Source organism: Desemzia sp. AGC72 (assembly GCF_057334175.1).
Genome location: NZ_JBHFIG010000009.1, coordinates 1 through 41,965 on the forward strand (window position 1 = coordinate 1; position 41,965 = coordinate 41,965).

At 31.0% G+C, this 41,965-nt stretch carries 37 protein-coding genes; 24 read left to right on the forward strand and 13 right to left on the reverse strand.

Annotated elements, in window-relative coordinates; all coding sequences use genetic code 11:
• Nucleotides 1-304 precede the first annotated feature (304 nt).
• The 10 genes from ACE025_RS05295 (at nucleotide 305) to ACE025_RS05340 (ending at nucleotide 11,063) form a co-directional block, all read left to right on the forward strand.
• Nucleotides 305-955 (forward strand): S1 family peptidase, encoded by a 651-nt coding sequence (locus tag ACE025_RS05295; RefSeq protein WP_485938182.1) that lies wholly within the window; start codon nucleotides 305-307, stop codon nucleotides 953-955.
• A gap of 1 nt (nucleotide 956) precedes the next feature.
• Complete coding sequence (locus ACE025_RS05300; RefSeq protein WP_485938184.1) at nucleotides 957-1,412, forward strand: hypothetical protein; 456 nt, start codon at nucleotides 957-959, stop codon at nucleotides 1,410-1,412.
• Between the two features lie 367 nt (nucleotides 1,413-1,779).
• The gene (locus ACE025_RS05305; RefSeq protein ID WP_485938186.1) at nucleotides 1,780-2,343 is read left to right on the forward strand and encodes a recombinase family protein; all 564 of its coding nucleotides are present in this window, start codon (nucleotides 1,780-1,782) and stop codon (nucleotides 2,341-2,343) included.
• A gap of 290 nt (nucleotides 2,344-2,633) precedes the next feature.
• Nucleotides 2,634-4,538 (forward strand): BglG family transcription antiterminator, encoded by a 1,905-nt coding sequence (locus tag ACE025_RS05310; protein WP_485938188.1) that lies wholly within the window; start codon nucleotides 2,634-2,636, stop codon nucleotides 4,536-4,538.
• 133 nt (nucleotides 4,539-4,671) lie between these two features.
• Complete coding sequence (locus ACE025_RS05315) at nucleotides 4,672-5,004, forward strand: PTS lactose/cellobiose transporter subunit IIA (protein WP_485938190.1); 333 nt, start codon at nucleotides 4,672-4,674, stop codon at nucleotides 5,002-5,004.
• A 3-nt stretch (nucleotides 5,005-5,007) separates the two neighbouring features.
• Nucleotides 5,008-5,313 carry a PTS sugar transporter subunit IIB gene (locus tag ACE025_RS05320; RefSeq protein WP_485938192.1) on the forward strand — a complete coding sequence of 102 codons (306 nt, stop codon included), beginning with the start codon at nucleotides 5,008-5,010 and terminating at the stop codon, nucleotides 5,311-5,313.
• 20 nt (nucleotides 5,314-5,333) lie between these two features.
• The gene (locus tag ACE025_RS05325) at nucleotides 5,334-6,620 is read left to right on the forward strand and encodes a PTS sugar transporter subunit IIC (protein ID WP_485938194.1); all 1,287 of its coding nucleotides are present in this window, start codon (nucleotides 5,334-5,336) and stop codon (nucleotides 6,618-6,620) included.
• Nucleotides 6,621-6,684: 64 nt separating this feature from the next.
• Nucleotides 6,685-8,136, forward strand: coding sequence for a glycoside hydrolase family 1 protein (locus ACE025_RS05330; protein WP_485938196.1), 1,452 nt, complete (start codon nucleotides 6,685-6,687; stop codon nucleotides 8,134-8,136).
• A 594-nt stretch (nucleotides 8,137-8,730) separates the two neighbouring features.
• Nucleotides 8,731-9,483, forward strand: coding sequence for an SDR family NAD(P)-dependent oxidoreductase (locus ACE025_RS05335; RefSeq protein ID WP_485938198.1), 753 nt, complete (start codon nucleotides 8,731-8,733; stop codon nucleotides 9,481-9,483).
• A gap of 596 nt (nucleotides 9,484-10,079) precedes the next feature.
• Nucleotides 10,080-11,063, forward strand: a complete 984-nt coding sequence (locus ACE025_RS05340; RefSeq protein WP_485938200.1) for a zinc-binding dehydrogenase — start codon at nucleotides 10,080-10,082, stop codon at nucleotides 11,061-11,063.
• Nucleotides 11,064-11,170: 107 nt separating this feature from the next.
• Here ACE025_RS05340 and ACE025_RS05345 read toward each other — a convergent pair whose 3' ends face one another.
• A complete protein-coding gene (locus ACE025_RS05345) occupies nucleotides 11,171-12,109 on the reverse strand; it encodes an AraC family transcriptional regulator (protein ID WP_485938202.1) in 939 nt (312 codons plus the stop codon).
• Nucleotides 12,110-12,340: 231 nt separating this feature from the next.
• Between ACE025_RS05345 and ACE025_RS05350 the strand changes: the two genes are divergently transcribed.
• The 6 genes from ACE025_RS05350 (at nucleotide 12,341) to ACE025_RS05375 (ending at nucleotide 21,519) form a co-directional block, all read left to right on the forward strand.
• Nucleotides 12,341-13,150 (forward strand): aldo/keto reductase family protein, encoded by an 810-nt coding sequence (locus ACE025_RS05350; protein WP_485938204.1) that lies wholly within the window; start codon nucleotides 12,341-12,343, stop codon nucleotides 13,148-13,150.
• Nucleotides 13,151-13,926: 776 nt separating this feature from the next.
• Nucleotides 13,927-15,675, forward strand: a complete 1,749-nt coding sequence (locus ACE025_RS05355; protein ID WP_485938206.1) for a BglG family transcription antiterminator — start codon at nucleotides 13,927-13,929, stop codon at nucleotides 15,673-15,675.
• 187 nt (nucleotides 15,676-15,862) lie between these two features.
• On the forward strand, nucleotides 15,863-17,638 hold the full coding sequence (locus ACE025_RS05360) for a beta-glucoside-specific PTS transporter subunit IIABC (RefSeq protein ID WP_485938208.1): 1,776 nt from the start codon (nucleotides 15,863-15,865) through the stop codon (nucleotides 17,636-17,638).
• A gap of 30 nt (nucleotides 17,639-17,668) precedes the next feature.
• Nucleotides 17,669-19,123 carry a glycoside hydrolase family 1 protein gene (locus tag ACE025_RS05365; RefSeq protein WP_485938210.1) on the forward strand — a complete coding sequence of 485 codons (1,455 nt, stop codon included), beginning with the start codon at nucleotides 17,669-17,671 and terminating at the stop codon, nucleotides 19,121-19,123.
• A gap of 826 nt (nucleotides 19,124-19,949) precedes the next feature.
• Complete coding sequence (locus ACE025_RS05370) at nucleotides 19,950-20,723, forward strand: nuclear transport factor 2 family protein (RefSeq protein WP_485938212.1); 774 nt, start codon at nucleotides 19,950-19,952, stop codon at nucleotides 20,721-20,723.
• Between the two features lie 343 nt (nucleotides 20,724-21,066).
• Nucleotides 21,067-21,519 (forward strand): Rrf2 family transcriptional regulator, encoded by a 453-nt coding sequence (locus tag ACE025_RS05375; protein WP_485938214.1) that lies wholly within the window; start codon nucleotides 21,067-21,069, stop codon nucleotides 21,517-21,519.
• A 774-nt stretch (nucleotides 21,520-22,293) separates the two neighbouring features.
• Here the strand turns inward: ACE025_RS05375 and ACE025_RS05380 are convergent.
• Together ACE025_RS05380 and ACE025_RS05385 are read right to left on the reverse strand one after the other, a co-directional pair.
• Entirely contained in the window at nucleotides 22,294-22,656 is a 363-nt protein-coding gene (locus ACE025_RS05380) for a hypothetical protein (RefSeq protein WP_485938217.1), read from the reverse strand.
• 38 nt (nucleotides 22,657-22,694) lie between these two features.
• Entirely contained in the window at nucleotides 22,695-23,531 is an 837-nt protein-coding gene (locus ACE025_RS05385; protein ID WP_485938219.1) for a ParA family protein, read from the reverse strand.
• A gap of 1,054 nt (nucleotides 23,532-24,585) precedes the next feature.
• Here ACE025_RS05385 and ACE025_RS05390 point away from each other — a divergent pair.
• Complete coding sequence (locus ACE025_RS05390; RefSeq protein ID WP_485938221.1) at nucleotides 24,586-26,181, forward strand: hypothetical protein; 1,596 nt, start codon at nucleotides 24,586-24,588, stop codon at nucleotides 26,179-26,181.
• 190 nt (nucleotides 26,182-26,371) lie between these two features.
• A complete protein-coding gene (locus tag ACE025_RS05395; RefSeq protein WP_485938223.1) occupies nucleotides 26,372-26,620 on the forward strand; it encodes a hypothetical protein in 249 nt (82 codons plus the stop codon).
• A gap of 70 nt (nucleotides 26,621-26,690) precedes the next feature.
• Here the strand turns inward: ACE025_RS05395 and ACE025_RS05400 are convergent, their stop codons facing one another.
• A complete protein-coding gene (locus ACE025_RS05400; RefSeq protein WP_485938225.1) occupies nucleotides 26,691-28,076 on the reverse strand; it encodes a relaxase/mobilization nuclease domain-containing protein in 1,386 nt (461 codons plus the stop codon).
• A 15-nt stretch (nucleotides 28,077-28,091) separates the two neighbouring features.
• Nucleotides 28,092-28,481, reverse strand: a complete 390-nt coding sequence (locus tag ACE025_RS05405; protein ID WP_485938227.1) for a plasmid mobilization protein — start codon at nucleotides 28,479-28,481, stop codon at nucleotides 28,092-28,094.
• 205 nt (nucleotides 28,482-28,686) lie between these two features.
• On the opposite strand from ACE025_RS05405, the gene ACE025_RS05410 reads away from it, so the two are divergent.
• On the forward strand, nucleotides 28,687-29,070 hold the full coding sequence (locus ACE025_RS05410) for a hypothetical protein (protein ID WP_485938229.1): 384 nt from the start codon (nucleotides 28,687-28,689) through the stop codon (nucleotides 29,068-29,070).
• A gap of 308 nt (nucleotides 29,071-29,378) precedes the next feature.
• On the opposite strand, the gene ACE025_RS05415 is transcribed toward ACE025_RS05410, so the two are convergent.
• Together ACE025_RS05415 and ACE025_RS05420 are read right to left on the reverse strand one after the other, a co-directional pair.
• Nucleotides 29,379-29,840 carry a hypothetical protein gene (locus ACE025_RS05415; protein ID WP_485938231.1) on the reverse strand — a complete coding sequence of 154 codons (462 nt, stop codon included), beginning with the start codon at nucleotides 29,838-29,840 and terminating at the stop codon, nucleotides 29,379-29,381.
• A 13-nt stretch (nucleotides 29,841-29,853) separates the two neighbouring features.
• Nucleotides 29,854-30,519, reverse strand: coding sequence for a hypothetical protein (locus tag ACE025_RS05420; RefSeq protein WP_485938233.1), 666 nt, complete (start codon nucleotides 30,517-30,519; stop codon nucleotides 29,854-29,856).
• A 268-nt stretch (nucleotides 30,520-30,787) separates the two neighbouring features.
• On the opposite strand from ACE025_RS05420, the gene relB reads away from it, so the two are divergent.
• The gene (gene relB, locus ACE025_RS05425) at nucleotides 30,788-31,009 is read left to right on the forward strand and encodes a type II toxin-antitoxin system RelB family antitoxin (protein WP_485938235.1); all 222 of its coding nucleotides are present in this window, start codon (nucleotides 30,788-30,790) and stop codon (nucleotides 31,007-31,009) included.
• The gene (locus ACE025_RS05430; protein ID WP_485938237.1) at nucleotides 31,010-31,282 is read left to right on the forward strand and encodes a type II toxin-antitoxin system RelE family toxin; all 273 of its coding nucleotides are present in this window, start codon (nucleotides 31,010-31,012) and stop codon (nucleotides 31,280-31,282) included.
• A gap of 634 nt (nucleotides 31,283-31,916) precedes the next feature.
• On the opposite strand, the gene ACE025_RS05435 is transcribed toward ACE025_RS05430, so the two are convergent.
• Nucleotides 31,917-32,216 carry a hypothetical protein gene (locus ACE025_RS05435; RefSeq protein ID WP_485938239.1) on the reverse strand — a complete coding sequence of 100 codons (300 nt, stop codon included), beginning with the start codon at nucleotides 32,214-32,216 and terminating at the stop codon, nucleotides 31,917-31,919.
• Nucleotides 32,217-32,365: 149 nt separating this feature from the next.
• On the opposite strand from ACE025_RS05435, the gene ACE025_RS05440 reads away from it, so the two are divergent.
• Nucleotides 32,366-33,364, forward strand: a complete 999-nt coding sequence (locus ACE025_RS05440) for an exonuclease domain-containing protein (RefSeq protein ID WP_485938241.1) — start codon at nucleotides 32,366-32,368, stop codon at nucleotides 33,362-33,364.
• Nucleotides 33,365-33,565: 201 nt separating this feature from the next.
• Here ACE025_RS05440 and ACE025_RS05445 read toward each other — a convergent pair whose 3' ends face one another.
• The 4 genes from ACE025_RS05445 to map form a co-directional block, all read right to left on the reverse strand.
• The gene (locus ACE025_RS05445) at nucleotides 33,566-33,721 is read right to left on the reverse strand and encodes a hypothetical protein (RefSeq protein WP_485938243.1); all 156 of its coding nucleotides are present in this window, start codon (nucleotides 33,719-33,721) and stop codon (nucleotides 33,566-33,568) included.
• A gap of 265 nt (nucleotides 33,722-33,986) precedes the next feature.
• The gene (locus ACE025_RS05450) at nucleotides 33,987-34,112 is read right to left on the reverse strand and encodes a hypothetical protein (protein WP_485938245.1); all 126 of its coding nucleotides are present in this window, start codon (nucleotides 34,110-34,112) and stop codon (nucleotides 33,987-33,989) included.
• A 753-nt stretch (nucleotides 34,113-34,865) separates the two neighbouring features.
• Nucleotides 34,866-36,047 (reverse strand): SAP domain-containing protein, encoded by a 1,182-nt coding sequence (locus ACE025_RS05455; protein ID WP_485938247.1) that lies wholly within the window; start codon nucleotides 36,045-36,047, stop codon nucleotides 34,866-34,868.
• An 866-nt stretch (nucleotides 36,048-36,913) separates the two neighbouring features.
• A complete protein-coding gene (gene map, locus ACE025_RS05460) occupies nucleotides 36,914-37,669 on the reverse strand; it encodes a type I methionyl aminopeptidase (protein WP_485938249.1) in 756 nt (251 codons plus the stop codon).
• A 213-nt stretch (nucleotides 37,670-37,882) separates the two neighbouring features.
• On the opposite strand from map, the gene ACE025_RS05465 reads away from it, so the two are divergent.
• Nucleotides 37,883-38,434 carry a tyrosine-type recombinase/integrase gene (locus ACE025_RS05465; RefSeq protein WP_485938251.1) on the forward strand — a complete coding sequence of 184 codons (552 nt, stop codon included), beginning with the start codon at nucleotides 37,883-37,885 and terminating at the stop codon, nucleotides 38,432-38,434.
• Nucleotides 38,435-38,899: 465 nt separating this feature from the next.
• Here the strand turns inward: ACE025_RS05465 and ACE025_RS05470 are convergent, their stop codons facing one another.
• Nucleotides 38,900-39,763, reverse strand: coding sequence for a helix-turn-helix domain-containing protein (locus ACE025_RS05470; protein WP_485938253.1), 864 nt, complete (start codon nucleotides 39,761-39,763; stop codon nucleotides 38,900-38,902).
• 112 nt (nucleotides 39,764-39,875) lie between these two features.
• On the opposite strand from ACE025_RS05470, the gene ACE025_RS05475 reads away from it, so the two are divergent.
• Nucleotides 39,876-41,489: an ABC transporter ATP-binding protein gene (locus ACE025_RS05475; protein ID WP_485938255.1), complete on the forward strand. Its 1,614-nt coding sequence runs from the start codon at nucleotides 39,876-39,878 to the stop codon at nucleotides 41,487-41,489.
• Nucleotides 41,490-41,965 lie beyond the last annotated feature (476 nt).

Sequence of the window (41,965 nt, forward strand, 5' to 3'; positions counted from 1 at the left end):
CTTTATCGTTCCCTACTTAAAAGGTAAGGGTGCTCCTACTTTTACTAATTTAGTTAATTATACCATATAATTTATTTGAAAATCTACTGTTTGTTTTTTATAAATGAAGTTAATGCGAAAGATATTAATTTCATTGATTCTTTTTTATATGTCTTATTAGGGTGTGCCCAAATCAGACAATTGTAAAATGTTAATTCTAATGTGTTATTTATGTGGTTTATAAGTGTATAATAAATATTGTGAGATTTTTGAATTAGTGTAGAAGTTTATTATAAAAAGTATTATAGGAGTGTGAAAGACTATTATGCATTTTAATCAGATTATGGACAAAGTGTTTATTATAGCAAAAGTAAAAGATAATCAGTTAATGCCTATAGGGACATGTTTCGCCCTAGGTAAGCCGGGTTATTTTGCCACTGTAGCCCATAATTTCAATGGTTCAGATAACGATATAGTTATTTGTCTAAATGATCAATTTCAGAACGGGTATCAAAATACTGTAAATCCAAAATTTCGTTTCAGTGGGGTTTCTATAGTAGCCGCTAATCCATTACTTGATTTAATTGTTTTTAAATCAGAGGAATTCAAGATAAATGGTTTTCAAATAGGGAGTACTGATGAAATTTCTCCTGGTAAAATGGTAGCGATTTTCGGATATCCTCATTCTGAACATGGCAGAGTTGTTTTAACTCAACAAGAGACAATTGTAGGCGCTAAAATACTATTAGAAAATGGATCTTTACCTTCTAAACATATTGTCATAAATATACAGGCTAGGCCCGGCCAATCTGGAGGGCCTATACTTGATATGTCTACTGGTAAGGTCATAGCCTTATTAGTAGGAGCGTATGTACCTACTAATGAAGCAGGAATCAGTTTAGGTGGTATCGATCCCCAAAGTTTAAACCAGACAACACACGCAGTCTCAGCACATTATCTTGAAGGGATGTATTGAAATGGATTCACTGCAGGAAATTATTCAAAATACTACAAAAGATGAGTGGCTCTCCTCACTACCCGATTATCAACAGCAATCTCTGATTCCTTTACTTTTAAAATTGCCTGAAGAAGATGTTGCACAAAACTGGATTGACTCTTCATTTAAGACTACTTCTCCTTTTAGTGCCGATAATTCTAAAAAGAGCTATTTTGATTATGTAAAAATTGAATTCACAAATTTTATCTGTGGCAATCCCAAATATGACGAGCAAAGAAATGAAATTAAAACTCAAATAAATGTTCATGACGGTATAAAAACATTTATTGTATCCTCAATCTCGACTGCAATCGGCTCACAAATTGGAGCCTCGGCAGTTGTAATTGCCCCTGTAATTGTTATTCTCCTTTCCCTAGCAGGGAAAATAGGAGTTAATGCATATTGTGAGATGTCCCATTACCAAAGCAAAAATTAACACAAGATTACTCCATGATGCTCAGTGGTAAAATAAGGTAAGAAAATATTCAGTTAAGTTTTTTTATTCTCAATGAATGACAAATATTGTTATCTCATTCGATATACGCTCAGTAAAAAATCTTATTTATGAATCACTAGTGGAATAGCTATTATAACGGAGCTTACTATAATCAAATATAAACAACCCTAAAGTGGATTTCTATTGTGAATCAGCTTTAGGGTTGTTTATTTCTACTACTAATGAAACCAAAACATAACCAAAACTTAAGAGTATTGACTGCGATTTTAAAACCCAGTAAAATCAATACATACGACGTTGTCATAACTTATGGTCAAAAAAGAGATAGGAAAGAGGGCGTAAAAACATGAAATATGGGTATGCACGGGTGAGTACTCGTCATCAGGATTTAGAAGGACAGATGCGTCAATTGGAAGAAGAGAATTGTGACCAGATTTATTTTGAAAAGATTACCGGCACGAAAAAAGATCGTCCTGAATTTCAGAAGTTACTACAAAAAATTCAATCTGGAGATACATTGGTTGTAACAAAACTAGATCGTTTCGCTCGTAGTACTCAAGACGCTTTAAGCACGATTAAACTACTCTTCGAAAAAGGAGTTAAGATTAATGTATTAAACTTGGGAGTAATTGAGAACACTTCCACTGGGCGGTTAATCTTCACTATTTTTAGTGCATTCGCGGATTTTGAGCGTGATTTGATTGTGGAAAGAACACAAGAAGGGAAAGAGATTGCTAGACAACGTCCAAATTTTAGGGAAGGACGACCTGAAAAGTATTCTCAACAGCAAATTGATCTGGCGATGAAACTTCTCGAGAGTAATTCTTATACAGAAGTAGAAAAAATGATGGGAATTAGTAAAAGTACTTTAACACGTCATAAAAAAAAGAGAGATTTGCGAATAAAATAAAGATAAATAGGATAGGCTAGAAGCAGTGCAAGGAAAGTTAGTAAAGGAATATCCATATTCAATATATAAGTTGGCAGAAGTATCATAGAGGGAAGCTTAACAAAAATTGCGCCCTACTACAAATACAGAGGTGGAATTGTATATTTAAAAAAAAGTGATTGTGTATTAAATTACTTTTTTTAAATTAAAGAGCGAATAAAAATAATCAAATGTATCAGTTGGAATGATACATTTGATTATTTTTAAAGAGCATATAGAATGCTACTATAGCAATGTAAGGAGATAAAGATATGAAGACAAACATCTTGATTAATATTTTTTTGAGCAGACCAGGTGAAATTGTATCAAAATCTTTATTGATAAAGGAGATGAATTTATCAGAAAGTTATATTAGGCGCCTAATTCGGGAAACGAATCAAGAAGGTGAAAAATACGGATTTAAAATTAAACTTATCAAGGGTAAAGGATATTTTTTAAATATTTCTAAGGTGAAGTTATTTGAAAATTTTATTGAGAGAATAGATGAATCTGACGTTGATTTATACAATATGGAAGATCGCATCCGGTTGATTCTATTTAATATTCTTCAAGCAAAAAAAGTTTTCACTTATGAAGAAATCGCTGAGAAATTAAGTTTGAGTCGAGCAACTATTATTCGAGATTTTAAAAAAGTAGAGGAGATATTAAATCAAGAAAATCTTGAGCTTCAGAGAAAGGCACATTATGGAATAAGAATTATCGGAAAAGAATCTGATTACCGTAAAGTATTTTCAAAATATGTTTTAGGTTCCGATTTTTTCTTCGAACCGGCACAAGAATATTATCGTTTCGTACGGCAGTTTGATAGTGAGGGCCTAAGAACAGTTCTGAAAGAGAGCTTGATAGAACAGAATTTGAAAATGTCAGATGTTGCATTTGAGAACGTAGTCAATCATATAATTATTTTATTATATCGAGTACAAAACCAAAATATTATTTCGGAAGATCACAATACTGTAAAACTAAAGCCAGTCTATTATGAGTTCGCACGTAAAATATCGAGATGGATAGAAAGACATTACGCGATACAGCTGCCCATATCTGAAATTAATTTATTAGCTGCTCATGTATCTGGTAAGTCAACTGTTAGTAATCTAAAGAAAAATGAAAGTCAAGAATTGATGGAGAGAATCCTGTTGATTTTATATAAAATCGATGAAGAATTTTTAACAGAATTAACTTCTGACAAAGAGTTACACGAATCTTTGCTATTGCACATGTACCCATTACTCAATAGAATGTATAACAATTTCTTATTGAATAATCCAATTATTGACGACATTTATAAAAAATATACAAATGTATTTTTACTTTCTATTCGGTTTAGTGAGTTGGTAGAAGAAGACCAAGGATTTACAATATCACGAGATGAAATAGGGTACTTATCGTTACATTTCGCTGCTCATTTTGAACGAATTAAACAGAGTAAGATGGCTAATTTTAAGAGAATAGTGGTAGTTTGTTCGACAGGTGGAGGCAGCTCACAATTGCTGAAGTTAAAATTGGAAAATATTTTTCCTAATGCAATTATTTTTACATCGTCTAGTTTTGAATTAGAACGATTTAAGAATGAATCACCGGATTTAATTTTGACAACAATTCCACTAGAAAATAAGATAGAGAATGTTCCAGTATTTCAAATCACACAGTGGCTTAGTGAAAAAGACATTGGTCAAATAAGAGAACGCATTGTTTTTTATAGCGGACAAAAAAAGACTGAGCTAAAAAACATCTTTTTTGAAGAATTATATTATAAAACGAATACTACTGATTACAAAAAAATATTACAAGAACTCTCAAAAGATGTGATAAAAAAAGGATATGCTCCAAAGAATTTTGAAGACGAAGTCTTAAAGAGGGAAAGTAAATTTTCGACAATTTATGAAAGAGGTATTGCAGGACCACATGCTTTAACTTTGAATGCAATAAAAAATTCTATAAGTGTAGCAATATTAGAAAAACCTTCTGAATATAAAGGAAGAGAAGTGAAAATTGTATTTCTAATTAATTTACAACCAGGATATTTATTCCTACACAAAGAAATAAGTAAGTTATTGCTATTTTTAATGGAAAATGAACAAGCACTAAAGGTATTAATAAATGCAAATAGTTTTCAACATTTTAAGTTAGAACTTGATCGAATTCTGAATAATTAAGAGGATAGGTAGTTTATAAAATTTATTGTTCTGAAACATTCAAAATAGAACTAAATAATTATCATAAAAAACTGAAATCAGGAATTTAAAGTTGAAAAAAGTTTTCTAATTATATCTTACAAGGAGGAAAAGTATGTCAAGTGAAGAAAATATTATGAATATCATTGTGAATGGCGGAGATGCAAGAAGTTCATCTTTAAAGGCAATAAAGCTGGCTAGGAATGGGCAATGGGAAGAAGCAGAAGTTTTAATGAAAAGAGCAGCGAAAAATATTGCTAAAGCACACCTCACCCAAACACAACTGATTCAAAGCGAAATCCGCGGTGAAAAAACCGAAATTACTTTATTGATCATTCATGCTCAAGATCACCTAATGAACGCAATTACAGTCAAAGAGTTAGCGAGTGAAATAATAGAAGAAAGTAAAAAAAGAGCTGAACTAGAAGAAAAAATGAAGGAGTTATAAAAGATGGTAAAAAAGATTCTATTAGTATGTGCAGGAGGATTCTCAACAAGTATGCTTGTTGAAAAAATGAAAGAAGCAGCAAAACAAAAGGATATACTTATATCCATTGATGCATGTGGTGAAGGTTCATTAGAAAGCTATTTACCTGCTGATGTTATTATGCTAGGGCCTCAAATGGGATATGCTGAAGAAGATGTACAAGATAAAGTCGGTAAGACTGTTCCAGTAACTGTTATTGATATGATGGATTATGGCATGATGGACGGGGAAAAGGTTTTATTAACTGCAATAGAACTGATGAGTACATAAAGTAAAAAGGAGGAAAAAACATGGAAAATGCACAAAATTTCCGTAATCAATTACAAAAAGTATCAGGAGTAATTCAAAAAAATAAATATATGTCGAGCATATCTAATGGACTAGCAGCTATCATGCCAGTTCTGATAGGTGGAGCTATTTTTTCGTTAGTAGATTCACTGAATTGGCAAGTCTACCAAGATTTTTTAGTAAACACAGGACTGAAAACGTTAACATCTATACCTGCTCAAGTCACAACGAATGTTATATCTATTTATGTTGTGTTTTCAATTGCATATGGTCTTGCTGAATCGTTCAAGAAAAGTGGTTTTGCTGCTGGAATTATTGCTGTTATGTCATTTCTCATTGTAACACCTATGGGATTGATGGAAGACCAAACAATGGGAATCAGCTTACAATGGTTAGGAGCACCAGGGCTTTTTGTTTCTATGATCGTTGCAGTTATTGCTGCTAGAGTGTATGCATTGGTTTTAGATAAAGAGATTTATATCAAAATGCCTAAAGGTGTACCGCCGACCATAGAAAAATCTTTTGCGGCAATTATACCTTCTTTGATAATAATCTTAATTATGTTGACTATTCGCGGAATTTTTTCAAGTACTTCATTTATGTCTATTCATCAATTTGTTTTTACAATTGTTCAAACTCCATTAACAGCTTTAGGTGGTAGTTGGTTGGCTTTTCTAATTTGCGTTATTGCAACAAGTGTCTTCTTTTTCTTAGGAGTACATGGGCCTCTAGTGGTTTACTCAGTTATGGGAGCAATTTGGACTCCTTTGCAAATAGAAAATATGACCGCTTTTCAAAGTGGAATGGAGTTGCCAAATCTAATTGTTCCGTCAGCCTCGCTTATGATTTATGCGGCTGCAGGGGGGACCGGAGCCACAATAGGATTGGCAATTGCAATGTTACGATCAAAATCAGCAAGATACAAAACTTTAGGGAAATTAACGTTTATTCCTAGTTTATTTGGGATAAATGAACCACTTATTTTTGGTTTACCAATGGTATTAAATACAACACTATTGTTACCATTTATTGGAGCGCCTTTAATAGGAAGTGCACTCTCGATTGTTGCTACTTATATGGGATTTCTTCCACCATTGAGAGGAATTGCTCCTATGGGGACCCCCTTGTTCGTCAATGGATTTATTGAAGGTGGGTGGAGAGTTGCCCTATTCCAACTATTTTTAGTAATTTTAAGCTATGTGATCTATCTTCCATTCTTCAAAAAGGCAGATAATCAAGAGTATATACAAGAAAATGCTGCAGTAATAGAGGATAAAGCGGTTGTTTGATAGATTAACAATCAAAAATAAGAATAAGAAAGCAAAATTTAAACCGAAAAGGAGAATATTTTAAATGAAAAAAGAATTTTTATGGGGTGGAGCTACTGCAGCTAATCAAGTAGAAGGAGCTTGGAATAAAGATGGGAAAGGACCTAGCACAGCAGATCTGATGACAGGAGGTACACATGACCAAAGCAGACGCATTACTCCTATTTTAGAAGAAGGAGCGTATTACCCTAGCCATGAAGCTATTGATTTTTATGGCCGCTATAAAGAAGATATTAAATTATTTGCAGAAATGGGGTTTAAAACATTTCGAATGTCAATTAATTGGAGTCGGATTTTCCCAAACGGAGATGAAACGAAACCGAATGAAGCTGGCTTAAAATTCTATGATAATGTTTTCGATGAATTGAAAAAATATAATATTGAGCCCTTTGTAACAATTTCTCATTATGAAACACCTTTTGGTTTAACTAAAAAATATAATGGATGGGTTAGTCGAGAAGTCATTGACTGCTATATTCGATACTGTGAAACGATTTTTACTCGTTACAAAGACAAGGTAAAATATTGGTTAACCTTTAACGAGATCAATGTCTTAACGATTCCAGGAACGCTTTTTTCCGGAGCTGGGGCTCTAGCTGGAAACATGGAATCGATAGATTTTTCTTCAGAAAAGGCAGATAATGCTCAAATGCGTTTTCAAGCGTTGCACCACCAATTCATTGCAAGCGCAAAAGCGGTGAAATTAGGACATTCCATTAATCCTAATTTTAAAATAGGCTGTATGATTGCATATTTATGTAACTATCCTCACACTAGTAGTCCAGATGATATTTTATTAACACAACAAACTACACAAATGAATAATATGTTTAGTTCTGATGTCCAAGTAAGAGGCTATTATCCTGGATATAGCAAACGTTATTTAAAAGATCATGGGATTGAAATAGACATGCTTCCAGAAGATGAAGAAATTTTAAAAGAAGGAACTGTAGATTTTTACTCCTTTAGTTATTACATGTCTTTACTGGTAAGTAGCCAGCCACAAGGAGATACGGTGCGAGGCAATCTTATGGGAGGGATAAAAAATCCTTATCTGGAAACAACAGAATGGGGGTGGCAAGTAGATCCTAAAGGGTTACGTTATACTTTGAATGAAGTTTATGATAGATATCAAATTCCAGTAATGATTGTCGAAAATGGTTTAGGTGCTGTGGATAAAATTGAAAAAGATGGTTCTATCCAAGATGATTATCGAATCGATTATCTCAGAGACCATATTATTCAAATGAAAGAAGCTATAAAAGATGGAGTTGATCTTATGGGTTATACTTCATGGGGATGTATTGACCTCGTCAGTGTATCTTCTGGAGAGATGAAAAAACGTTATGGATTTATTTATGTTGATAAAGACAATGATGGGAATGGAACATTGGAACGCAGAAAGAAGAAAAGTTTTGAATGGTATAAGCAAGTGATTGCAACAAATGGTGAAAAACTTGATGAAGTAAAGGTGTGATAAAAAAGAGAAGTTTCTCAATTAGGAGAGACTTCTCTTTTTTTATCTAACTAATTGTACAATTGGCATAATATAAACATCGTACAAATATTGGTAATAATTGTATCGCTTTATATCCATATTGTTGTACTCGCATTTATGGACTTTAAGACATTAAAACTAAAGAGGAATCATTAGAAGAGTTTCTGAGCGAAGCTAATTTTTACTGATTTATATGGTAGATATTTTATTAATCTATATGATTTTCTCAAAAGGTTCTATTTCATACTTTGAATTCTGTACTTGTGCAATGTAATGTCTGCTAAGATAATTGTGAAATAATAACATTTTTACTTCCTTATTTAATAAATAAATTTGAAAGATTTCTCTAGTCTCTAGGATCAGTAATACAAGTGTTTTTTTAAGGATATTTATCAAATAAATTGTTACTAAGTGTATAAGTATTTGTTATCTATAATTTCATACATTATTGTTAAAATGTATGAAATTATATTTTTTACTTACGTTTGCTCTTTTATTAACAATTAAGTGAAATGAAGAAAATATTTTATTTAGACTATATTCATTATACATAAAACAAAAGGGTGATTACTGATGAGGTTAGAAGGAAAAAGAATAATTGTGACTGGTGGTTGTAGTGGAATGGGAGCAGCTGCTGTATCAGCGTTTATTGAAGAGGGAGCCAAAGTAGCTGTTATTGACTTAAATGTACCAACTAAAAATGACTTAAAAAATGTTAAGTTTATCATTGGGGATGTAACTGATAGGGATAATATTAATAACGCAATAAAAGAATCAGTAAAATATTTAGGTGGTTTGGATAGTTTGTTTTGTATAGCAGGAATCAATTATTTTACTGCAGCAGAGGAAATGTCAGAACAAGAAATTGATAAGATTTTACAGGTCAATGTTAAGGGCGTGATGTTTGCTAACATTGCAGCATTTGAATTTTTAAAAGAAAATGGAGGTTCAATTATTAACTTTGGATCACAAGCAGCATTTCATCCAGGTCCTGATAGTGCCCATTATTCAGCATCTAAAGCTGCGGTAGCTTCTTTTACATCTAAAATTGCTTATGAGTGGGGGAAATATAAAATCAGAGCAAATACAGTTTTACCTGCAGCATGGACCCCTTTATTTGAAAAAACAGTTTTGCAGGGGAAAACTTTGACATCTGAGCTTAAAGAACAAATTCAACAGAATATGAAAAATGAATTTCCTTTAGGATATTTAGGGGATCCGAAGGAAGATATTGCCCCTGTCTTATGTTTTTTAGCTTCTGATGAGTCAAAGTATATGACTGGGCAACAACTTGCTGTAAATGGAGGATCAGCAATGGTCCGTTAGGTACCTCGCAAAAGATTAATATGTAATAATAGATAAATCTTATCAAATAAATACTTTAATATTGAAGTATTTATTTGATAAGATTTGTATTTAGAAATATATTTTATGGATATGAATTATAGCAGAATATATCAGATAGTCTTTTAATTCTAAAGTAGAAATAAACTCGGCATAGTAGGTGTTGCTAAAATAGAACGAGTTTATATGTAATAGCACTTTAAATAGTGAAATCGTACATAAAATAATTTCTTAAATCACTTGAAAATAAAGAGAATATTACATTTTTGATTATTTTATAGGTATATATATTATAGTAGGCAGCATTTATAAATAATCAAACAATAGTCACTTTACGATTAATATTAAGAAATGATATTACTTAATTAGCTAAAAACTAGAGCTTAAGCGAATCCATAAAATGAAAACATAAAGAGTTAGAGGAAGGCAAAGAGATAATTGTTTTCTTCAATAAATTTAAATACTTACAAATAAAATAAACAAATCAAGTGTTACTTGAGACCTAATTAGTTGATATTCATGTAATAACAGTATATTTGCTATGATGAAATTATTATAAAAGAAAGTAGGGCGTAATAATGAAAGCATTAATTGTCAAAAAACCGGGTACTATTGACGGATTTGAAGTATCTGAAATTTCTTTACCTGATATATGTTCAGATGAAGTTCGCGTCAATGTAAAGGCTGTAGGATTAAATCCATCAGACTTCCAGACGATAGAATTTCTAAAGGAACTAGATCCTGACCATATAACGGTTTTAGGATTGGATATTGCTGGAATCGTAGATGAAATTGGAAGCGATGTTACGGGTTTTGAAAAAGGAGATCGAGTTTTTTATCTTAGGGACGTAAATAACAAGAATGGCGGTTTTGCGGAGTATGCTGTAACCAAATCAAATCATTTAGTAAAAATACCTGATAATATCAGTTTTGAAGTAGCTGCTGCCTCACCTGGTGCTGGTTTTACAGCTTATAAAGTAATAGAACATAAATTAAGACCTATTTCAGGAAAGACTATTTTAATTCATGGGGGTGCAGGTGGAGTTGGAAGTTATGCAATCCAATTGGCTAAACGTCGGGGATTAAAAGTAATAACAACATGTTTGGGACGAGATAAAGAATATGTTTTGAATCTCGGCGCGGATTTAGCAATAGATTTTCAAAATGAAGATGTATACGGTATTATAGAAAACTATACGAATGGTCATGGTGTAAATTATATATTAAGTACCATTGGATCGAAAGGTGCAACAAAGGATTTAAATATTTTAGCATTTGATGGAGAAATAGCAGTCACCGCAGGGTTTCCAGATTTTTCTAAAATAAACTTTTACGAAAAGGAACTATCAGTTCACGAAATTGCACTTGGTGTAGCACTCAGTCATGAGAATGTAGAAATTCAAAAATCAATACAATCTCTAGGAAATCACTTTGTTGAACTACTAAGCAATAATGAGATAGTCCCACCATTTATTGATTTGATTGAATTAAAAGATGTCCCTCAAAAGTTAAAAGAAATAAAAAAAGGACAAATTACAGGGAAAGTTGTGGCAAAACTTTAAGGATATTATAGAAAAATTAATTTCTGATGGAATGTATAGTATATAAAACAAACTTTCTAGATTTTTTAAACCTAATAAAAAAACTAAAGAGCATAACATTTTGCTCTTTAGTTTTTTTTATAGGATATTCGAAACTCTAAAGGAGTTTTATTGAAATACTCTTTAAATTTTTTTGTGAACCAGGATTTATTAGTATAGCCGTTGTCTGATATGATTTGATAAATGGGTAAATCACTTTCAATAAGTTGTGCGCATATCTTTTGGAAACGGATAGATTGTAATATAGTAGTAAATGTATTTCCAGTATATCTTTTTATCAAGGAAGAAAGGTAAAACTCATTATAATTAAAATGAGTTGCTAAATCTTTTAAAGTAACTGTTTGTGACTTACTATATATATATCGAATAATAGTTTCCGCTTGAGTTTCATGAAAATTATCCTTTGATTGTATTTGATTTAGTTCATCAAATTTTGAATAGTTTCTTGAAATGTCTATCATTAAAGAAGAAAGCAATAGGTTAACCATTTTTTCTTTATAAAGATTTTCAGAAAAAAATTCATTAATAAGACTCTCAATCAAATTAGTAAATAGAGCCTCTTCGTTATTTCGTAAAATTATATAATTTTGATGAGTATAATCATTTAACTGAGATTCTATTAAGAATTTATAAAAATAACTATTACTGTTTAAAAAAGCAAATTGAAAGAAAATATCTTGAAAGTAATCTGGATGTATCAATAGGTAATAAATTTCTTGGTTATTTGGGATTTTTGAATATTCTATTGAATGAACTGCTTTTCTATTTAGTATACATATATCATTTGCATTAAGAGTGATTAATGTATTATCTACTTTGAATTTGTGAACTCCATTCCTAATATAAATTAATTCAAAAAAATTATGAGTATGACTAGGGATAGCGTTATTAAGATAATGTGTAAAAACTACAAGGGGTGACTTGTAGTTAATGAAGTCTTCTATCTTTGCTTCATATCTATCAGGCAAATTAATTGGTTTGCCACAATTACTATATTTTTTATTCATATAAAATTAAAAATCCTCCTTACTATACTGTATAAATCATGAAAATCCACAAATTGGTAAACGTTTAATTTTGATATTTTATAAGATACAAAGGTATTAGAGCTATTTTAACATAAAACTAATATTCAAATAAATATTGTTTATTTCACGGAATTATAAATTGCAAGAAACTTGAAATAGTTTCCGAGGCAATTTATTTAGTTACGATATTAGAGAAGGAGCATTGTAAAATTGGAATTAAAAACATTAAACACAGGAATTAAGATACCTATAATTGGTAGTGGAACGAACACCTTTGGAAAAAAAAATCAAGAATACTTTGGAGCTTTGACGAATGATTTATCACCTATGAAAAATGCGATTAAAAATGGTTATCGCCACTTTGATTCTGCTTTAATTTATGGTAATGAAACGATTGTTGGAAGCGGGATTAAAGATAGTAGTTCAGCCCGAGAAAATTTTTTCATCACTTCAAAACTACCAGGTGAGACTCCTTATGTCAGTTCAGAAGAAAGCGTAAAACAGAGTATACGATCTAGTTTAGTTAATTTACAAGTAGATTATATTGATTTGTATTATCTGCATTACCCGTGGGGAGAAATGAAAGATGTTTATTCTGTTTGGGAAATTCTTGAAGATCATGTAAATAACGGTATCTTTAAATCAATTGGTGTTTCAAATTTTGATCAAACACAACTATCCTATCTTTCAAAACATGCTGACATATCTCCAGCTGTTATTCAACTACCGTCGTCTATTGGGAATTGGAATGAAAAATTGATTGACTTTTCACTAACTAACAATATCCTTCCTGTTATATGGTCACCACTAGCTAGTGTTTCAAATGATCATAAAAAAGTATTGGAGATGATAGGCAATAATTATGGAAAAACTTGGGCACAAGTATTATTAAATTATCATATTTCTAGAGGTGTTGGGGTTATACCTAAATCACACAGTACAGAGAGGCAAAAGCAAAACTTACAGATTTTTGATTTCACATTGAGCAATCAGGAAAAACAAAAAATCGAACAATTGTAAAAAAGAAAGACTGTTTTAAACTGATACTAAAAAGTTAAACAATTACGGAGTGGAGAAACCTCGAGCCTTTTGATTTAAATACAAATTGGACTAGTCCAGTCTTTTTTAAAAATTGATTGATTTATTAATAGATGCAAATATATTACAAGGACACGAAATTTCCCAAAAATTTGCACAATAATACAACCTATACTTAACAAATAAAATGCTAGCAATGGTTTGTGAAGTTGATGAGTGTGCTGTTCTGATAGTAATAAATCTAAGGTTATAATGAGAATAAAAAAGTTTTTATCTCCAACAGATAGTAAAACTGACTACGAAATTAATAAGTTTTCTTTATGCAGGATATTTAAAGGAAGGAATCAATTATTGGTTCCTTCTTTTCTCGAATATAGAGATGAATTTCATCAGAAATACATAATAGATTATGGCCATAATTTAAGAGAATAGAAAACTTCAGTAGCTTATCTTGCCTAATAGAACAGTGCATAACAATTAGCATGGATGATGAGGAAGAGATTTGAATCTGGTTAAATTAAAGAGCAAGATGTTTTAGAAATATGTATGTAAATATCAATCAATTTACTTTTGATCAAGCAAAAAATATTTCAGATGACTTATTGTTTTTAATGAAAAGAAGGAGTACTGTTGTCAATTAATTTAACTAAAAAAATTCATTTATAATAGAAAAAGATGTGAATGAATTAAAAGTGTAGTTGATGTAACCTTTTATATGATAATGTTTAATCAAACACGATTTTTTGAGGATGATAAAAATGAACCTTACTGACAGACAAATTCAAATAATTACACACTTGAAGAATTGTCGTGATTGGGTGTCCAGCGATAAAATTGCTAGTGTTATCCATACAAATAAGCGAACAGTTCAAAGTGAGGTAAAAAACCTTATAAATAATTCAAGTATAAAGATTAGTTCAAACCAAAAACTTGGGTATAAACTAATTTATCTTTCAGATGAAATCAAACAAAATATTTCAAAAAGACTATCATTTCAAAAAGTTTACTCATCTATGAATGAAAGAGCCAGTAGCCTTTTACTTTATTTATTATTTCAAACAGATTATGTTAGCATGCAGAAATTGGCAGATACTTTTTTTCTTTCAAAAACAGCAGTTTCAATAGAGATTGGAACTATTCAAAGATGGCTATCTCGAAGACCAAATATTGAGTTAAATGTATCTACAAAAAATGGGATCAAAGTTATTTCCTCGGAAGATTCAAAGCGGATATTTGCTTCTCTAGTTTGCAATGAGTTTAAAATAAAGAATGCTTGTCTGGAAGAAGATGTCCAACAAATGTTTAGTAAGTTTTATCCAAAAATATTATGTTTACTACAACGTTTTTTTCTAAATGAATGTTTTATTATTTCTGGTGAAGATGTCTACCGTTTTGGCAGATATATAACTTTTATAATCATTCGAGATAGATTGGGATTTGTAACAGAGCCGAACAAAGAATTTATAATTAAACAGAAACATATACTTGATGAGCTTGTTTACTCTATAGAGAAAGAAACAGGTTTTCACTTTAGTACAGATAATCAATCTTGGTTAATCACTCACTTTTTGGAATTAAATCAACTGAGTTTTGATATAACAAATAGTGAAGAAATATACTATAAGTTGGAAGAGTTCGAATCAAAGGTTTCAGTAATGTTATCTATACCCAAAAAAAGCATCGACTTTCGGACAGAATCAATTGTTAATCATATAAAAACAATGATTAATCGAATAAAATCAGGTAATAATATATTGAATCATTTTGCATTAATGACATTGAAAGAATATCCTTTAGAAGCATATATTATCAGAAAAATTTTTCCGGAAATTTTTGGATTTTTGCCTAATTTAGCAGAAAGTTCCTATTTAGTATTGTATTTAGCAGAAGCGCTAAGAAAACAAAAAAATAATTTGAAAGTTCTTCTTCTAACTAATCACTCCACAAGCATAATAAGTTCATTGCATCAAAAAATTTATGAAATGATAAATTATAACATTAATCAAGTCCATACAGAACCTCTATACCAGTTTGATACACATATAGAAATAATGAATGAATTTGATCTTCATATTTCAACTGAACAGGAAATCATTTTTCGATTAGATGAGTTTGTTTATTTACCTACGTTATTAAACAAAGAGGAACAACAAGAACTAACAATGAGACTACAGAGAATCATTTCTGAAAGGGAGAATAAAATAAAAGAAAATATAATAGAGTCGTATTATCCTGAAAAAAATAAACTATTTTTACAGGACAAGATAGATCAAGCAGATTTTAACTTTATAAGCGATTTAGATACTATTTCATTTCCGATAAAAACAGATACCTTGTTTGTTTGTAAGATACACGCTGGCAATTGTACATTCATTAAAGAATACTGTATGAAAAAAAGCATTAAGATTGATAAAAGAGGAATTAGGAGAATAGTTTTTGCCCAATACAATGAAGATCCTAAAGATATATTCATGTTCTTTAAAGTAATTTCTGAACTGGTTTTTTAATAATAATGATAGATTTAATTTTTCGCGGATTCTATATAATTATCCGCGATTTTTTGTGTTCAATAAATATGACAGGTAATAGTGATATTTATTGAATAGATGGTTTTATCAAATAAACTTATACTTACTAGGTAAGATATCTTGCAACAAATACAACCAATATATTTAAAAATATAGGAGGTAAAAAATGGATTATCGCATATTAGCTAAAAAAATTACCGAAAATGTTGGTGGAAGTAATAATATATCTAATGTTTACCATTGTGCAACACGTTTGCGTTTTACATTAAAAGACGATTCAAAGGCTGATAAGAAAACGATAGAGTCTTTAGATGGAGTTATTAGTGTTGTGGAATCAGGAGGAATGTTTCAGGTAATTATAGGTAATTCAGTAAATGAAGTTTATGATGCACTAGCTGAGTTTACAAAAATGAAAACGGAATCATCATTTCCAGAAGATGCTAAAAAGGAAACTTTGTTTAATTCATTTATAAATATGATAGCAGGTGTATTTGCACCAACATTAGGGGTGCTTTCAGGAACTGGATTAATTAAAGGACTCTTAGCATTATTATCATCACTGAATGTGATTTCTGTAGAATCGGGAACCTATTTAATTCTTAACGCAGCAGCAGATTCATTTTTCTATTTTTTACCTATTTTTCTTGCGTATACAGCAGCGAAAAAATTTAAGGCTGATAGTTTTACGGCAATGGCTATTGCAGGGGCTTTAGTCTACCCAACTATAGTCCAAGCATTTACAGATGGAGCATCCGTCGACTTTTTAGGACTGCCTGTAGTTTTGGCAAAATACACAAGTACAGTGATACCTATAATTATTGCAGTTTGGGTATTATCACACGTAGAAAAATTTTTTAGAAATATTCTTCATGAGAGTATAAAAAATTTATTAACTCCCTTTTTCTGTATATTGATACTTGTACCACTTACTTTGATAGTTGTAGGTCCTATTTCAGATTATGCTAGCCAGTTAATTGCAAGCGGTTATTTGGCAGTTTATAATTTGAGTCCATTAGTTTCAGGAGCTATTATCGGTGGTTTGTGGCAGGTACTTGTAATGTTTGGTTTACATTGGGGAATGGTTCCAATTATGACAAACAATTTGACTTATTTTGGTCGAGATACTATCGGACCGGCTTGTTTCATGGCTGTTGCTGCACAAGCTGGAGCTGTTCTAGGAGTTTTCCTCAAATCAAAGAATGTAAAAATGAGAAGTCTTTCTCTATCAGCATTTATAAGCGCGCTATTTGGAATCACAGAGCCCGCAGTATACGGAGTTACCTTAAAACACAAGAAACCATTTTTTATTGCTTGCTCAGTAGGAGCAGTATTTGGGGCAGTGGTGGGAGCAGCGGGAGCTGGAGCGATTGCGATTGGCCCTCGAAGCATCTTAACTTTTCCAATATATATTGGAAAAAGTTTCCCAATTTTGGTTATAAGTTACTTTTTAGCCATGATTTTATCTTGCGGACTAACATATGTATTTGGTTATAGAGATGAAACAGAAAAACAGGAAATTCCTAGAGAAGGAGTTCATTTATCTAGTCCAACAAATGGAAAAATTATTGATTTAATATCAGTGAAAGATGAAACATTTTCTAGCGGTATGCTGGGTGATGGATTTGCAGTAATACCAATTGATAATATGGTTGTTAGTCCTGTAAAGGGGAAAATTATGACCGTGTTTCCTACAAAACATGCAATTGGTATTATAAGTGACGAAGGCGCAGAAATATTAATTCATGTCGGAATTGATACCGTAAACCTTAATGGTAAAGACTTTGAAACATTTGTTCAGGTAGGAGATTACGTTGAAGTAGGAGATCAATTATTACGTTTTGATAATGAGGAAATTAAGAAAGCGGGCTATGATACAACAGTGATTCTTGTCGTAACTAATAGTTCTGAGTTCAAAGGAATTCAAATTCCAGCATTATTGTAGAAAAGAAGAAAACATATAGGAGGAAAGAAAATGGCATTTCCAGAGAATTTTATGTGGGGTGGAGCAACAGCTGCAAACCAAGTTGAAGGCGCTTTTAATATAGATGGAAAAGGCTTGTCGGTGTCAGACGTATATACCTTTGATAGTTCTAAACCTAAAGAAAAATGGACAGATCAATGGTTAATGATGACTCACAATCAAGTAAAAGAAGCTCAAAACCCTAATAGTAAAGCATATTATCCTAAAAGACATGGAGTAGATTTTTATCATCACTATAAAGAAGATATTAAATTATTTTCTGAAATGGGATTCAAATGTTACCGGATGTCTATTGCTTGGACAAGAATCTTTCCAAAAGGGGATGAGATAGAGCCGAATGAATCTGGGTTAGCATTTTACGACAAAGTCTTCGATGAACTATTAAAGTATGGTATTGAACCAATTGTATCTCTTTCGCATTATGAAATGCCTCTTCATCTAGTCACTAATTACGCAGGTTGGACTGATCGAAAATTAATCAACTTTTACGTTAAATTTGCTACTACAGTCTTCACAAGGTACAAAAAGAAAGTTAAATATTGGATGACATTTAATGAAATAAACTGTGTAAAACATCATCCTTATGTTAGTGTGGGAATTATTGAAGAAAACCATCCAAATTTGGAACAAGCTAAATACCAAGGAGCACATCATCAATTTGTAGCTAGTGCTTTAGCTACAAAAATATGTCATGAAATAATTCCTGGTTCTCAAGTTGGATGTATGATTAGCTATCAATTGTTAGTTCCATATAGTTGTGATCCAGATGATGTCCAAAAAACAATGGACTATCAAAGAACATCATTATTTTTTAGTGATGTTCAAGCCAGAGGATATTATCCAGCTTATACGAATAGGATGTTTGAAGAAAAAGGAGTCAAATTGATAATGGAAACTGGTGATGAGGAAATTCTTAGAACTTATCCAGTAGATTTTGTATCCTTTAGTTATTACATGTCAAGTGCAATAAGCGCTAATCCAGAAAATCATGAAGGTGCGACAGGCAATTTAATCACAGGAGGAATAAATAACCCTTATTTAGAAAGCAGTGAATGGGGATGGCAAATCGACCCTAAAGGATTAAGAATTGCTCTAAACCAATTATATGATCGTTATCAAAAACCGCTATTTATTGCAGAAAATGGATTAGGTGCAGTAGATCAAATTGAAGATGATGGAACGATTAAGGATGATTATCGAATTGACTATTTGAGAAAACATATAATTCAAATGGAAGAAGCAATAAAAGATGGTGTAGACTTATTCGGCTATACGTCATGGGGATGTATTGATATTGTCAGCGCCTCAACTTCTCAAATGTCTAAGCGATATGGTTATATTTATGTTGATCAGGATGATGAAGGTAATGGAACAAAGAAGCGTTATAAAAAGAAATCATTTGATTGGTATAAAAAGGTAATTGATTCTAATGGTAAAGAATTGTAAGGGGCAAAAATAAATTTTTTATCAAAGTATTTAAGGATTTGGCGTACGAATTAAAACTTAAATAAACATATAAGACTATCAATTAAATAAAAAATAATGGGAAAGTATTATAATCTTAAAAAAGAGCTGGTTCTTCTTTAGAAAGAAGAACCAGCTCTTTTTTAAGATTAGATTAAAATCGAAAGAGTAAAAAATATGAGTAGGTAAGTAGGAGAGTTATGAAAGTATGGATATTTAGTAGTATCGAGAGAGATTCAAGACCTATTGTCACTAAAGCTAAGAATGAAGGGGCTCTTTTAACAGTTCGAAGTTCTCGAGGCAATTTTTAAAACGAGGTTAGATTGAATATTTCAAACTTTTTTAGTAGCACTAAGCAGATAAAATAGTGATTATATAATCAGAGAGTAAGGGTTAAAAGATGAAGAAAGATCAAAATTAAAAAATTAGTTAGCTAAGAACTAGATATAGGTAGTACTAGTCATATTGATACCCCTGTAATAAACACTAGAGACTCTTCACCATGTATGCAATTCATCAAGAAATTATAAAGAGAAGATTCGTACAAGTTCTATTTTCGATATTTAACTGTCTTATATGAGATTATACAACTGGTAGTGTGAGAAGGAGTATTCAAAGTGTGACGTTGTTATATAATTGCTGCAAATATGTGTATATTTAGAGGCAAACGTACTGAATAATAAATAGTATGTAATTATGCAAAGTACATAAAAAAAGTAAATTACTAGTAAAAAGAGTTGACATGTTGTAACTTTAAAAGTAACATGTAGTTGTAATAAAAATATAAATAAAAGATGGAGGACTTATTATGACTACAAATATTGAAAAAGCTAAACTGTTGATAAATACTTTTGCTACTGGGGATATTGAAGTAGCTAAGAATTTACTAGCTGCTGACTACATTCAACATAATCTAAATTATGAAACTGGAGCTGATGCTTTTATTGCTGCAGTACAAGGTCTATCGTTAGCACCTGTAAAAACTATAGTAAAAACTATTCGTGAGTTTGAAGATGGAGATAAAGTTTTTTTGCAATCTGAATATAATTTTGCAGGCGCAGGCGATCAAATAGTTTTTGATATTTTCCGTTTTGATACAAATGACAAAATTGTAGAACATTGGGATAATATTACTGATAAAGCAGCTCCAAATCCCAGCGGACGTACTCAAATTGATGGTACGTTAGAAGTTAAAGACGTGAATAAAGAAGAAACACGAGAATTAGTATCTAATTTTGTAGTAGATATTTTACAGGGTGCAGCTCCTGAAAAAATACTCACGTATTTTAATGGGGATACTTATATTCAACACAACACGGGTATTGCGGATGGAGTCAGTGGGTTAGGTTTAGCTTTAGAAGAATTAGCAAAATCAGGTATTGAAATGATCTATAATAAAACCTATCAAGTCTTAGCACAAGGAGACTTTGCGTTAGCTGTAAGTGAAGGGTCATTTGGTGGAAAACCAACTTCTTTTTACGATCTTTTCCGAGTTAATGACGGTAAGATCGTTGAGCATTGGGATGTTTTGGAAACAATTATTCCTGATACAGAAGCTAAAAATGATAACGGTAAGTTTTAATTAGTAATTTGCAAGAGCAATAATTATATTGCTCTTTTTTATTTGAAAAAATTGAGAATATTAGATAATTATATCAGACCTTTTTTGGTAGATAAAGATTGGGTTTCTTAGTTACTGTACTATAGGATGACATATACTATCCATCTTTAGAAATATTTTAAAGACTAAATCAAAAAATAACCTAATTTCAAAGTTTCTTTTAATAGAATTAAAGAAATTAGCAAGTAGATATACAATATTTTTTGCAAACTAAGTTATCAAAACTCGGAATGCAATTTTGTAAATTATAAGGAAAGGGTTTATGATGAAGTAAGAAATAGTATAAAGATAGGAGAAATTCAGTATGAAATACTCAACTAAGTACAGTGACGCCATTCATATTTTGGCATATTTAGAAATTTATAAAGGAACAGATTTGACAAGTGATACAATTGCCTCAAGTGTAGAAACTAATTCAGCATATGTGCGCCGTATAATGAGTGATTTGCGTCGCGCAGGATTGATAGAGAGCCAGCGCGGAAAAGCAAACCCTAAATTATCTAAAGACAGGAATGAAATCACGTTGTTTGATATTTATTGTAGCATAGAGAAGGATAGAAGGTTATTGCACATTGATAAAAAAACAAATCCATCATGTATAGTAGGTGGAAATATACAAGAAGTACTAAATCAAACATACAATAGAATTCAAATAAACGCCGAAGAAGAAATGAGAAAAATAACTTTGGCAGATATCATTAAAAAAGTTTTGATTCAAGAGAACCAGAAAAAGACAGAAAAAAGTTTAGTCGAATGATAAAAATGTTGAAATTATTAACTCATACATGGAGAATTTTTGAAATAAATGACTTTAGAAAAAAATTTGTCAAAATCTTATTGAAGTAAAAAGAAGATAGGGAATGATGTTGAACTATATGATAACAGTTGTTACAGGTAGGTTAGAAAGTCGAAGTGTTCATCTAATGATTAATCTATTATCACTTGCCAACGTATATGTTCTTGTTCGTAAACTCTCTAAAGCGAAATCGCTTAGTACACAAAATGTTATTCTGAGGAAATCACTGATTCGGATATTGAAAAAGTATCAAAATCTTTTGTAACAGGACGCCTAGAGTCATACTTGTCTAAACTAATTGAAAGATAAAATGTAATTGCCTAGTTTGAAATTAAGGGTTCTCCTCTCTTTTCACTGCTTAAAAGAGAAAGGCCAGTTTTAAAACAGCATATTCTTCTTTGTTATTTGTAGTACGGTTTTAATATTCACTCATGTCATCATACTCTTTCAAGCAATCCATTAAATCAACATGAAACTCTTTAATGATGGTTATAGAGAGACTCCTCGGTGATTAAATGACTGGTTATTCTCTCAAAAGCTTGTTTGTGGTTCTCCATCTCATAAAATTTTTGACGGTTACCCCGGAGCTGGTTGGGAAAGTTCCATTGATAAGAATAGAAACGTTAGCGGGTAAAGAAATCGTAGTTCCCTATATCACTGCTAAGTAATGAGCTAATTGAATCAAAACATCTTCAAGCTTTGTAGACTTGTCTACATGTAGACAAGTCTACAAAGCTATTTTTTTGATTTGCGTTGATAAACCTCTAGTAAAGTCTTGATTTCTCTTCGTTCATCCGTCGTTAAAGAAGCCTCATAATTATCTAGCAAGATTTCTATCAGTTCATTAACACTGTCTAAATTAAAAGAAGTAACGATTGCATTTAGACGATGTGATGTATCAGCTGAACAACGAATAGTAGTCGTTTTACTCTTTTCTTTTTTTCGAAGGGAGTCTTTATTTTGTTCTACATTAGTTTTCTGATATTCATTTACTGTAAATAAACTTGAACGATTAAACGATTGTTGGGGTTTTACTTCTTCTTTTCTCTCCAGAAGATTCCGTTTCCCTTTATTTTTATTTAATAAATTATCTGCCATACTGTCACACACTTCTTTCCTATATAGTCTGAATATGTCTACTGTTCGTTACGAAATTCTATCGCTTCTAATCGATTCAACATTTCTTCCGTCACTCGCTTATAAAGCCCCATGACTCTCTTATCGTGAATATCATATTTAGTATCCAAATCAGGATCAACTATCCCAATGATGTCATACCGCTTTAATCGCTCCATATTTTTGACTACATTTTTGAATAAATTTTCTTCACCAAATTTATCTTTAGCTGTATTGAGCGTAGCTTCGTCAACCTTTGAATTATTTTTTAGTAATACAGGTAGTACACCTAAAATATCAAAATCTGCATTATAGTTATCAATAAGTTCTTGCAAGTACCCTACATACGCTTCAGCACCGACTAAAGAACGCTCTTGCGTCTGAAGGACAATAATAGTGTAGTCTGAAGCTAACAATGCTGAATCCGTATAAGTACTTAAAGTAGGTGGAACATCGACCAGAATAAAATCGTAGTCATCTTTAATCTTAATCATTAATTCATTTAGAAAAGTCACCCTATTAAACTGACTGTCTGGAAATTTCTTTTCTAAGAATAATGGATATGAAGTAAAATCTGCAAAGCTGGGCAGTAAAAAAAGATTTTCTTTGATTTTAATAATAATATCCGATAAGTCTTCATCTGCTATCGCAGACATTAACGTCTTATCAAACGTAACAATATTATTCGTAATTCGCTGTTTCGTATGTAAATACAAAGATGTTGCATTCGCTTGAGGATCTAAATCCGCTAATAATGTCTTATAGCCTAGTTTAGATAATGTGTAAGCCATCATTGCACTATTAGTTGTCTTACCTGTTCCACCCTTGAAATTTCCAAATGTTATAACCTTAGCCATCGTAACCCTCTTTTCTTATTTGTCTACAAATCTACATTTAATAATATAACGTAAATATACCATGCTGAATCAATATGTCAAACGTTATCAAGAAAAGCCGTCTACAAATCTACATGTATATGTATCTACAAATCTACAAATCTACATGTATATGTATCTACAAATCTACAAAGCTGTATGTAAACATATCTACATTAAAAAAATGTTGATAATAAAAGGATGATGAGCACCATGTATATATATCTACAAATCTACGGATCTACATGTATACACATCTACATATCTACATATCTACATGTAGATATGTCTACAAATAAATGAGTTTTTGCCTACAAAATAAGGTTTTACAAAAAAAAAATAGTGTAGTACATTTAACTCAATTCAAAGCAAGACTAAAATTGAATACAAAAAAAGCCCCGTAGACGCCAATCTACGAGACACACAAAACTTATCCGGTTGTATGTGTCTTATTATACCAGCCTCTTTTTACGTTGGCAATAATAGGACTTTTTTTAAAACTGTAGGGGACAAGCTGCAGCCATGAAAAACTGGGACTAAGGGGACAGGTTAGGCGCTAGCCACTTCAATAACTAGCGATAGGGGATCAAAAGAGGTCACTGTATGCACTCTTTCCCTGAATGGTGACCGCGACCGATTTAACGGCGGGGGTGGTAATCCTGGGCCAAAAGCCTGGTAGCCTAAAACAAAGCTCTTAGGGAGGATTTTAAGAGGGTTTTAGGTGTGTTTCATAACACCAACGCATACAGATGTGATAGTGGCTCCAATCGTCTCGCCGACGTTAGAAACAAACATACATAAAAATAAAAACGCATGTTGTACCCTAGATTGTCATATATTTTTTTATATGGCTTTTCTAGGGTACAACTATGCTCAACACCAAAACATCAGCACCTCTGTTAGCAAATAGACGACCAAAAAACAAGTACTAAAAAAATATTTCTGCAAAAATTAATAACTTGTTTTGATTTAATTTACGTTATTCTGATAAATGTATTGTAATTTCTTTGTGACCTGTTATTAGGAGGAGAAAAGTATGGATATTGAAGAGGTATTAAATCGTAAATTAGTCCGTAAGGATGAAGAAAAAAATATATTCACTCATATAAGTGATCAGGATTTAAATGCAATTATTGAATTATATTATTCAAAGGAAAAAAATGTTCAAGAAATAGTAGAGGACTATCGATTACCTTTACAGAATATTTCTTCGTTTTCTAAGCATCTTCCTAATTATTATATGGATAAAGAATGTCCTTATGATGGCTCATATTTAACAGCTCCTTTACCTAGTAAAGGAAATTTAAGTACTTATTCACCAGATGGAATTTGTTTAGAATGTAATCATGTAGAATATTCAGGTGGTAACTATTTAAAGAAAAGTTGTAGCTGTTTAAATTGTAAAAAAGAAGAAGTACTAGAAAAAGAAAAAGTTGTAAAAGTTATTCGGGATGTTTATAAGGATCCAGTAGAATTGAATGAGCTTAGTGTAATGGATAGACTTCATATAGCGGCTTTACTTCAACTTGTAGGGATAGAGTATGGGTATTTAATCTCACCTTATCGCACATATAGCGATCTGAATGTTGGTTTTTCTGATCGTTTATTGGTTGAGTTATTAGATAGAAGAGTACTTAAAATGTCTGAGCAAAATGCCTTAAGTGTATTTTCTAATGTGACAGAAACATCTTATTCTTACAGTGTGAATGATGCTTACTTAGCATTGAATATAAGTCATGAGGTTTATGATGATGAAGAAGTTTTTGAATTACTTCAAAATGGATCGGAAATAGAAGTAGAAGATGGCGAAGAACTAATTTTTATCTGGAAGTATTTGGTTAAAAGAGAATTGTATAAGCTGTTTAAATTTCAGATGAAAGAACTGAGATTTACTAGAGAGTTAGGGAATGTAGAGCAAGAAAAAAAGATTTTTAATGCATTTGATAGATGGATTGAATTTTATTCTCCTTCACAGATATATGCTATTTTATATAAGGTTATTCGAGATGCTGATAATCATAGAACTTCAAATAAGTGGGGAAATTACTCTTATCATGAAATCGATTTTATTGTGAAATTAGCAGATCAAATGATTGTTAGATATGAGAAAGAAGAGTGGGGGATAAAAAGTTATAATTATCCTTATCAATTAGAATTTGATATTCAAACAAAGCTCTTTTTTTCAAAAGTCGCAAAAGAAAAAAATTGGTTTAATGAATTAGTTCCTGCTCCAGAAAAAATTATAAATGAAGAATTAGAAACTAGTATGACTATTGTTAAAAACTATTCTCATTATGTAAATGATATTGAAATGCAAACTATGGATGCTTTTTTAACTTCTACGCTAGATCATGCTATATATTATTCTCTAAGTCCTATTGGTTTGATTATTCATGATGGCAATATAGACTGTTTATTTGCTACTCGTAAATCTTTAGTTGAATATGTATTATTTTTAGAAAAAAATGGAAAAATAGATAGTGCTCATAAAGTAACCACTATTGAAGAAATAATCACTTATAATTCTGGTTTTTATGTAGACAATAGTTATTCTTCTAAATTAATTTATTTGATTATGACTCGATTAATTGAGAAACAGGTTCCTTTTTTGGAAGAACCCGAAAGATATTGAATCTGAATTTCTTTTGAATTTAAAAATCTGATTTAGTAGTAATGAAAAAAGGTTCTATTGGTTGATTACCTCTTTTTACAAATGAAGGTGACTATCCATTAACAGGCCGCAATAAAAATGGAGATTAAAAATTTAAAGAAGTAAAGAATAGTAAAACATGTATTTTTTTTAACTAAAGGAGATGAATGTTATGGATTTTTCTAGTGGTATTTTTGCATTTTTTATAAATGATTTTTCATTCCCGGAATCAAAAATAGGCGACTTTAAACTTTTTTATGATAGTGTTTCAGGGGACTTTGTTTCTAAAAATGATCCGGAATTACGATATGCAAAAGAAGGCGTATTGTCGGAACCTCATTTTTTGATTTTTAAAGAAGTATCGTTTCAAGATGAGGATGGAGATTTTGTTACTGAAGTTGAACCATATAAATTTTCGTAAATTAAGATTTGCAGAATAGAACAACAAAAACCCAAGAGTAAAGTTCTTGGGTTTTTGTTATATAACGGGATTACATTTCTAAGAAAGATTGTCTTCTTCTTTCCATAATAGCTTGTTGCATTTGATTTTCAGCTTGCTCATAAATCTGTTTTTTTAATCGTTTTGTATGTTCTTGGTTGGAGAAGTGAGCAAAGTCTACTTCTTTATAGTCATCCTCTTCGTATGTTGAAAAAGAAATCCCCTCGCGTTCTTTTTCAAAAGATACACGATAGTTTTTTCTAATAGATCCGCCAAAGTAAAAGGTTGGATTCCCCTCTTCTTTTTTAAGTTCGCTATGAGTAGTGTAGGAGAACTCTGATTGTAGATTATCAAAGAATTTGTAAAATTCAGCTTCTTTCAAGCGAATCTCTTTGTTAATCTCAGCTTGTTGCAGCTCAAACGCTTCTTTTTGCTTGATTTGAGCTCGTTCAGCTTCGGTTTTGGATTCAGCTAGCTGACGAGAGGTATAAGCTCTTATATCGCTTTTTTGGGCCTTATTTAGCGCGATAGTTTTTTCAAAATCATCTGTTACAGCTGGCAACTGGATAGGAGAAGAAAACGCCGGTTGTGTTCGCTCTAAAGGTTGGTGAGAAGCAACATTCTTATGTGGTGGATTTTGATTGGCTTGGATTTGTTTTAGGACATCCGAGTAATGATTCCCTTCTAGTGCTTTATTGGTATCTCTCATCCGGTATTTGGTCTTTCCTGCTTCACGTTGTCCCACATGTTCATATCCAAAAGATTTTTCTCCGCGTTGATAGCGTTCCACACCTTTTTCTGCTAATAGTGCCTTAAAATGATCTTCTGACAGGGCATTTTCTTTCGCATATTTAACAGCTTGCACAATTTCACTTTTCCACGTGACACCGCCACGATCTAAAATCCTTTTTTCTACGCTCTTTTCAGCACGTACAGCCCCTTTATAGGCTTCTAAAGGCTGAATGTCATAATCTTTGCAGACTTCATCTGAAAGGTTCCGAAGGATCACTAAATCCTTGTCTTTCTCCATGTGGTATTTTTTACCCGATTTAAAAGCCACCGCATTCGTGACAATATGACAATGCAAATGATCTTGGTCTACATGAACAAAAACACCTGATTCGTGATCTTTAGCGATCTTTTCCGCTAAATTTATCCCAATTTCCAGACATTTTTGTTGGTTTGGTAAAGTATTACGCAGTTCTCTAGGGTTGAAGGACAAGACAAAGTGTATGCCCTGGCGTCCACCATTTTTATTAAAGTAATTGCGTGTTTCCTCAAAATCGGAGCGAATATCAGCAATATCGCAATTGACGCCTGCTTTTAAGGCACACTTATTGATTTTTTTTCCTGTACTGTTGGTCACTTGCTCATTCTCACAATAATTGAGAGTCGCATTCACATTTCGAGTTCCACCTAACACTTCAAATACTGGCATAGATACCCCTCACTTTTAAAAGAACAGACTGTTTATGTTGCTTCTAATCTGTTTCCCTTCTTTTTGAAATTCTTCTTCTGAAATTTCTTTTTTCCCTACTAATTGTCTGGTGTCATTTCTGATCTCCAGCAAACTGGTCATGACTTGTTTTTTTTCAGAGACATAGAAAGAACTAGAGGTGTTTACTTGACGTGCGATCTGATTAATATTGTTTCCGATTCTGCCGATTTGAGTGTTTAAATCTTTGATCACTTCTCGATCTGTTTTTGAAGTGGGAGCTGCCAAATTCAGTACCATAAATTTAGCTAAAGCATTAATAGTCATACCGTACTTTTCTGCTAAATAGGTTGCAGTCTCTAACTCTTCTTCTGTCAATCTAAACTTCACTTCTTTTGATTTCGTCATACGTTATTTACACCGCCTATTGATTAGTCCAGAATAGTTGATTATAATAAGATTATATATGTACCAATAGATTTTAGCAAGCATATCAAAAAGGGCCCATGCTTTCAGCCTGTTCCATTTTGGACTTGTTGGGGTTCCCCCAATCCCCTGTTTAAAAATACATAGGATTATTGATAAAACAAAAGTAAAAGGAGAAAAAATAATCGTGAAAAAAACCATTACAGATGAACTGGATTTATTAATCAAAAGACAGACAAAAGGTGAAGAAAAAAATCTAGAAATTGAATTGTCTTTAGTAGATAAATTAGAAGCGGAATTGAAAGAGAGAAAGAAAAAAGCAAGACTGAAAATGAAAGAAGAAGAAGATAAAAAAATACTGAAAATTGCTAAAAATTTTATGAAAGAGCATGGATTAAGAACGTCAGAGGAATTTTCAAATATAACAAAAAATAGGTTGTTAAATGAAGAACAACAGGAAGCGTTAGAGCCCTTATTGCAAGATGGAAAAGAAGTTATTAATAACCCAAACAAGTTTTTAGATATTAATTTAGTTAAAAAAAAATTATCTAATTTATATCAAATATTTTGATGAGCTATAAATTGAATAAATGTATGCAAACAAGAACCCTACTATGAATAGTTTTGTTAAATTTCAATACGAAGAGAGTGGGAAAATCCGCTTATCCCCGAACTACTGTTACGAATAAGTACAGGATGATAGTAGAACATTCGAGCATTATTCGTTACAGTGGTTCGGAGCTACCTTTTTGAGTACGTTTACGAAATCTATATTCGTAAACATAAAGAAGCTGGGAGTTAATTCCCAGCTTCTTCATATAGAGTTCGTAAAATAATAATAAAAATAATCTTTTAATATGTGAGTCATTTAAGCTGTAATTAACTAATCTGATTAATAGAAAATTTACTACATTCAATTATGATAGTTGTTTGTGAAAATAATAAAATTTCATGTCTTAAATAATTGTGTCTAACTATTGATAACTCGTCATGGGACCATTCATCTAATCCTCTATCAAATAATATTTGGTCACTTTCTGCTATTTTATTTCTTGATATATCAAAATCTAATAAGTATACTGTCACATTTTCCCATAACAACTCATATTCATGTTCATTCCAGTGCTTTAAGTGAGCTGATACTGATACAATACTATCTTTTTCAGTATTATGGTTGGATTCACCATAATTGTTCACTATGGTGAATTTATTTAATGTACTATCGTGAAAACTTTCGTTTAACATGAATTTAAAAGTTTTAGGATCTAACATTTTTTTTAAAGACAGTAAGTTTTTATGGTAACCCTCTAAGTCATGCTTGGCTTCAGTGAAATATTTCATAAAAAATCTCCTTTTAAATTGCTAATAAAAATGCGCCCCATGCGCTTACTGCTCCAGATGCGAAAATCATTAAACCAACGACACTAACAAAAATACCAATTGCTATAACAATATCAGCGTATTTACGTAAATTCAATTTTTTTGATGTAATTTGTTGTTTAGCTTTTTTCATATTAGCTAAGTCTTTTTTACCTTTTTTATAATCTGCTAGTCCTCTTGCTTTATTTTGGATGTCTTTTGGAACCCCAGCACTATTTAAGTTTTTCCCATGTGACTTCGTTCCATCTACGTTTTCTACCCCTTTCTTGTCCCCTTTTTCTACATGGACATGTGGTTTGGAAGCACCACCGTGAGTTGGCTTATCTACTCTGGCTTTCCATCCTTTACCTAAATTATGCCATTGCCCATAGCCAAAAGTAGTAAACGCTTCTTCTTTAACAGCATCTGGGGTCCAGTAGGATTCAGAAGTTACTTCTATTTTACTTAGTTCTTCCTTAAGCATTAACAAGTCTATATCATCTTCACTAACAAATCCTTGTTTTTCTCTTTTTGCTTCCACTATCTTAGTTAATTCAGTAATGTTAGATAAAGTATCAGAATTTTCTATAGCTGCTGAAGCCTGCAAAGGTGTCAATGCCATCGTGACAAGTGCAATTAAAAATATAGATATTTTTTTCATTTCCATCCTCCTAGTACATTTTAATAAACAGTATTCATATTACCCCTGCCCTCCTTTTCATGTATTTATTATCCTCATTTTTAACTTATATGTAACGCAACTATTAGTTTACATTTAGCAACTAATGGTTTACATTCAACTAAATTAGAATTGCAAAAAGAGGTGAATATGCTGTCACCTCAGATTTAAGATTTTTTTATTTAAAATAATTGATATCACTTCCTTTTTGTATTACAATGTATATACAGAAATGGAGGGGTTGATTTTAATGAGTGTCATATCGCTAAGAATTGATAACGAAGAAGATAAATTAATCAAAGAGTATGCTAAGGCAAACAATATTTCAGTTTCAGCCTTATTCAGAAATTCTGTTTTGGAAAAAATTGAAGATGAAATTGATTTAGGTCTTTATAACCAAGCTATGGCCGAACACAAAGAAAATCCGCAAAGTATTTCATTTGAGGATATGCTAAAGGAGCTATCTGATTAAATGAGTTCAGGTTACCAAGTCGAGTTCGAAAAAGGAGCTCAAAAAGCATTAAAAAAGATGGATAAACACCAAGCTCTTTTAATTATGGGATGGATTCAAAAAAATTTAGTGAATTGCACGGACCCTAGACAGCATGGGAAAGGATTAACGGCCAATCGATCAGGAGAGTGGCGCTATCGAATTGGGGATTATCGGTTAATAGCCGATATCAATGATGAGACAGTCACTATTCTAATGCTAGAAATTGGTCATAGAAGAGAAATTTATAAATAAACCATTCAAATTGAGTGAAACATATTCAATATAAAAGGATTCTGCTACTTGGTTTAAGTAACAGAATCCTTTTTCGGTCCAATTCATTCATTTATCTATATTAGGTATGTAGGGCAGCAGTTCGAGGACTACCACCTTAAAAATTACTTATTTTTGGTATTACTTTTTTTATGTACAAATCAGTAATGCTCGAAAGCTAAGGATAGAGAACACTATACCGATTATTCTTGTTAAATCATTTGTCACTAATCTAGCAAAAAAAATGTCATATGATAACACCGATAACCTATGTATATCAACTTTTGCAGCTACTGGACTATTAGCGGAGAGAAAGCGGCAATAAAATACATTATTATAACTGGCACCACTAAAGGAATATCGATAATCTCCTAACGCATTATAGTGAGCCACTTGTTTAGTGATCGCTGATTAGTCCTTTTCTGTTGCGAGCTTAAGAATAACCTATAAGGATTGTAGCTTGCGACTTATAAGGACTTGACCGTATTTGATTCATCCGGAGTATACACCCAAGTCACCTAATCAATTCCGTTAATCATTTTATCTCGAGAAATATTTCTAATAACTTGATCAATCTATCTTTTGCTATCTCATTTGACACTCTTATAACGCACTCTCATACTTCTATGTAGTCTGTCAGATTATATTCAGAAGCTAATTTTTTTGAAAATGGGATCTCTCTTTTCTTACTTAATAACTCAAAAAAACGATATTCACTTTCAGAGCCTTCTTTAGACGAGACAATATTACTCTTATGAATTACTGGTATATCAGTAGCAAAGTAATAAGAATTGTTTGTGGTAATCGATATTCTTAAAACATCACCAAAAATAATATCAGAAGACTTACCATAATTTTTAGGCTCTACAAGAAATATATTGTTGTCACTATATATTTTCATTACATTTTTACTCAATGTGCTTATACACTCCTTTTCTATACTTATTTTAGTTCAAGTATAACAGTATATTTGATCAACGGTTTAGTTTATTACAAAAATATTCTATAATTAAAGTATATAAAACGTGTTATATTTATTTTGAAAAATATTCAGGAGGTTATAGTATGTTTAGTATAGAGCTTGGTGCAGATGGTTTGAAATTAATAGATACTGCAAAGAAAGAAAGAACAATTCGAGAGTTTAAAGGTAGAAGCCTAATAGACTTTCCTTCTGAATATATATTGATTGATATAGAAACTACTGGTTTAGATCCTAGATTTGATTCTATTATTGAAATAGGCGCAATCAGACTCAGCGGAAACAAAGTTTTAAGTAGTTACAATGCGTTAGTTAAACCTACTAATACATACGAAGATAATACCTATGTTAATTCTTTTATTACACAACTAACGGGAATTAGTAATGAAATGATTGAACGAGAAGGAATTCCAGAAAGTAAAGCGATTGAAGGTTTTATAAAGTTTATCCAACATGATATTTTAGTAGGATACAACGTTAATTTTGATATCAATTTTCTCTATGATTCATCGCTTCAATACTTAAATATACCTATGACTAATGATTTTATAGACATTATGAGGATTGCGAGAAAGCAACTAAGAGAACTAGAACGCCATAGACTAAAAGATTTAATTAAGTATTACGGAATTTCGGATGAAGACCACCATAGAGCTTTACGAGACTGTCGTATTACAGGAGAAGTCTTCACTCATCTAAGAAAGGAGATTGAACAAGGAATTGGATTAGATGAATTTACAAAATATTCAAAAAGATCCATTAGTAAAGTGAAAGCGAGTGATATAAACGCCGAAAATGACGAATTTAATACCGATAATCCTCTTTTTGGAAAATATATTGTTTTTACAGGGAAACTGGAAAACATGATTCGAAAAGATGCTATGCAATTAGTTAAAAATTTAGGAGGAGAACCTCAGGACCGTATTACAAAGGAGACTAATTATCTTGTTTTGGGAGATATCTCTTATAGCAAAAATGTTAAAGGAAACGCAACGGCTAAACAAAAAAAAGCAGAAAAAATGAAAATAGAAGGCCAAGATATAGAAGTTATATCAGAAAGTGTGTTTTATGATATGTTACCTTGAGTATTAGATAGCTAAACAAGATGAAATTGGTAATTATCGTTTAATAGCCGATACCAATAGTAAGACAGTTACTATTCTCATGCTAGAAATTGGTCATAGAAGAGAAGTTTATAAATTTTTTTTTGAATTACATAAACTGATAATTAAGTAAAAAGGTATTCTACTATGTAAAATCAGTAGATTACCTTTTTACTTAATTATTTATCTGAATTGAGCTTGTAGGGCAACTATAGCATTTTCGATGATTTCCTGCTGTGTTGCCTGAATAAGTAATGTTGTGTCTAAATAGTCTTGGATTTCTTCAACGACCTTTAAGATAGCAGGGTTTATTTGTACGTAGACATTTTCTGACGGCATAAGATTCACCTCCTTTTTCCTTTGCTATACATAATAACGAAGAAGTGGGAGATTTCGTTACATATGTCTACGCATAGATAACAAAATTAATAAAAATCTCATATCGAAAAGATTATCAGATGGTTGAAGAGAGAAGTTTCGAGTTAAATAAAGCTAAATCAACAGTCATTAGTTGTTATAAATCATAGTTTTTAAAATGGGAAGACACGAGTACTTTTTTCAAAAAAATACTTAAGTTCCGTCTTCTTTTCCGTAATTGAGTAGTTTAATGCTTCTTTTTCTTATGAGTATTTAAAACTTTAGAGGCTTCTTTTTTTGTTTTCTTACTTGTTTTATCACTAGCTAAATTTTTTGCAGCTCTTGTTAACTCTTTATTTTTATGAACAACCATAAATGCACCTCCGTAAAATTAATTAGATATTGGCTTCTGTTCTCAATATTTATTATAATGATTTTTTTAAATTGACTATCTGTTGTAATAAATTGCAATAAACATGGAGACTACAGATTACAGAATTATAAAAAACAGATATTTAATTACACTTTTACACAATTCTACAAGTGTAAAAGTGTAATTTCATTCTAGATATCATTATAAAAAGCAATATTATACAATTAAGTATGATGTATTTAAAATATAAACGATATACTGAAGTTCAAAAAATGTTTGGAATTTGGAATGAGAACTAAACTAAAATACTGTAATTGTTTATTAACATTATCATATGACGAAGTGGCAATATTATTAAATAAATTATAAACCAGGCAAAGATAATTATTTTAATTCCTTAATAGGCTTTTGGGATTTTTGAAAAGCATTCTTATCTAACTGACAACTTAATTTAATAGTTTTAAAAAAAAATCCTAAAAAAATTTTGGGTCAAATTATTTTTACTTATTAACTATATTTATAAGTATACACTTAAAGACAATACATAAAATTAGATAGAAACGTGTATTCAGAATCTTGTACAATCAAATTTCTCATTCATCCTAAAAAGGAAAAAGTATAGCTATCAATACCGTAGACATAATTGACAGAAAAAATTTAAATATATACCTTTTATTGCTGGATTTTATGATGAAGTTAGCCACCTAAGCTAAAATATTATTTTTTTATCTTTAGGATGTTAAATTCAATAGTTCAATATTTTTTAATATCAGAAATTAGTATATAGTGTTTAACAGGACTATGCTCTATATAAAAGTCACCACTAATATATTTTTCGATATATTCTTGAGTCTTTATATAATCAATATTACAAATAGTCTCTCTAAGATCATCTATTTCGTCCAAAAATATTAACTCTAAATCATATCCTTCGAAATCAATTAAACCTAAAGCTTGGTCAAACAAATAATCAAATTTCTTTTTATCTATATTACCTACAGTAATTAATCTATCTATATCAATATAATCAAATCTTATTGTACCAAAACGAATTTTTCTAGTTAAATCATAAAGTTTGATTATTATCAGTAATAGATAATAGACAAAGGCTTGTTCGTAGTTCTTGTAGTAAACTTCTAAATGGTGCCCTTTCACTCTTAAACATTCGCTAAGTGTAAAGCTGCGTGGAAAGAGCCATTTCTTTTTAGAGTATTTTTCAATTAAAATATCTAATACACCTAGTTTCAATTCTTCAAAACGGATTGGATACTGAAATGCTTTCCTATATCTCGCAGCCATATAAACTGAGAAATATTTATCTTTATGTGCTGATACAATGTGTTCATTATACTCAAGGATTTTCTCCCCCTCATTTGTCAACTTAAAAACTTCAGGAATATTTGAAAGGTGTATGTCGTTATCTAATAGTCGTTGTACGAGCTCTTTCTTTATTCCTTTAGACTTGATTTTATTTTCTTTTAGTAATTCACGTAACTGTGGAAGTGTCAGGGCATTGAGCTGCTCAGGATAGTTACCATATTCTAAAAAGTTTTTATTAAGTAATTTATCAATAGATGTAGCAACATCAACAGCATAACTTATATAATAGTTAGGAATCTTTCTTTCAGTATTTTTGCCCCTACACCAAGCAAGTAAGATTATTTCACCAGGAATCAAACCAGAGTCATCTTTTTTTAAAAGTTCAGGTTCAAATTCTAGTTCACTTTCCTCGTTTTCGTAACGGTTAAATGACTCAACAAAATAGCTTCTGTCTTTTAAACAAACAATCTGATTTTCTGGACCTTCTGGAAGTTCTAGTTGATCAAGTGGTATACCACATATAAAACATTTACCTAGAACTTCTTGTAGAGGGATAACATTTTCATTAGTATCCTCTAGATACTTTTTAATCTCTTCCTTTGTAAATTGTCTCATTATAATAATCTCCTTCTCGATGATTTATGTTATGTAGTAGACAAACATATCTATCGTTAATCATTCCTTTCAGTTTTACTTAATTCTTATTGTGACAAACTTCTCTTCATTTTAGGATACATGATTTTACTTAAAATCGTGTATATAAACCTTTATTAGATCAAGGGTCTATATACATGATTTTTAAGTTAGGAAACCTAAATATTTAAATCGACACTTATAATAGACAGCGAAAAATCAATCAGATCAATACCTGGTAAGTGTCAATTTTAGGTAGACCCTATTCGAACTAATCATTTTTTCTCGTTAATATTTTTTCTGCAAAAAATTGAACAATATAAATCACCATAACATAAAAGATAACTCTAACAATAAAACTAACAACATTATTTGTAATTAAGGGTTCAATAGTATGATCAAACAAAATCGTACTAAAAAATACAGTTAAAAATACAGTTACTCTATTTTGTAGTTTAGACAATTAAAACTCTCCTTTTTAGTATTGCTCTACTGTCATCAATTATCAGATACATGAAATTAGATAGAATCAAGTAAACAGAACTCAGATTTAACAATGTTCTGTTTACTTTTGATATTTGTCCTTATTCTTGGATATAACAATAATTATAAACAAGAAACATACTAAAGTTAAAGCCATATAAAGTGCACTCCTTATGTTATATTTTGTTTAAAGATAACATATTTAAATTTTTATTTTTTAAACAAGAATTTATGATACATGAAATTACATAAAAACGGGTATTGAGAAATTTGTTAGTTTAAGGTTATTTTTCAACGCAAAAAGGTCTGGTTTTAACCAGACCTTTTTGCGTTGAATCGTTAATTTCTTCTGAAAATAGTCTTAATTATTGATCTTTTTGAGAAGTCAAAATACGAGGGCCCTCTTTTGTAATTGCTATCGTGTGTTCGTATTGGCAACTTAATCCGCCGTCTTTTGTTCGGGCTGTCCAACCATTATCGTCCATTTTTACTTTCCATGTTCCTGTGTTTACCATAGGCTCAACCGTAATAACCATGCCTTCTTTCAACCGTAGGCCTTTACCTGGTTCTCCATAGGGAGGAACGTGAGGATCTTCATGTAATGTTGGACCGACACCATGACCTAAGAAGTCTCTTACAACGGACAAATTCTCGCTTTCAACGTACGTTTGAATTGCATGACCGATATCTCCTATACGGTTTCCAACTTGTGCCTGTTCAATACCTTTATACATAGCTTTTAGAGCAACTTCCATTAAATGTTCCTTCTCAGGAGTTGATTCTCCAACCACATAGCTCCAGCAGGAATCTGATAAAGCTCCTTTCAAATTAATAACCGTATCAACTTTGATTAAATCTCCATTTTTAAGGACTTCTTTTCTTGGAAAACCATGACAGATCTCATCATTTATGCTAATACATGTTGCATATTTATAATCTTCAAATCCAATTTGCTCAGGTATTGCGCCATTATCTAAGATGAATTTATGACAGAATTCTTCAATATCCCAGCTGGTTATGCCAGGTTTAATAAAGTCACGTAAAGTAATATGCATATTCGCTAATACTGTACCTGAATCATCCATTGCATTTATTTCACGTTCTGATTTTAATGTGACCACGTAAATTCCTCATTTCTTTACACCAATAATTAGATGTATGCATATAGTTATTGTAACAAAGAATAACTATATGCATACATGAAATTCCATAAAATCGTGTATCCAGAATGCTATATCTATAGGGTTCTTTTTTTATACCGGTGTCCAATACATGATTTCGTGATATAATAAATGAAATCATGTATCTGTTTTGTGAGAGGAGAGACCATTTCAATGAGTTATAATGTACAACCATTAAGAACGCAGCAAGAAATCAACGATTTTTTATTCTGTTTACGCCGCAATAAAAATGCAGATCGGGATGTTTTTCTGTTTTTAATTGGCATTAATAGCGGTTTGCGCATGTCTGATATCGTGAAATTAAAGAAAAAAGACGTGATTTCCTCGAAAAACCCACGTATTGTGGAGCAAAAAACCGGGAAAACGCGCATTTTATATTTAAGCAGCCTGCAGGAGTTGATCCAGGACTACACGAAAGACTTGGAGCCAGAGGATTATTTGTTTCCCAGTGCCAAAGGCGGTCATTTAGAAGTCAATACGGTCTATCAGATGTTTCAAAAGGTCGCCGCACTATTAGATCGGGACGATATTGGCACGCACACGCTGCGCAAGACGTTCGGGTACCACTATTATAAGAAAACCAAAGACGTGGCTACACTCATGGAAATATTCGGTCATAGCAGCGAAAAAATTACCAAACGCTATATCGGAATCAATGAAGATGAAATCAGCGAGACTTTACTTAATTTTAGACTAGGTTTTTAAAAAATACGTTGGGTTATTCCAACCAAACATATTTTCGTATATAATTAGTTTAGAAGAAAAAGGTCACCCAATACTGATATATTGGGTGACCGATGGATAAATAAAAAACACTAATTAATATTATTTTTAGTAGATGTACCGACTATTTTTTAGTTGGCACATCTACTTTTTTATGTGGAATCATCTCTAAAGTAATTTTTAATATTTGATTTATAATACGCTATTTAACATGAATGCAGTTATACAAAGACGATAAATAATATTAAAAATGTCGATTACGACATTTTGTGTTGTCACTACTTTAAGAGAGTAATAATAATATATGTAAGTAACTTAAAGGAGGTAATCAACATGTTCGAAACTACAGGTTGGATCATCGTAATCATTAAACCTTAATTTAAGGAAAGCCACAGTCAATACATAAATACTCGTTACACTAAAATAAACAAATTTCAGAATAGATATCTATTCTGAAATTTGTTTATTTTTTTCATAAAACAACTTTAAATTTGTTCCATATTCTGGCATAGCTAAAAAATTAAATATTTTTATAGCCTCGAAAATCGGATCTAAAAATAAATCATTCTGAGATTCTCTATAATAAATTAGATTTTTAAAAAAAGTAAACATGTTTTTATTAAAGAAATTATCTGGTTTTGTTGAAATAGAATCAACAATAACAAAAAATGATTTTGCACAATTATCGTTATTATTTTCAATGCAAAATCCAATGAAATTAATAATAATTGTTTCTACAAGCAAAGGTTCACGCTCAATTATAGTAGGTTTTGAAACAATAGAATTAATAATAGAAATATTGCTATCCAAGTCGTAAAAATCAATCATATTATTATACAAACTTAACCTGAAAGAATCCCAATTATTCATAGAAAAAATTTTTTGTTTAAAGAAATCTTTTTCTTCCACAGATAATAATGTTAAATCTTGTTTTATATTAACTAGGGTAAGAGTGATTAAAGAATTATAAAATTTATAATTATAATCATCCTTGTTAAATACTGTATTTAAATTTTTCTTTAGTTGTTCTAAACGATTTGTATCAAATTGATAATAGGCCTGCTCTATTTCGTTAGCTATTGCAGTATTTATAGAATCGTTATAAATATCATCTAAATTAACTAATTCTAGAAATTCATTGGTAGAGATATTATTTTTTTGAAGAATAATAAATAAATTATCTGCACTAATTTTATGAACGCCACGTTCAACTTTCGAATAGTATGATGTAGTAATGAGATTATGACACATTTCTTTTTGTGATAGATCTCTTTGGATACGTATTTTTTTTAATGCCTCACCTATGTTCATATATCTTATATCTCCTTTCAATTGTAGTTTACGACACATTAAAATATTTTATTTTTAACACTATATACTATAACTATAACTATATATGAAAGTATACGAAGGAGAGGAAAAAATGAGAAATATTATTAAATACTTTTGGAAAGATAATCTATTAGTTTTCTTCCTAATGTTAGGAGCTGGGATTAGTTCAACCTTAGCAAGCTTTGTCAATGCGTCTATTCTTAATTCGTTAATTAAATTTGATTTAGAGTTGTTTTTATCAAGCATTGTTAAGTTAATTATTGTTTTTTCTATTTTCTTAATCTTTACTTATTTTCAAATTATTCAGTCTCGAAAAACAACACAAAAAATGTCGAAACATTTACGTTTTAAAATAATGGAAAGAGTAAAAAAATTATCTGCAACAGAATTCAAGAAAAAAAATGAAGGGTATTATACCTCTTGGTTAAGTAATGATATTAATCAAATCGAAGAATCTGGATTTTTAATGTTTTATGAGCTAGTAGCTAATTCAATTAACTTATCTTTAGCTTTAATTGCTCTTTTATATATCCACTGGTCATTATTGATTATGACCATTGTAGAAGTTATTATCATTATGCAATTACCTAAAATATTTGGAAAAAAAATGACTGAATCTACTGTAAAAATTGCTGAAGCCAATGAATCCTTTATATCTAAAACAACTAATTTGTTGTCAGGATTTAGCACATTCTTTGTGTTTAACAATTTAGGTTATCTTGTAACTGAGCTAAAAAAAGAATTTTCTAATTTAGAAAATTCTAAGAATAACCAAACTTCTTTTATGGCGAAAGTTGCAATTGTAGGTGGTTTAGGAAACGTTATAGGACAAATTAGTTCTTATGCATTAACAGGTTATCTTGCTTTATTAGGTCGTGTAACAGTTGGTATGTTAACAACTACAGCTTCTCTATCCTCTAATGTATTTAATACGGTAGGGAATCTTAGTCAATATATTGCCGCTATTAATAGCGTTGAACCTTTGATTGATAAAATCAATATCTTTTCCAATACAGCCAATATACTAGAAGAGAAACCTCAAAAAGAGTTACAATCACTATCCACTTTAAAGTCTGGTATAGAGCTTAAAAATCTTACGTTTGGTTATAAAGACAAACAGTCGATATTTAAAGATATTAATTACACGTTTGAATTAGGTAAAAAGTACGCTATATCAGGTGATAGCGGGACAGGTAAATCGACGATCTTAAACTTAATGATAAAAAATCTAAGTCCTTCTAATGGACAAATTACCTTAAATCATTCAAATATCAATCAAATTGATACAAGGGATCTATTATCACAAGTAACCTATATAGAGCAAAGTCCTTATGTTTTTAACGGAACAATTAGAGACAATCTTAATTTAGGCGATAACATCGAAGAGAAAAAAATGAAAGAAGTTTTAGAATATGTTGGCTTAAATGAATATGCTAAACAATTAGATACAGTTATAACAGAAAATGGAAATAATTTTTCAGGAGGTCAAAAGCAACGTTTGGCACTAGCAAGAGGACTTATCAGAGATAGCAATATTATTTTGTTAGATGAAAGTACTTCTAGTTTAGATTACAAAACAGCAATTTCTATTGAAAAATTTATTTTAAGTATTCCAAATAAGATGATTATTATGATTTCTCATCATTTAAACAAAGAAATAAAAGAAGAATTACATGGCATATTAGATTTGAATGAATTTGTCTAGCTTAAACTGGTTGAAGTTATAAGTAATAATATAAGCAAAAAAATAAAAAGAGGTCGGTAAAAAACCCCCACCCTCTTTTTATTTACATAATCTCCATTAAACAAAGAACCCCATTCATTTTATTATGGAGGGGTTCTTTGTTTAAAATGATACGGTACCTAGTAACTAATCATTTCCTTACTTAAACACTTATTTACTAGTTATTTAGTTACTTAGTTACTTAATTACTTAATTACTAATTGCATAAAATAAAATCATTCTAAAAAAAAGAGGTAAGATGTATGTTCACTGTTGAAATATCAAAAAAATAGTTCGAATTAATAAATCAAAATTTCTTTCAATAATATACTTTTAATTCTGTTATTTGTTAATAATTGATATAACGTCCAAAGTACTAAAGAGACCCCTCATAGCTGTATGAGGGGTCTCTTTGATTTTTACATTTAACTAACTTTATCGTTCCCTACTTAAAATGG

What these genes read in the sequence shown, in the direction of transcription:
- ACE025_RS05295 (WP_485938182.1), top strand. Translation starts at nt 305, where the DNA reads ATGCATTTTAATCAGATTATGGACAAAGTGTTTATTATAGCAAAAGTA.
- ACE025_RS05300 (WP_485938184.1), top strand. Translation starts at nt 957, where the DNA reads ATGGATTCACTGCAGGAAATTATTCAAAATACTACAAAAGATGAGTGG.
- ACE025_RS05305 (WP_485938186.1), top strand. Translation starts at nt 1,780, where the DNA reads ATGAAATATGGGTATGCACGGGTGAGTACTCGTCATCAGGATTTAGAA.
- ACE025_RS05310 (WP_485938188.1), top strand. Translation starts at nt 2,634, where the DNA reads ATGAAGACAAACATCTTGATTAATATTTTTTTGAGCAGACCAGGTGAA.
- ACE025_RS05315 (WP_485938190.1), top strand. Translation starts at nt 4,672, where the DNA reads ATGTCAAGTGAAGAAAATATTATGAATATCATTGTGAATGGCGGAGAT.
- ACE025_RS05320 (WP_485938192.1), top strand. Translation starts at nt 5,008, where the DNA reads ATGGTAAAAAAGATTCTATTAGTATGTGCAGGAGGATTCTCAACAAGT.
- ACE025_RS05325 (WP_485938194.1), top strand. Translation starts at nt 5,334, where the DNA reads ATGGAAAATGCACAAAATTTCCGTAATCAATTACAAAAAGTATCAGGA.
- ACE025_RS05330 (WP_485938196.1), top strand. Translation starts at nt 6,685, where the DNA reads ATGAAAAAAGAATTTTTATGGGGTGGAGCTACTGCAGCTAATCAAGTA.
- ACE025_RS05335 (WP_485938198.1), top strand. Translation starts at nt 8,731, where the DNA reads ATGAGGTTAGAAGGAAAAAGAATAATTGTGACTGGTGGTTGTAGTGGA.
- ACE025_RS05340 (WP_485938200.1), top strand. Translation starts at nt 10,080, where the DNA reads ATGAAAGCATTAATTGTCAAAAAACCGGGTACTATTGACGGATTTGAA.
- ACE025_RS05345 (WP_485938202.1), bottom strand. Translation starts at nt 12,109, where the DNA reads ATGAATAAAAAATATAGTAATTGTGGCAAACCAATTAATTTGCCTGAT.
- ACE025_RS05355 (WP_485938206.1), top strand. Translation starts at nt 13,927, where the DNA reads ATGAACCTTACTGACAGACAAATTCAAATAATTACACACTTGAAGAAT.
- ACE025_RS05360 (WP_485938208.1), top strand. Translation starts at nt 15,863, where the DNA reads ATGGATTATCGCATATTAGCTAAAAAAATTACCGAAAATGTTGGTGGA.
- ACE025_RS05365 (WP_485938210.1), top strand. Translation starts at nt 17,669, where the DNA reads ATGGCATTTCCAGAGAATTTTATGTGGGGTGGAGCAACAGCTGCAAAC.
- ACE025_RS05370 (WP_485938212.1), top strand. Translation starts at nt 19,950, where the DNA reads ATGACTACAAATATTGAAAAAGCTAAACTGTTGATAAATACTTTTGCT.
- ACE025_RS05375 (WP_485938214.1), top strand. Translation starts at nt 21,067, where the DNA reads ATGAAATACTCAACTAAGTACAGTGACGCCATTCATATTTTGGCATAT.
- ACE025_RS05380 (WP_485938217.1), bottom strand. Translation starts at nt 22,656, where the DNA reads ATGGCAGATAATTTATTAAATAAAAATAAAGGGAAACGGAATCTTCTG.
- ACE025_RS05385 (WP_485938219.1), bottom strand. Translation starts at nt 23,531, where the DNA reads ATGGCTAAGGTTATAACATTTGGAAATTTCAAGGGTGGAACAGGTAAG.
- ACE025_RS05390 (WP_485938221.1), top strand. Translation starts at nt 24,586, where the DNA reads ATGGATATTGAAGAGGTATTAAATCGTAAATTAGTCCGTAAGGATGAA.
- ACE025_RS05395 (WP_485938223.1), top strand. Translation starts at nt 26,372, where the DNA reads ATGGATTTTTCTAGTGGTATTTTTGCATTTTTTATAAATGATTTTTCA.
- ACE025_RS05400 (WP_485938225.1), bottom strand. Translation starts at nt 28,076, where the DNA reads ATGCCAGTATTTGAAGTGTTAGGTGGAACTCGAAATGTGAATGCGACT.
- ACE025_RS05405 (WP_485938227.1), bottom strand. Translation starts at nt 28,481, where the DNA reads ATGACGAAATCAAAAGAAGTGAAGTTTAGATTGACAGAAGAAGAGTTA.
- ACE025_RS05415 (WP_485938231.1), bottom strand. Translation starts at nt 29,840, where the DNA reads ATGAAATATTTCACTGAAGCCAAGCATGACTTAGAGGGTTACCATAAA.
- ACE025_RS05420 (WP_485938233.1), bottom strand. Translation starts at nt 30,519, where the DNA reads ATGAAAAAAATATCTATATTTTTAATTGCACTTGTCACGATGGCATTG.
- relB (WP_485938235.1), top strand. Translation starts at nt 30,788, where the DNA reads ATGAGTGTCATATCGCTAAGAATTGATAACGAAGAAGATAAATTAATC.
- ACE025_RS05430 (WP_485938237.1), top strand. Translation starts at nt 31,010, where the DNA reads ATGAGTTCAGGTTACCAAGTCGAGTTCGAAAAAGGAGCTCAAAAAGCA.
- ACE025_RS05440 (WP_485938241.1), top strand. Translation starts at nt 32,366, where the DNA reads ATGTTTAGTATAGAGCTTGGTGCAGATGGTTTGAAATTAATAGATACT.
- ACE025_RS05445 (WP_485938243.1), bottom strand. Translation starts at nt 33,721, where the DNA reads ATGCCGTCAGAAAATGTCTACGTACAAATAAACCCTGCTATCTTAAAG.
- ACE025_RS05450 (WP_485938245.1), bottom strand. Translation starts at nt 34,112, where the DNA reads ATGGTTGTTCATAAAAATAAAGAGTTAACAAGAGCTGCAAAAAATTTA.
- ACE025_RS05455 (WP_485938247.1), bottom strand. Translation starts at nt 36,047, where the DNA reads ATGAGACAATTTACAAAGGAAGAGATTAAAAAGTATCTAGAGGATACT.
- ACE025_RS05465 (WP_485938251.1), top strand. Translation starts at nt 37,883, where the DNA reads ATGAGTTATAATGTACAACCATTAAGAACGCAGCAAGAAATCAACGAT.
- ACE025_RS05470 (WP_485938253.1), bottom strand. Translation starts at nt 39,763, where the DNA reads ATGAACATAGGTGAGGCATTAAAAAAAATACGTATCCAAAGAGATCTA.
- ACE025_RS05475 (WP_485938255.1), top strand. Translation starts at nt 39,876, where the DNA reads ATGAGAAATATTATTAAATACTTTTGGAAAGATAATCTATTAGTTTTC.